Origin of the sequence: Thiocapsa imhoffii, from assembly GCF_016583985.1 — a bacterium.
In the GTDB taxonomy this organism is placed as follows: Bacteria; Pseudomonadota; Gammaproteobacteria; order Chromatiales; family Chromatiaceae; genus Thiocapsa; species Thiocapsa imhoffii.
The window spans coordinates 115,344-172,127 of sequence record NZ_NRSD01000003.1 but is presented as its reverse complement, the minus strand read 5'-3'; the positions used below and the strand labels follow the sequence as shown (position 1 = coordinate 172,127).

The 56,784-nt window shown below is 63.5% G+C and carries 52 protein-coding genes and 4 tRNA genes (2 of these 56 running past the window's edge); 34 read left to right on the top strand and 22 right to left on the bottom strand.

What is annotated here, in order from left to right:
* The 4 genes from hypF to rapA all read left to right on the top strand — a co-directional run.
* Positions 1-454 carry the final stretch of a carbamoyltransferase HypF gene (gene hypF, locus CKO25_RS04790; protein WP_200386790.1) on the top strand. 2,012 nt of this gene lie to the left of the window's left edge, so 454 of the gene's 2,466 nt are visible here — the last part of the coding sequence; its start codon lies beyond the left edge, outside the window; the stop codon is at positions 452-454.
* A gap of 204 nt (positions 455-658) precedes the next feature.
* Positions 659-1,744 carry an alanine racemase gene (gene alr / locus CKO25_RS04785; protein ID WP_200386789.1) on the top strand — a complete coding sequence of 362 codons (1,086 nt, stop codon included), beginning with the start codon at positions 659-661 and terminating at the stop codon, positions 1,742-1,744.
* Positions 1,745-2,576: 832 nt separating this feature from the next.
* Positions 2,577-2,843 carry a magnesium transporter MgtE N-terminal domain-containing protein gene (locus CKO25_RS04780; RefSeq protein ID WP_242467414.1) on the top strand — a complete coding sequence of 89 codons (267 nt, stop codon included), beginning with the start codon at positions 2,577-2,579 and terminating at the stop codon, positions 2,841-2,843.
* A gap of 39 nt (positions 2,844-2,882) precedes the next feature.
* Positions 2,883-5,669 (top strand): RNA polymerase-associated protein RapA, encoded by a 2,787-nt coding sequence (gene rapA / locus CKO25_RS04775; RefSeq protein ID WP_200386787.1) that lies wholly within the window; start codon positions 2,883-2,885, stop codon positions 5,667-5,669.
* Here rapA and CKO25_RS04770 read toward each other — a convergent pair.
* The 3 genes from CKO25_RS04770 to CKO25_RS04760 form a co-directional block, all read right to left on the bottom strand.
* Positions 5,666-6,220 carry a Slp family lipoprotein gene (locus tag CKO25_RS04770; protein ID WP_200386786.1) on the bottom strand — a complete coding sequence of 185 codons (555 nt, stop codon included), beginning with the start codon at positions 6,218-6,220 and terminating at the stop codon, positions 5,666-5,668. The two genes, rapA and CKO25_RS04770, sit on opposite strands and share 4 nt — an antisense overlap.
* A 42-nt stretch (positions 6,221-6,262) precedes the next feature.
* Positions 6,263-6,814, bottom strand: coding sequence for a Slp/YeaY family lipoprotein (locus CKO25_RS04765; RefSeq protein WP_200386785.1), 552 nt, complete (start codon positions 6,812-6,814; stop codon positions 6,263-6,265).
* Positions 6,815-6,930: 116 nt separating this feature from the next.
* Complete coding sequence (locus CKO25_RS04760; RefSeq protein ID WP_200386865.1) at positions 6,931-7,155, bottom strand: Trm112 family protein; 225 nt, start codon at positions 7,153-7,155, stop codon at positions 6,931-6,933.
* A gap of 243 nt (positions 7,156-7,398) precedes the next feature.
* On the opposite strand from CKO25_RS04760, the gene CKO25_RS04755 reads away from it, so the two are divergent.
* Positions 7,399-8,964 (top strand): alpha/beta hydrolase, encoded by a 1,566-nt coding sequence (locus CKO25_RS04755; protein WP_242467412.1) that lies wholly within the window; start codon positions 7,399-7,401, stop codon positions 8,962-8,964.
* A 255-nt stretch (positions 8,965-9,219) separates the two neighbouring features.
* The gene (locus tag CKO25_RS04750; protein ID WP_200386783.1) at positions 9,220-9,666 is read left to right on the top strand and encodes a hypothetical protein; all 447 of its coding nucleotides are present in this window, start codon (positions 9,220-9,222) and stop codon (positions 9,664-9,666) included.
* A gap of 227 nt (positions 9,667-9,893) precedes the next feature.
* Here CKO25_RS04750 and nifM read toward each other — a convergent pair whose 3' ends face one another.
* From nifM to nifV, 4 genes are read right to left on the bottom strand one after another with little or no spacing between them, the layout of a single operon-like run.
* On the bottom strand, positions 9,894-10,775 hold the full coding sequence (nifM, locus tag CKO25_RS04745) for a nitrogen fixation protein NifM (protein ID WP_200386782.1): 882 nt from the start codon (positions 10,773-10,775) through the stop codon (positions 9,894-9,896).
* Positions 10,772-11,245: a nitrogen fixation protein NifZ gene (locus CKO25_RS04740; protein WP_200386781.1), complete on the bottom strand. Its 474-nt coding sequence runs from the start codon at positions 11,243-11,245 to the stop codon at positions 10,772-10,774. Before CKO25_RS04740 ends, nifM begins: the two co-directional genes overlap by 4 nt.
* Positions 11,229-11,573 (bottom strand): nitrogenase-stabilizing/protective protein NifW, encoded by a 345-nt coding sequence (gene nifW / locus CKO25_RS04735; RefSeq protein ID WP_200386780.1) that lies wholly within the window; start codon positions 11,571-11,573, stop codon positions 11,229-11,231. Before nifW ends, CKO25_RS04740 begins: the two co-directional genes overlap by 17 nt.
* A gap of 49 nt (positions 11,574-11,622) precedes the next feature.
* Positions 11,623-12,771, bottom strand: coding sequence for a homocitrate synthase (gene nifV, locus CKO25_RS04730; RefSeq protein WP_200386779.1), 1,149 nt, complete (start codon positions 12,769-12,771; stop codon positions 11,623-11,625).
* A gap of 311 nt (positions 12,772-13,082) precedes the next feature.
* Here nifV and CKO25_RS04725 point away from each other — a divergent pair, with 311 nt between their 5' ends.
* Positions 13,083-14,855, top strand: a complete 1,773-nt coding sequence (locus CKO25_RS04725; protein WP_200386778.1) for a 2-oxoacid:acceptor oxidoreductase subunit alpha — start codon at positions 13,083-13,085, stop codon at positions 14,853-14,855.
* Between the two features lies 1 nt (position 14,856).
* A complete protein-coding gene (locus CKO25_RS04720) occupies positions 14,857-15,693 on the top strand; it encodes a 2-oxoacid:ferredoxin oxidoreductase subunit beta (protein ID WP_200386777.1) in 837 nt (278 codons plus the stop codon).
* A gap of 39 nt (positions 15,694-15,732) precedes the next feature.
* Here CKO25_RS04720 and folD read toward each other — a convergent pair whose 3' ends face one another.
* The gene (gene folD / locus CKO25_RS04715) at positions 15,733-16,587 is read right to left on the bottom strand and encodes a bifunctional methylenetetrahydrofolate dehydrogenase/methenyltetrahydrofolate cyclohydrolase FolD (RefSeq protein ID WP_200386776.1); all 855 of its coding nucleotides are present in this window, start codon (positions 16,585-16,587) and stop codon (positions 15,733-15,735) included.
* A gap of 193 nt (positions 16,588-16,780) precedes the next feature.
* Between folD and CKO25_RS04710 the strand changes: the two genes are divergently transcribed.
* The 12 genes from CKO25_RS04710 to CKO25_RS04655 all read left to right on the top strand — a co-directional run bounded on the left by CKO25_RS04710 (position 16,781) and on the right by CKO25_RS04655 (position 25,583).
* Positions 16,781-16,857 (top strand) — tRNA-Pro (locus CKO25_RS04710).
* A gap of 57 nt (positions 16,858-16,914) precedes the next feature.
* Positions 16,915-16,991, top strand: a tRNA-Arg gene (locus tag CKO25_RS04705).
* Between the two features lie 64 nt (positions 16,992-17,055).
* Positions 17,056-17,131, top strand: a tRNA-His gene (locus tag CKO25_RS04700).
* A 71-nt stretch (positions 17,132-17,202) separates the two neighbouring features.
* A tRNA-Lys gene (locus CKO25_RS04695) sits at positions 17,203-17,278 on the top strand.
* A 94-nt stretch (positions 17,279-17,372) separates the two neighbouring features.
* Positions 17,373-17,657 (top strand): hypothetical protein, encoded by a 285-nt coding sequence (locus tag CKO25_RS04690; RefSeq protein ID WP_200386775.1) that lies wholly within the window; start codon positions 17,373-17,375, stop codon positions 17,655-17,657.
* A gap of 22 nt (positions 17,658-17,679) precedes the next feature.
* Positions 17,680-17,916, top strand: coding sequence for a DUF433 domain-containing protein (locus CKO25_RS04685; protein ID WP_200386774.1), 237 nt, complete (start codon positions 17,680-17,682; stop codon positions 17,914-17,916).
* Positions 17,913-20,585 (top strand): DUF5615 family PIN-like protein, encoded by a 2,673-nt coding sequence (locus CKO25_RS04680; protein WP_200386773.1) that lies wholly within the window; start codon positions 17,913-17,915, stop codon positions 20,583-20,585. The genes CKO25_RS04685 and CKO25_RS04680 overlap by 4 nt, the downstream gene beginning before the upstream one ends.
* Complete coding sequence (locus CKO25_RS04675; RefSeq protein ID WP_200386772.1) at positions 20,582-21,538, top strand: general secretion pathway protein GspB; 957 nt, start codon at positions 20,582-20,584, stop codon at positions 21,536-21,538. The genes CKO25_RS04680 and CKO25_RS04675 overlap by 4 nt, the downstream gene beginning before the upstream one ends.
* A 179-nt stretch (positions 21,539-21,717) precedes the next feature.
* Positions 21,718-23,160, top strand: coding sequence for a magnesium transporter (mgtE, locus tag CKO25_RS04670; RefSeq protein ID WP_200386771.1), 1,443 nt, complete (start codon positions 21,718-21,720; stop codon positions 23,158-23,160).
* A gap of 14 nt (positions 23,161-23,174) precedes the next feature.
* The gene (locus CKO25_RS04665) at positions 23,175-24,242 is read left to right on the top strand and encodes an ABC transporter substrate-binding protein (RefSeq protein WP_200386770.1); all 1,068 of its coding nucleotides are present in this window, start codon (positions 23,175-23,177) and stop codon (positions 24,240-24,242) included.
* A 51-nt stretch (positions 24,243-24,293) separates the two neighbouring features.
* Entirely contained in the window at positions 24,294-24,752 is a 459-nt protein-coding gene (locus CKO25_RS04660) for a hypothetical protein (protein ID WP_200386769.1), read from the top strand.
* A gap of 39 nt (positions 24,753-24,791) precedes the next feature.
* Positions 24,792-25,583, top strand: a complete 792-nt coding sequence (locus CKO25_RS04655; RefSeq protein ID WP_200386768.1) for a DUF2726 domain-containing protein — start codon at positions 24,792-24,794, stop codon at positions 25,581-25,583.
* A gap of 55 nt (positions 25,584-25,638) precedes the next feature.
* Here CKO25_RS04655 and CKO25_RS04650 read toward each other — a convergent pair whose 3' ends face one another.
* The 6 genes from CKO25_RS04650 to cbiQ all read right to left on the bottom strand — a co-directional run bounded on the left by CKO25_RS04650 (position 25,639) and on the right by cbiQ (position 30,366).
* Positions 25,639-25,980, bottom strand: coding sequence for a Rieske (2Fe-2S) protein (locus tag CKO25_RS04650; RefSeq protein ID WP_200386767.1), 342 nt, complete (start codon positions 25,978-25,980; stop codon positions 25,639-25,641).
* A gap of 10 nt (positions 25,981-25,990) precedes the next feature.
* Positions 25,991-27,112: an anthranilate phosphoribosyltransferase gene (locus CKO25_RS04645; protein WP_200386766.1), complete on the bottom strand. Its 1,122-nt coding sequence runs from the start codon at positions 27,110-27,112 to the stop codon at positions 25,991-25,993.
* 198 nt (positions 27,113-27,310) lie between these two features.
* Positions 27,311-28,060: an MBL fold metallo-hydrolase gene (locus CKO25_RS04640; RefSeq protein WP_200386765.1), complete on the bottom strand. Its 750-nt coding sequence runs from the start codon at positions 28,058-28,060 to the stop codon at positions 27,311-27,313.
* 207 nt (positions 28,061-28,267) lie between these two features.
* Entirely contained in the window at positions 28,268-28,693 is a 426-nt protein-coding gene (locus CKO25_RS04635) for a hypothetical protein (RefSeq protein WP_200386764.1), read from the bottom strand.
* A 178-nt stretch (positions 28,694-28,871) separates the two neighbouring features.
* The gene (locus tag CKO25_RS04630; protein WP_200386763.1) at positions 28,872-29,594 is read right to left on the bottom strand and encodes an energy-coupling factor ABC transporter ATP-binding protein; all 723 of its coding nucleotides are present in this window, start codon (positions 29,592-29,594) and stop codon (positions 28,872-28,874) included.
* Positions 29,578-30,366 carry a cobalt ECF transporter T component CbiQ gene (gene cbiQ / locus CKO25_RS04625; protein WP_200386762.1) on the bottom strand — a complete coding sequence of 263 codons (789 nt, stop codon included), beginning with the start codon at positions 30,364-30,366 and terminating at the stop codon, positions 29,578-29,580. The genes CKO25_RS04630 and cbiQ overlap by 17 nt, the downstream gene beginning before the upstream one ends.
* A 159-nt stretch (positions 30,367-30,525) precedes the next feature.
* On the opposite strand from cbiQ, the gene CKO25_RS04620 reads away from it, so the two are divergent.
* Positions 30,526-31,101, top strand: coding sequence for a hypothetical protein (locus CKO25_RS04620; protein ID WP_200386761.1), 576 nt, complete (start codon positions 30,526-30,528; stop codon positions 31,099-31,101).
* A gap of 91 nt (positions 31,102-31,192) precedes the next feature.
* On the opposite strand, the gene CKO25_RS04615 is transcribed toward CKO25_RS04620, so the two are convergent.
* On the bottom strand, positions 31,193-31,954 hold the full coding sequence (locus CKO25_RS04615; protein WP_200386760.1) for a TSUP family transporter: 762 nt from the start codon (positions 31,952-31,954) through the stop codon (positions 31,193-31,195).
* Between the two features lie 100 nt (positions 31,955-32,054).
* Between CKO25_RS04615 and CKO25_RS04610 the strand changes: the two genes are divergently transcribed.
* From CKO25_RS04610 to CKO25_RS04580, 7 genes are all read left to right on the top strand, one after another.
* Positions 32,055-33,038 carry an ABC transporter ATP-binding protein gene (locus CKO25_RS04610; RefSeq protein WP_200386864.1) on the top strand — a complete coding sequence of 328 codons (984 nt, stop codon included), beginning with the start codon at positions 32,055-32,057 and terminating at the stop codon, positions 33,036-33,038.
* Positions 33,035-33,823: an ABC transporter permease gene (locus CKO25_RS04605; protein WP_200386759.1), complete on the top strand. Its 789-nt coding sequence runs from the start codon at positions 33,035-33,037 to the stop codon at positions 33,821-33,823. Before CKO25_RS04610 ends, CKO25_RS04605 begins: the two co-directional genes overlap by 4 nt.
* A gap of 507 nt (positions 33,824-34,330) precedes the next feature.
* The gene (gene mrcB, locus CKO25_RS04600) at positions 34,331-36,703 is read left to right on the top strand and encodes a penicillin-binding protein 1B (protein WP_200386758.1); all 2,373 of its coding nucleotides are present in this window, start codon (positions 34,331-34,333) and stop codon (positions 36,701-36,703) included.
* Positions 36,700-37,479: a tetratricopeptide repeat protein gene (locus CKO25_RS04595; protein WP_200386757.1), complete on the top strand. Its 780-nt coding sequence runs from the start codon at positions 36,700-36,702 to the stop codon at positions 37,477-37,479. The genes mrcB and CKO25_RS04595 overlap by 4 nt, the downstream gene beginning before the upstream one ends.
* 47 nt (positions 37,480-37,526) lie before the next feature.
* Complete coding sequence (yoaA, locus tag CKO25_RS04590) at positions 37,527-39,491, top strand: DNA repair helicase YoaA (protein WP_200386863.1); 1,965 nt, start codon at positions 37,527-37,529, stop codon at positions 39,489-39,491.
* A 167-nt stretch (positions 39,492-39,658) separates the two neighbouring features.
* Positions 39,659-40,378 (top strand): vWA domain-containing protein, encoded by a 720-nt coding sequence (locus CKO25_RS04585; protein ID WP_200386756.1) that lies wholly within the window; start codon positions 39,659-39,661, stop codon positions 40,376-40,378.
* 7 nt (positions 40,379-40,385) lie between these two features.
* Positions 40,386-41,153 carry a DnaJ domain-containing protein gene (locus tag CKO25_RS04580; protein WP_200386755.1) on the top strand — a complete coding sequence of 256 codons (768 nt, stop codon included), beginning with the start codon at positions 40,386-40,388 and terminating at the stop codon, positions 41,151-41,153.
* Positions 41,154-41,180: 27 nt separating this feature from the next.
* Here CKO25_RS04580 and CKO25_RS04575 read toward each other — a convergent pair whose 3' ends face one another.
* The gene (locus CKO25_RS04575; protein ID WP_200386754.1) at positions 41,181-42,416 is read right to left on the bottom strand and encodes an acyltransferase family protein; all 1,236 of its coding nucleotides are present in this window, start codon (positions 42,414-42,416) and stop codon (positions 41,181-41,183) included.
* Positions 42,417-42,821: 405 nt separating this feature from the next.
* On the opposite strand from CKO25_RS04575, the gene CKO25_RS04570 reads away from it, so the two are divergent.
* The 3 genes from CKO25_RS04570 (at position 42,822) to CKO25_RS04560 (ending at position 46,690) form a co-directional block, all read left to right on the top strand.
* Positions 42,822-43,274, top strand: coding sequence for an SRPBCC family protein (locus CKO25_RS04570; protein WP_200386753.1), 453 nt, complete (start codon positions 42,822-42,824; stop codon positions 43,272-43,274).
* 307 nt (positions 43,275-43,581) lie between these two features.
* Positions 43,582-46,251 (top strand): sulfatase-like hydrolase/transferase, encoded by a 2,670-nt coding sequence (locus tag CKO25_RS04565; RefSeq protein WP_200386752.1) that lies wholly within the window; start codon positions 43,582-43,584, stop codon positions 46,249-46,251.
* A 58-nt stretch (positions 46,252-46,309) separates the two neighbouring features.
* Positions 46,310-46,690 carry a cupin domain-containing protein gene (locus CKO25_RS04560; RefSeq protein WP_200386751.1) on the top strand — a complete coding sequence of 127 codons (381 nt, stop codon included), beginning with the start codon at positions 46,310-46,312 and terminating at the stop codon, positions 46,688-46,690.
* Between the two features lie 109 nt (positions 46,691-46,799).
* Here CKO25_RS04560 and CKO25_RS04555 read toward each other — a convergent pair whose 3' ends face one another.
* The 4 genes from CKO25_RS04555 to ygfZ form a co-directional block, all read right to left on the bottom strand.
* On the bottom strand, positions 46,800-47,885 hold the full coding sequence (locus tag CKO25_RS04555) for a VanZ family protein (protein ID WP_200386750.1): 1,086 nt from the start codon (positions 47,883-47,885) through the stop codon (positions 46,800-46,802).
* Positions 47,886-47,933: 48 nt separating this feature from the next.
* Entirely contained in the window at positions 47,934-48,734 is an 801-nt protein-coding gene (locus tag CKO25_RS04550) for a DUF2272 domain-containing protein (protein WP_242467411.1), read from the bottom strand.
* Positions 48,731-50,125, bottom strand: a complete 1,395-nt coding sequence (locus tag CKO25_RS04545; protein WP_242467410.1) for a Mur ligase family protein — start codon at positions 50,123-50,125, stop codon at positions 48,731-48,733. Before CKO25_RS04545 ends, CKO25_RS04550 begins: the two co-directional genes overlap by 4 nt.
* 287 nt (positions 50,126-50,412) lie before the next feature.
* The gene (ygfZ, locus tag CKO25_RS04540; RefSeq protein WP_200386748.1) at positions 50,413-51,465 is read right to left on the bottom strand and encodes a CAF17-like 4Fe-4S cluster assembly/insertion protein YgfZ; all 1,053 of its coding nucleotides are present in this window, start codon (positions 51,463-51,465) and stop codon (positions 50,413-50,415) included.
* Positions 51,466-51,588: 123 nt separating this feature from the next.
* Here ygfZ and CKO25_RS04535 point away from each other — a divergent pair, with 123 nt between their 5' ends.
* The gene (locus CKO25_RS04535; RefSeq protein WP_200386747.1) at positions 51,589-53,412 is read left to right on the top strand and encodes a ribonuclease catalytic domain-containing protein; all 1,824 of its coding nucleotides are present in this window, start codon (positions 51,589-51,591) and stop codon (positions 53,410-53,412) included.
* 27 nt (positions 53,413-53,439) lie between these two features.
* On the opposite strand, the gene CKO25_RS04530 is transcribed toward CKO25_RS04535, so the two are convergent.
* Complete coding sequence (locus CKO25_RS04530; protein WP_200386746.1) at positions 53,440-53,967, bottom strand: YcbK family protein; 528 nt, start codon at positions 53,965-53,967, stop codon at positions 53,440-53,442.
* Positions 53,968-54,515: 548 nt separating this feature from the next.
* Between CKO25_RS04530 and CKO25_RS04525 the strand changes: the two genes are divergently transcribed.
* Positions 54,516-55,199 carry a lytic transglycosylase domain-containing protein gene (locus CKO25_RS04525; protein ID WP_200386745.1) on the top strand — a complete coding sequence of 228 codons (684 nt, stop codon included), beginning with the start codon at positions 54,516-54,518 and terminating at the stop codon, positions 55,197-55,199.
* Between the two features lie 93 nt (positions 55,200-55,292).
* Here the strand turns inward: CKO25_RS04525 and CKO25_RS04520 are convergent, their stop codons facing one another.
* A complete protein-coding gene (locus CKO25_RS04520) occupies positions 55,293-55,511 on the bottom strand; it encodes a hypothetical protein (protein ID WP_200386744.1) in 219 nt (72 codons plus the stop codon).
* 347 nt (positions 55,512-55,858) lie between these two features.
* Between CKO25_RS04520 and sat the strand changes: the two genes are divergently transcribed.
* A protein-coding gene (gene sat / locus CKO25_RS04515; protein ID WP_200386743.1) for a sulfate adenylyltransferase crosses the window boundary here: on the top strand, positions 55,859-56,784 show its 5' portion. It continues 262 nt past the right edge of the window; the window shows 926 of its 1,188 coding nt (coding positions 1-926); the start codon lies at positions 55,859-55,861; the stop codon falls past the right edge of the window.

Here is a 56,784-nt window from a genome sequence, read left to right as displayed (position 1 = left end):
CATTCATGAGGTCGATGAGGGTTACCCCTTTGCACGGGTCGCTGGGTCCGATGGTGTCCTTCTGGATCCCCACCCCCTGTGGTCGGCCCTCTTCGCCGACCTGGCGCGCGGCCGCTCATCCGCGTGGATTGCCGCGTCCTTCCATCGCGGCTTCGCGCGTGCGCTGAGCGACCTGGCATTTGAACTGGCCGACGCGCATGGGGTGCGGACCATTGCCCTCTCGGGCGGGGTTTTTCAGAATCACCTCTTACTGGAGGCGGTGACGCGCCAACTCCAGGGCGCGGGGTGTCAGGTGCTCCTGCACCGCCAGGTACCGGCCAACGATGGCGGCTTGTCGCTCGGGCAGGCGGCGGTTGCCGCCGCGCTCCTTCTGGACGCGAACCACGCCATCGGGGCCGACCGCCCCACTGACGTCGCGCGCTCGAGTGTTCAGCAGCCTGGAGCGCTGAACTGACGCGGGTTCACGATCCGGCATGGGCGCCGTTCGCGACAGCAACTCCAACTTCAACGACGGGATCGACGATGGCATGATGCCATCCTTGTCCGTTCGCTGCGTTCGTCACCGACCCGGTTGGGAGCGCGCGTGACCGAGGCCGGATCCCGGCCCGTCGTGGCGAGGCGACTGCCCCCATCCGACCACATCACACGAGAGCGTTGCATGGCCCGTCCGCTGCGTGCTCGCATCGACCTCGACGCGGTGCGTGAACATTACCGGTTCGCTAAACGACTTGCGCCGCGCGCGCGCGCGCTCGCCGTCGTGAAGGCCAATGCCTATGGACATGGCGCGATCGCGATTGCCCGCGCCTTGGCGCGGGAGGCCGATGGGTTCGCGGTGGCCTGTGTCGAGGAGGCGCTCGAACTGCGTGAGAGCGGCATCAGTGCGCCGATCCTGCTGCTCGACGGGATTTTTTCACCCGCGGAGTTGCCGCTCATCGACGACGCAAGACTGACCCCCGTAGTGCATAGTTGGCCCCAATTGGAGTGGCTGCGGCAGGCCCGCCCACGCCACCGCATCGATTGTTGGTTGAAGATGGATTCCGGGATGCATCGCATGGGCTTTGCGCCCACTGACTTCGCGCCGGCTTATGCGGCACTCGCCGAGTGCCGTCAGATTGGCACGATCGTGCTCATGTCACACTTCGCGCGTGCCGATGAACCGGAGCATCCATTCACCGCGCGGCAGCTGCACTGTTTCGAGCAGGTCTGTCAGCACCTATCGGCGCCGCGCAGTCTCGCCAACTCCGCCGCGCTCTTGTCCTGTGCGCGCTCCCATGCCGATTGGACACGGCCGGGGATCATGCTCTATGGCGTTTCCCCGATGCTGCATCCGCATCCCCTAGCGGCTTCCTTACGACCAGCGATGACCCTCGAGACCGCACTCATCTCAGTGCGTGAGGTCGACGCGGGAGAGCCCATCGGGTACGGCGGGCGCTTCGTTTGTGAGCGGCCAACCCGGGTTGGCGTTGCGGCGGTCGGTTATGCGGACGGTTATCCGCGCCATGCCATCGATGGTGCGCCGGTCGCTGTCAAGGGCCAGTTGACACGCCTCATCGGGCGGGTGTCGATGGATCTGATCACGATCGACCTGAACGGAATTGCGAATGCGGCCATCGGCGACCCCGTGGAACTCTGGGGGCGACAGGTTTCGGCCACCGCATTGGCCCAGGCGAGCGGGACCATCGCCTACCAACTCTTCACCAATCTCAACCGTCGCGTTCCCGTGGTCTACGAGGGCATCGCTTAGCCGCTCGTTGGGCAGGCACCGCAAGCGCTTGCCCGAGCGCCCTGATCGGACGGTTGCCAGATGGCCTGAGCGCGATGAAGCGAATGCATCACGCCAGGTTTTTCTCCACGGCCGGTTCTGGCGGCGCCCGAAGCGGATCAGGGTCCCCGGGCGACCGCTTGGCGCCATTCTGTTGGAACCGCTTGTCACGCCTGCTCGATGGCGAGCATAATACCGGCCCCTCGCCACCTTCCCAGATCGATTGGAGCCGGTGCGGGTGTGTGTTTGGTCACAAAGGCATGTGTTGGATGAACGGTTGGTCTCGACAGCAGACAGTCAGGGCGCTCGCTCCTGGGCGTTCGCGCGCTTCGGTCCAACGGTGCTCCCTCAGGCATTGACCGCCTGAATGCGTGCCCCATCCCTCGGAGCCCGCGACGCGGTGTCACGCATGCGTCACACCGCCGCTCTGATCATCGCGGCGCAATGGGTCACCCCTTGGGGGGCTCCTCACGTCCGGCGCCCTAGGGCTCGGCGTTGACCCGATGCGGCTCCAGCGCATCCTCCGCGCAATTCGCGTCCATCCGTTCCGAGCGCTGATCCGTCGAGTCGTGACCCGAATGGGTCTGACGTCTCGGGTTGATCCTGATTGAATCGAGCCGCGTGACATCAACCGCTTCGGGCGAATCACGCTCGGCATTGCGTACTCATGAAGGCACCGATTCGGTGCCTGGTAACCGAGTGATGGAGTTGATTGGAATCGATGAAGAAGAGTTTGCCGCCGCCCCCCCGCCCATCTCATCCGATGCTTGTCCGTGCACCGAGTGATCCCGCGCACGACGAGGACGCCGAAACCATGACCGTCCGTCTGGACTGTCGGCAAGGGGACTTTGCGCGTGCGCGCTTACACTTCCTGCGACTGCGTGAGCCGCATCAACTGCGCCTGCTCGAAGACATCCCCCGTGCCGAGGCGGTGCGTCTGGCGGGGGGATTGCCGCCCTATACGGTCGCACGCTTGTGCGAGCGGGTACCGCGGTCGCTTGGTCGCGCGATCGTGCGCGCCCTGCCGGAGGGGAAGCGGCAAGGGGTGAACTTGATCCTCGACTATCGCAAGCGCATCTGATTTGTCGGCGTCTTGTCATCATCCGAGTGGATTCCGACGATGCCGTCATTCGTCCCAGGCCAGCGCTGGCTGAGTGAGACCCAAAGCGAGCTGGGCCTGGGGATCGTCGAGTCCGTTGCGCCGCGTCGCGTCGAGGTGTGCTATCGGGCGACTGGTGAACGTCGGGTCTACGCGCTGCCCAATCCGCCGCTCGTGCGGGTGATTCTCGAGGTGGGTGAATGGGTGCGCGATCGCGCTGGGCGGGCGTGGCTGATTCAGGCGGTGGAGGAGGGTGACACCGCAGGACTAATCCGCTATCGATGCGTGGACGGCAGCGGTGCGCTGTGTCGCCTGTCGGAGGCCGAACTCGATGATCACTTGCGGCTCAACCGACCGGCGCAACGCTTGCTGTCCGCGCGCTTCGATGCCGACCATTGGTTCGACTTGCGCTGGCGGACCTGGCGGCTGCGGATGCGCGAGGCGCTCTCACCCGTCCAGGGTCTGCTGGGGGCGCGCATCGCGCTGCTGGCCCATCAACTCGAAATTGCGAGCGAGGTGGCGCGTCGTGAGGCGCCGCGGGTCTTGCTGGCCGATGAGGTCGGGTTGGGTAAGACCATCGAGGCGGGGCTGATTCTGCATCAAATGCTCTTGACCGGTCGCGCCGCACGCGTCCTGGTGATGACGCCCGAGCCGCTGCTCCATCAATGGCTGGTCGAGATGCTGCGGCGATTCAATCTGCGTTTCGCGCTCTTCGATCAGGAGCGCTTTGCCTCCTTGCCGGATGCGAATCCGTTTCTCGCCGATCAGTTGGTCCTGTGCAGCGCTGACTGGATTCTTCGCCTTCCGGCCGCGGAACAGGCCCTGGTGTCAGGGCAGTGGGATCTGCTCGTGGTCGACGAGGCACATCACCTCGAGTGGAGCGAGGATCGCGTCAGCAATGCGTACCGCCTGGTGGCGCAACTCGCCGCGCGGACTCCCGGGGTGCTGTTGCTGACGGCGACGCCCGAGCAGTTAGGCCGAGCGGGCCACTTCGGGCGCCTGCGACTGCTCGATCCGCAGCGCTTCTCGGACTATGAGCGCTTTGTGGCCGAAGAACGCGATCACGCGCCCGTGGCGGCGTTGGCTGGACGTCTCCTTGATGGGGAGCCTCTCGGCGCGGCGGACCAGGCGCTGATCAGCGCGCGCTTGGGCGAACACGAGGGTTTGGAGCGGGCGACCATCCTTGAGCGTCTGTTGGATCGCCACGGCACGGGACGGGTCATGTTCCGCAATACCCGTGCGAGCATTCCGGGCTTCCCAGGTCGCGTGCTCCACCCCGCGCCCCTGCCCGAGCCCGCCGCTTACGCGGCCCTCAACAGCCGGGATTGCGCGCGACTGACACCGGAGCGGAGCCTGGGTCCCGACTGGCTTGCGTTGGATCCGCGCATCGACTGGTTGATTGCGCTTTTAGCACGTCTGCATCCCCATAAGGTCTTGCTCATCTGTGCCGCGGCGAGCACGGTTCTCGAACTGCGCGACGTTTTGCTCCGGCGCTCTGGAATCCATGCCGCCGTGTTCCATGAAGGGCTTGCGCTGCGTGAGCGGGACCGCGCCGCGGCCTACTTCGCCGCGGTGGAGGACGGTACCCGTATCCTGCTGTGCTCCGAAATCGGCAGTGAAGGACGGAATTTTCAGTTCGTCCATCATTTGGTTCTTTTCGATCTCCCATTGGATCCGGATCGACTCGAGCAGCGGATTGGGCGACTCGATCGGATCGGACAGCAGCATCCCGTCCAACTCCATGTTCCCTATCTGGTGGGCGGTCCGAGCGAGGTGTTGTTTCGTTGGTATGCACAGGGCTTGCAGGCGTTCGAGGCCATCTGTCCCGCGGCACCCGCCGTCTATCAGGACCTGATCGAGCCCCTGCATGCGGCCCTCGCGGATCCGCGGCGCACCGTGATGCTGGTGGCCGAGGCCCAACGCCGCTGTGCGTCGCTCAATCAGCAACTCGCCGCGGGGCGGGACCGGTTGCTCGAGCTCCATTCACATCGTCCTGAACGCGGTGCGGCCCTGGTTGCGGCCCTGCTCGAAGAGGAGCAGGACCCGGCGCTCGCCGAGTATCTCAGACGTCTGTGGGATCACTTCGGGGTCGAGTATGAACCCGCGGCCCATGATTCGTTGGCGCTGCGCCCCGGTGCGCACATGCTGAACGAATCCTTTCCCGAGTTGCCCGCTGACGGCTTGCAGCTCACCTTCAGCCGGAGCGTGGCGCTGGCCCACGAGCATTGGGCCTTCATCACCCGCGAACATCCCATGGTGCGCGGCGCGATGGATCTGCTGATCGCCGGGGATCGTGGCGCGGTGGCGCTCGGCATCATGCGGGATGAGCGTTTTGCGCCCACCAGCCTGTTGCTAGAGGCCCTCTATGTGGTGGAGTGTCAGGCACCCCGTGGACTGGAGGCCGATCGGTACCTTCCACTCATGGTCCGGCGTTTCCTGGTTGACCCGGCAGGGTGCGATCATGCCGATGCGATTGCCCACGACGCCATTGATGCGCGCTGCGCGAGCCACCATCCGCACCTCGCCCAGGCTCTTCTAAGTGCGCGGGCTGAGTCGATTCGGTCGTTGATCGAGACGGTCGAGACGATGGCGCAGGCGGCGATGCCCGCGTTGCGCACGGCAGCGCGGGCGCGGATGAATGCGGTCCTGAGCGAGGAGATCGCGCGTCTGCGAGCCCTCGCGGCCATCAACCCGAACGTCCGGCCCGATGAGATCGCGGCCTTGACGAGCCGCCGGGAGCAGCTTGATCAGGCTTTGAGCGGAGCGAGTTTGCGTCTCGATGCGCTTCGTCTGTTGGTCACGCGCTAAAAGCTCACGCCGATTCCGCCACCCACGCCCCGATAGTTCCAGTTGCCCAGACCGATACTGAACCAGGGCCGTGGTCGCGGGGTCCAGCCGCCCAGGGCTGCGGGTGCATCTTCTGGCCAGAGTCGCACGACCGCTTGGTCGAGAACCGGAAAGCTGTAGCGTGTGGCTCCGATGTCACCCTCCCGCGCCGGGGCGATCCGACCGGTCGCGGTGAGCTGGCGTCCCTGACGATATTCGGTGGGCTCGAGAAAACCAGGTTGCACTAGGATGAAGCGACCGATGGTTGACTCCGTGGCCACGGGACGACCGCAGCGATCGAGTGGATAGCCGATGGTCTCGATGTCCGTCTCGGTAGGGCGGTTGTGTGCGCGCGCGATCACCCCGCCCCAGGTGACGATCGCGCCTTCACCCTGGCCGAGCGCGACCACGGTGTCGGGGGTCAAGCCGCTCGCCCCGATCACGCCGACACAATCGCGTGAGCTCGCGCAACCGCCGAGCAGCACGAGGGCGAGGGTGGTTGCGAGCATGGCGCTGTAGGCATGCTGTGGCATCTGGATGGTTCCTCCTCAAGTGAGCGGCAACGACCTTGGACGTCAATACCAGAGTCCGTAACGAACTCCCATTCGAGGTCCGGGCCAGGGTCCAGCCCATGGCCAGGGGTTGAACCAAGGATCAGCGTACACCGGTGGCAAGGCATTGCGCGGGATTGGGGGTGGCCAGAGAAACCAGGCCTGCGCCTCGACGAGCGGGTAATGGTAGGGAAATTCTCCCACATCGCGGATCGCGATCCCTTGCAATGGGCCGACCACAGTCAGACGATGATGCGTGGGAAAGGTTGCCGGATCCTTGAATCCCGCAAAGATGACCAGGAAGCGTCCGAGGATGCGATCCGTGTCATGCGGACGACCGTCGCGGTGCAAGGGTCGGGCGAGGATCTCGATCTGGGTCTGGTTCGGCTCGTTGTGGACCGCGAGAATGGTCCCCCCCCAGCGCACCGATTGCCCAACGAAGGCGGCTGGGTCCTGTTGGACCGCGGCGATTGCGGGCGAGGGGAGCTTCGGATCCCGGACGGCCTCGGGCACGCGGGTGTGCGCACAGGCGCCGAGCGTCAAGGCGAACAGGAGGATTGGCAGGTGAGCGGTCACTCGCGGCGGGGCGTGGCGAGGACCATGATGGCCGCGCCGCGGCGGGCGCGGTGATGGCAGAGCGCCTACTTGCGGAGGGCGCGTCATCGGAGCCTTGGTCGTGGGCCGCGCGAGGATCATCGTTCCGATGGCTTGGAGCGGCCCGAGCGCTGGTCTCGATAGGCGTCGAGTTCGCTCGCCGACAGCGGACGCGCCTCGTCTTCGAGCATCACGGGGATGTCGTCACGAATCGGATAGGCCAGCTGGGCGGAGATCGAGATCAGTTCCCGACGACTCTTGTCGAAGATCAGCGGCCCTTTCGTGACTGGGCAGACGAGGATGTCGAGAAGTTGTTTGTCCAACATGGATGCTCTCCGTTTGGCGGCGACATGGCTTCGTGACCTGGGTGCGTGCCGTGCCCGGGGTGAAGGACGGGGCCGGCACGCAATCCCCGACTGGATTCTACCCCTGTGAGACGATCAACAGCCAGGGTGCCGCGGTGAGCCTAATCGGCACGCGGGGTTGGGATGGCCCGTCATCCCCCCGATGATCTTCAGCGCCCTGGGCGTGACTCATCGCACCAGACTCAGAACGAGGAACACATCATGCGGTTGCGTTGGCCGATCATCGTGGCGTTGCTGTCGCTCTGTGCCCTAGGCGTTGGGGTGAGCCAACTCACGTCCGGGGTGCGGGATGTCGAGGTGTCGCGGCTGTGGTCGGCGGACGTCCCCATCACTCTCTTTCGATCCAAGGATCCGGACACGGCGACCCGTCCGCTGGTCGTCATCGCGCATGGCTTTGCGGGTTCCCAGCAATTGATGCAGGCCTATGCGATGACCTTGGCCTTGAATGGGTATCTGGTTGCGACCTTCGATTTTCCGGGGCATGGGCGCAACACGACTCCATTCACCGCGGATTTCACCGAACAGGAGCTGCGCCGACGGCTGCTCACTCGTGCGCTGGTGGAAACCGTTGAGGTGGGATTGCGCCAGCCCGATGCGGATGGGCGCCTGGCCCTGCTTGGCCACTCGATGGCAGGGGACGTGCTGGCCCGATTGGCCTCGGATCAGGCGTATGCGGTCACGGCACTCGTCTTGATCTCGCCTTACCTGGCACCCGACACCTCCACGGCACAGCTGGCGAATCTGCTGTTCATCTATGGCGCTTGGGAGCCTGAGTTGCTGCACGAGCAGGGCGCGGCGCGGGTCGCCGAGACGGTCGACGACGCGACGTGGACCGAGCAGGGGGATGGGGTCGCCCGCCCGGCGGACACCGAGCGCCGTCTGGTGCTGGTGCCCGGTGTCGAGCACATTGGCGTACTCTATGCCGAGCTTGCCTTGAGCGAGGCACTGGATTGGCTGAATCAGGCCTTCCAGCATGCCGGCGGCGGATTTCTAGACCGCCGTGGATCGGCCCTGGGCCTGCTCTATCTGGGGCTCCTGGCCTTGGCTTGGCCGCTTGCGACCTGGCTACCACGCCTGGCCGAGCCACCGCGTGGCGCGGGTTTGCCCTGGCGGCACTTCTGGCCCGTCGCGGTGGTGCCTGCGGTTCTCACGCCCGTGTTGTTATGGCCGGCACCGCGTGATGTTCTGCCCATCCTGCTCGTTGACTATTTGTTTTTGCACTTCGCCCTCTATGGCGTTCTGACCGGATTGGCTCTCTGGCTGACGCGGCGCTCGCGCAGCCTGTCGGGCGAGCCGACGCGGTTGCCTCAGTCCGTCGCGCGCACCCGGTGGATGCAGCTCGCCGTTGTGACCCTGCTGGTTTCCCTCTATACGACCCTGGTGTTTGCCATTCCCACCGATCGATTCGTCACGGCGTTTTTACCGGTCTGGGAACGGTTGCCGTGGGCGGCCGTGCTCTTCTTTGGCACGCTGCTCTATACCCTGGCCGATGAGTGGGCGACACGCGGCCGAGGGGCGGCGCGAGGCGGATACTGGATGACGAAGATCTTGTTCGTGTGTTCTCTGCTTGGCGCTGTGGCGTTGAACCTCAACAGCCTGTTCTTCCTCCTCATCATCATCCCGGTGATCCTGGCGTTGTTTTTGGTTTATGGCCTACTCAGCACCTGGGTGTACAACAGAACAGGGACGCCAGTGGTGGCCGCGGTTGCGAATGCGCTCGCATTCGCATCCGCCATGGCGGTGACCTTTCCACTGGTCGCGCCCTGATGGCCATTAAAGCCATACAAAGAACATGGTATACGGCAGGATCATCGGCGCCGCTGCGATGTTTGCCCGGTCTCGGGCACACTACTCAAGCATGTCCGTTTGGCGTAAACTATCAAAACACCTATGGTTTACTGGAGCTGCGCCACCGATCGCAGCCTGCACCATGGACCACCACGGAGACGACCGGCCTGCCGGGTCACCTTGTCGACCGCTTGACCTATTCTGCCTAACACCATCGACCGGAGGAGCTTTACCATGGTCGCGTTCGCCCAGTTACATGCTCAAAATCACAAAATCACCGAACTCTCGAATGTCTTCCTGTATCTGGTTCGTGATCGCTCCATGTGCGATACCGATGTCACCTGTGATGTCTTTTTCGATCTGACGAATCGTGTTAAAGAACACATGGAATTGGTGGACCGTGAAATCTGCGGTCAACTCATTTCACATCCGGATCGATCCGTCAAAAATACGGCGAATCGGTTTCTTTCTGGATCGACCGAGATCAAGCGGATCTTCAATGCGTATGTCAAGCAGTGGTGTTCACAAAAACGCCGATCGTTGACGATTGATGACCATCCATCCTTTCTGCAAGATACCGAGCAAATGTTCGCGCTGGTGATGGATCGCATTCAACGTGAAACAGAACATCTCTATCCATTGATTCGTAAGCTGGAAGGCGATGACAAGCAGGTCGCTTGAACGCTTTTGAAGCGGGCTGATTCGGCCCGCCGATTCTGCCTCGTCACGCATCGGGGCCGGATGTGGGCCACCGATCTCATGGGTCTCGGACGCGGCCAGGAGCGGTTCTCAAGCGCGGTTGATGGCTTGAGTGTCGGAATCGAGCGTCCCTTGTCGGTGAATCCACCAGAGGACTCCCGCGCCGTCCCCACCACCCTACACCCGTGATCATTCTGATCGCGCACACCTCAATTCAGCGATGCAATCCACTCCGTTTGTGCCGATCGTGCTCGGCGATTACCGAGGAGTTGGTGGATCTTGGCGCGGGCCGCTTCAAAAGGGATGGTGTCCGATGGACTGATCCGGTCGCAGATGAGGAGGTGGAATCCGAGTGCCGTTTCGAGGATGTCGCTGATGACCCCAACCTCAAGCAAAAATAGGGCCCAATCGAGTTCGGGAAAGAGCTGCCCTGGGGCGACGGGTCCAATCAGTCCGCCTTGCAGGGCTGTCGGGCATTCGGAGTAGCGCTTGGCGAGGGACTCGAAGGCGTCCGGGTCACGCTTGAGTGTGTCGGCGATGCCTGCGATCCGGGCATAAGCCGCCTCGCGCTGATTCTCGTCGTGATCAGGATTGATCGTGATGAGGATATGTCGCGCATCACGCCGCTCAGGTGCCTGAAAATCCTCGCGGTGCAGTTCGTAGAAAATCTGGGCATCGACCTCGGAGACCGGCGGCGCGCGTCCGGCGATCCGCTGGAGCACGGCGTCGAAGGCCAGTTCGCGTTGCAGTGCCTGGCGCAAGCTGTGCTCATCGAGACCGTTGCGCGCGAGTTCGGTCGTGAAGGTTTGCTGATCCGGGTAACGCGCGCGGAGCGTCTCGACCGCGTCCTGAAGCCGTTGCGCCGGGATCACCACGTCGGCGGCCTCGCCCGACGACAAGACGCGACGTTCAAGCCCGTAGGTTTGTTGCGCCTGCGCCTGCGCCAGCCTGAGTTGGGCGGTGTCCAGCCCCGCGAGATCGCATTGAAAACGCTCGAGCGCGGCGCGCAAGAGGTGATAGCGATAGACCCCATCGGCGGAACCCGTCGGCGAATCGATGCCCGGCACGACGCGCTCGCTGGTATCCGTCATCTTGGGTTCTCCGCGGCTGGGCTCGGGGCGGTGGCCGGCTCGGTCAAGGCGGATTCGGGCACTTGCAGCATGGGGCGATCGCGGAAGGACACCTCATAGGCGACGCCGCTGGGGTGATCGCGCAGCACGCGGATGACCTCGCCGACCTCCCCCGGCGAGACCAGGATGTCGCCGCGCAGTGCGAGCGGAATGCGGGCCGCGACCTGTTCGCGTGACTCGAATCGGCTGGGCGTCCAGGGCGCGTCGGCCGCGATCAGTTCTTCCTCGCGGCAGCCGACGATCAGGTCCGCATCGAGAAAGTGCACCGAGTAGATGATCTGATCTTGCAGAAAGGTGCCGATCTCGCGCACGAAACCGGTGCTGCCCCGGCGGATGAGCAGCACCCCCGTCGCGCGCCCTGGAAAGGTTCCGTCATTGCGCAGGTTGCGAATGACGCGCACCGCGTCACCATAATCAAAGGCGGGCCGCATGGGGCAGTTGCTCGGTGAGATCGCTCAAGGCGACCTGTGCAATTTTGGGCTCCGACAGTCGAAAAACACGAAAGACCTTCTCGGTTGCTGCATCCGAGATCACGAAATCCTGATAGGCGGACTGGAGGAGGTCGGCATAGAGTGTCCATTTCGCGATGGCGGAATCGGGCATTTCCTCAACCTGCTCAAGATAGTCGTGGAAGCGCTGCAGGATGTGCAGGCGGTTGACCTGCACCACTGTAGGATCAAAGGTCACCGCAAAATAGGCGAGAAAGTCCTCGGCGCTGCTCAATTCTTCAAGATCGGCCTCGAATTCGTCGTCGTTCATATCGTTCTCCAGTTCACCTGTGTTCGGGTCGATTCCAGGGAGGTGTTCACTATTGCAGACTGGTCACTTGGGGATAGCTGATCTCGGCGAGGAAGCTCCGCAATTCCGCCGCCCCCGGGGCGCGTTTGCTCTGCATGGCGAAACGGCGCACGAGCGGCAAGAGCTGATCGGCCTGCGCGAGATCGAGCTCGAAGCGAAGGATCTCGGCATAGGCTTGGCGAACGGCATGCCGTCCTGAATGCTTGCCGAGCACGATGAGATGGCGCCGACCAAGTTCGGCCGGATCGATGCCTTGATAGTTGAGTGGATCTTTCAAGAGGCCGTCGACATGGATTCCGGATTCATGCGTGAAGGCCCCTCCGCCAATCAGGCTCTTGTGCCAAGCAACGGGCTTGCCCGATGCGGTTGAAACCAGTTCGGACAGTGCCCCGAAATCCTGCAAGCGTACCCCGCTGTCGATGCCATGGACGTGCTTCAAGCCCATGACGACCTCCTCGAGCGCGGCATTGCCGGCACGCTCCCCCAAGCCATGGACCGTCGTGTTCACATGGCTGGCACCACCGCGGACGGCAGCGAGGCTGTTGGCGGTAGCGAGTCCGAGATCGTCGTGGGCATGCATCTCGATCTCGATGTCCACGATGGCGCAGAGATCACGGATCACCTCGGAAACCGCGAACGGATCCATCATGCCGAGCGTGTCGGCGAAGCGGAAGCGTTGGGCACCGGCGGCTTGTGCGGCCTCCGCCGCACGCCAGAGGAATTCCGGGTCGGCGCGTGAGGCGTCCTCGGCACCGACGCAGACCGCCAAGCCTAGGTCTTGGGCCACGCTGACCTGCCGGCGAATCTGCTCCAGCACCCAGGTGCGATCACGATGCAATTTGTGGTGGATCTGCTGATCCGAGACCGGGATCGAAAGGTCGACCAGGTCGACCCCGAGTCCGCGACATTGCGCGATGTCGCCTTCATGCATTCGGGTCCAGACCATCAGGCGGGCCGTCAGGCCAAGTTCTGCCACGGCGCGGATCGCCTCGCGTTCCTCCGCTCCCAGCGCGGGAATCCCGATCTCCAGTTCCGGGACCCCAAGGCGGTCGAGCCCGCTGGCGATGGCCAGTTTCTCGTCGAGCGAGAAGACTACTCCCGCGGACTGTTCACCGTCGCGCAAGGTGGTGTCGTTGATCGTGACTGTTCGCCGCTGCATGTATGCGTCCTCAAAGGCTTGCTGTCATCACTGAAAGCAAATCCAATGCCATCAAGAATTTTTTCGTGGGAACAGCGCCCTGGCGGCACCTTGATGGAGATTGTCGGATTTCCGACAGTGCATGAGCGTGCCCGGGTGTCGGGATTCGCCGCCCTGCTGGGGCATCCGTCGCGGCAGGATGGGTCTGCATCCAACCGGTAGACGGGCGGGAATCGGGACGCGCGGCGGAGTATGATGAGGCACCCATTGCGCAGGCTCGGCGACGGCCTGTTGCCACGGGAAGGTCTCTTTGCGAATCGGCATTCTGCATCATGAACGAGCGATTGACACACGACCCGGGCACTGCCATTGCCATCATTGGTTCTGGCGGCAGTGGGGCCGTAACGGCGGGGCTCATCCTGCTGGCCGCAGTCGGGCACACAGGGTATTACGGGCTGCTCGGACGCTCCGCGGGGCCACAGATTCGGGGCGGTGAGTCCGCTGCAATGCTGCGTTTCGGGCCGCACCCAGTCGAATGCATGGGAGACCATTTCGACCTTCTGGTTGCACTGGATTGGGACACTGTGGGGCGATTCGCCGATGAGTTGCCGCTCGCGTGCACCAGCATGATTCTGACCGATGCGCGCCACGACGAGGTCCCCGCAGTGCTTGGCGGTCATGGCGCCTCGGTGCATGCCCTGCCCTGGAGGGACTTGGCCAGCACCCTGCCTGAGGGGCGCGTGAACATGGTCGCACTCGGTTCGGTTGGCGCTCTGTTAGGGCTGCCTTTCGAGGCGCTTGAGGCGGGGGTCCGTGCCACGCTCGGCGAGAAAGGCGAGCGCATCTTGGCCCCGTCGCTTGCTGGGGTTCGTGCCGGATACGCGTCCGGTGTGGACCTGGGCCTGAATCCACCTCGCGTGTCAGGGGGCGGCGCGGCAGCCCCGGTTGCGGCGCGGTGGAATCTCAGCGGCAACGAGGCGGCGGGTTTGGGCGCGGTGCGGGGTGGTGTGCGGTTCGTCGCGGCCTACCCGATCACTCCGGCCAGTGAGATGCTCGAGTGGCTCGCGCCGCGTTTGGAGTTACTTGGCGGTTCGCTCTTGCAGGCCGAGGATGAACTGGCCTCGGTCAATATGATCATCGGTGCGTCCTTCGGTGGCGTGCCGTCCTTAACGGCAACCTCCGGACCGGGTTTGAGTCTGATGATGGAAGGTCTGGGGCTAGCGGTGGCGAGCGAGACCCCGGTGGTGGTCGTGAATGTGCAGCGTGGCGGTCCCTCGACGGGAATCCCCACGAAGTCCGAACAGTCGGATCTCAACATCGCGCTACATGGGTTGCACGGCGATGCCCCACATCTGGTCCTGGCGGCCTTGGGGATTCGTGATTGCGCCGCGACGGTGGAGTGGGGGGTACGGCTTGCGGAACATCTCCAGACGGCGGCAATCGTGCTCTCCGATCAAATCCTTGGACAGTCGCGTGCCATCGTCGACCCGCTCACCGATCAGCCGTTTGGTGGCGCCGGTCAGGCACCGCTGCAGCGTGTGATCGCGCCCCTGGCGGACTCCGATCATCGTCGCTACCGGTCGACTGCGACGGGTATCTCGCCGATGACCCTGCCAGGGATGCCGGGTGGCATGTACACGGCTGACGGGCTCGAGCACAATGAGGCTGGTACGCCCTCGAGTCGTGCCGCCGATCATCTCGAACAACTCGAGAAACGATTGCGCAAGTTGACCGATTTCGATTATGGCAGCGCATGGGCCGAGATTCGTGGCGAGGGAGAACGCGTGCTCTTGACCTGGGGGTCTGCCGCCGGAGCGGTCTTCGAGGCCGCCGCGCGTTTGCGTGCGGCCGGGTCGCCAACCAAGGCTATTGCCCTGCGACTGCTCGCGCCCTTGCCACGGGCAGCCTTGCTCGACGCGCTCGGCGGTGCAAGCCAGATCCTGGTGGTGGAGCAGAATCAGGGGGCTCAATGTTTCGCCTATCTGCATTCGCTCCGGGTGCTGCCGGGACATGCGAGCTCCTATGCCCGACCTGGCCCCTTGCCATTGCGCCCCGGCGAGATCCTGGACGCCGTCGAACGTGACCAGCCCACCCGAGAGGCTTGAGATGAATGCCCCATGTGAGACCCCAACGCGGCGCGCGAAAGACTATCGATCCGCGATTGCCCCCGTGTGGTGCCCAGGCTGTGGACATTTCGCGGTACTGTCGGCCGTGACCAAGGCCCTCGCGCACCTCCAGCTCGGTCAGGAGCGCGTCGCCATGGTCTCAGGGATCGGCTGTTCCTCACGTCTGCCCGCCTACGTCGAAACCTATGGTTTCCACGGCATCCATGGACGGGCCCTGCCACTCGCCTCCGGTCTCAAGGCGGCCCGTCCGGATCTCACCGTGATCGTCACCGGTGGCGATGGAGACGGGTTTTCGATTGGCGGGAATCACTTTCTACATGCTTGCCGTCGGAACATGGATCTCACCTACATCGTCATGGACAATGCGGTCTATGGCATGACCAAGGGGCAGGCCTCGCCGACGACGGAAGCGGATTGGCGCCGGAGCAAGCTCACGCCGCACGGCAGCGGCTTGCGTCCCTTCCTACCCGCAACGATCGCCTTCGCCGCGGGCGCGAGTTTCATTGCGCGTGGTTTTGCCGGCGACCCCAGCGGCCTGACGACACTTCTGGTGGCGGCGATCGAGCATCCCGGCTTTGCCTTTCTCCAGGTGTTGAGCCCGTGCCAGACCTTTCGGCCCGAGCAGAAGGACTGGAAACAGAAGGTCCACGCGAGCACGGTGGAGCCGGCGTCGGACCCCATCGAGGCAGCCCGTTTCTTGCAGTCCGATGACGGGTTTGCCCTCGGCGTGCTCTATGCCCGGCGCCTGCCCGTCTGGCAACCACGCAACCAGGTGAGCGCGACTCCGGCGGACTTGGAGGCGGCATTCCTGCGCTGAGTGACCTCGCCGGATGTGCTGGTGAGCAGGCGCCGCCGCTTACTGCTCGGCGTGCTCGGCGGCGCTGAGGGTGTTTTCGAGCAGGCTGGCAATGGTCATCGGGCCGACTCCGCCCGGAACCGGTGTGATCCATGCGGCGCGCGCGGCACAGCTCGGGAAATCGCAGTCGCCAACCAGCCGACCGTCCGGTGTGCGGTTGATGCCAACGTCGATCAGCATCGCCCCGGGCTTGATCCACTCGCCCTGGATGAATTCGGGTCGGCCAAGGGCGGCGACCACCAGATCGGCGGCGCGCACTTTCGCAGCAAGTCCTCGGGTGCGGCTATGGCAGACGGTGATGGTGCAGCGCGCGGCGAGGAGTTCCAGCGCCATCGGGCGGCCGACGATGTTGGATTGTCCGATGATGAGGGCATCCAATCCCTCGAGTGACTGACCGGTGCGCGCTAAGAGCGTCATGATGCCTTTCGGGGTACAGGGTCGCAGCAACGGTCGGCGCAGCACCAGACGGCCGACGTTGACGGGATGGAAGCCATCGACGTCCTTCGTGGGTAGGATGCGCTCCGTGACCGCGGCCTCGTCGATCTGCGCGGGCAATGGCAGTTGCACGAGGATTCCGTCGATCTTGGGATCGGCATTGAGTCGGTCGATGCACTCGAGCAGTGCCGTTTGGCTGACCTCGGCCGGCAACTCAATGAGTTCAGAGTGAAATCCGACCTCGGCGCAGGCCGCGCGTTTGTTGCGTACGTAGAGATGGGACGCTGGCTCCGCCCCAACGAGGATCACGGCCAACCCAGGTGCGCGCTGACCCGCGTCGCGGCGCGCCTCGACGCGGGTGCGAATCTCGGCGCGGATCTCCGCGGCGACCCGTTTGCCATCCAGAAGCTGTGCGCTCATCTTCGCCCTTGTGTTGCGATGTTCGAGCGGCATGATAACCATGACGGGAGCGGATGCAAACGGTGCGCGGGGCTGGCGTGATCCGCCGCGCGCCGGTCAGCGGAGTCGACGCCGTGACGCTCTCTTTAGTTGACTGCCGGGGCGGTCAAGCGTATGATTCCGGTTCTTCGGTTTCTGAGACGAGTTTCGGAATCGGGGTATAGCGCAGTCTGGTAGCGCGCCTGCTTTGGGAGCAGGATGTCGGGGGTTCGAATCCCTCTACCCCGACCAATTGCGGACTCACGCGAGTTCAGCCCCTGAATGCCGGCTTCGATGCGCATGCAACTGGCGCTCGTAGCTCAGTTGGATAGAGCAACGGCCTTCTAAGCCGTGGGTCGCAGGTTCGAGTCCTGCCGAGCGCGCCAACGAGATACAGGTCGGTATGCGTGAGGGATTCGTGTCAGTGCCAATGTGTTGCAAGTGACTATGGTGGACGTAGCTCAGGTGGTAGAGCGCAGGATTGTGATTCCTGTGGTCGTGGGTTCGAGCCCCATCGTCCACCCCATTTTCTGACGTCAGTCTTGGCATCATCTCTCGCTCGCGGGATGAGGCCGAACAAGATCGCAATTCACGCGCGGGCCGTTAGCTCAGTTGGTAGAGCAGTGGACTCTTAATCCATCGGTCGTAGGTTCGAATCCTACACGGCCCACCAACCCAGACCCACGGATTTAAGGTTCGCGTGCGCGGCATGAATCCCGACCCTGCCTATCCGATACCCGTACGCTCCGGTTCACTGACCGCGGGCGGTGACCATCACCGGCCGCGATACCCTTCTTGCGCACTCAGATCCCGACCTTGATAGGACGCACACCCTGGTCGTCTTCCTCGGCATCGGTTCTCGCTTCCACGTCGGGTCAATCGGCTCGTGGCGATCTCGTCTTGATGTTGGACGTATCATGCTCGTCGTGGTTGTCTACGGTTGGGTGACATCGGTCATCAGGCGATTCATCCTGACACCCGTTATCCTCTGGTTGCTCGCATGGTTTGCGTTTGGTTCACCTCATGTCCTTGTCGCTTCCTTGTTGATGTGACGGCTCGATCGAGAAGCCTCTGATGACTGTGCTGGACTCAAGTTCACTGATTGCTAGCGATCCTGAGATTCGCGATGGGAAGCCCTGTTTCGTCGGGACACGCATCTGTGTCCACGACCTGCTGGAGTACTTGGCGGGGGGGATGACCGAAGGCGCGCTGTTGGCCGATTTTCCCAGCCTGCAGCCGCGGCATGTGCGAGCCGCTTTAGCCTATGCCGCGCAACGCGCGTCAGCATCCAGTGACCCGCGCCCGCGATGAAATTACTGCTCGACGAGAATTTGAGCTCAAAGCTCCCGGGCTTGCTCGCGGATCTCTATCCAGGGAGCAGTCACGTCGAGACGGTTGGGCTCCGCGGTGCCGCGGATCGCGTCGTATGGGAGTTCGCGAAGACTGAGGGATACGTCCTGGTTTCGAAGGACGATGGCTTCAAACAACGCAGCCTGCGACTCGGCGCGCCCCCCCAAGTGCTGTGGCTGAATGTCGGCAATGCGGGAACGGCGTTGATCCTAAGGCTGTTACGTGAGAAGCGGCATGAGGTGCAACGCCTGGTCGCACTGACACCGACCCAGATGGGCGGCCAGGGGGTCAGAGCAACCGTCCTGGACTCCGCCCCCGACAGGCACCCCGTGCTTGGGATCGGTGTCGCCGCGCCCGATGTGTTGGCGCCCACCCCGACGTCCGCGCGGTCACCGGCGCCGGGAGCGCCCCAGGTGGAAAGCGTCCCCGCACCGAACGGCGCACCGCGCGTCAGCGCCATGTATCCGAAATATTTCGGCCTCAAGGAGCCCAGCTTCTCGATCGCGCCGGACCCGCATTATCTCTTTTTGAGTGAGCAACATAAGGAAGCACTGGCGCATCTCCTCTATGGCGTCGGCGAGAGTGGGGGCTTTGTCCTGCTGACCGGTGAAGTGGGAACGGGCAAGACGACCGTGTGTCGCGCGTTCCTCGAGCAGTTGCCCGCGGGCGTCGATGTGGCCTTGATTCTGAACCCGGCGGTCACTGGCAATGAACTGCTGCTGAATCTGTGCGATGAATTCCGCATTCCCGTGCCAGAGGGCGAACGCTCGATCAAGTCCCTGATCGACCGGCTCAATGCCTTCCTCTTGGATGCGCATGGCAGAGGACGTCGGCCCGTCCTGATCATCGATGAGGCCCAAAATCTGCGCCCGAAGGTCTTGGAACAGGTCCGGTTGTTGACCAACCTCGAAACGACCAAACACAAATTGTTGCAGATCTTTCTGATTGGGCAACCCGAGTTGCGTCGGATGCTCGAGCGCGATGCCCTGCGCCAGATCAATCAGCGAATCACGGCGCGGTTCCATTTGCGTCCCTTCAAGTTGGCGGAAACCCGGGACTACATTCGACATCGTGTGGCGGTCGCCGGGGTTGACCGGCCGTTGTTCACGGCTGCCGCAATCCGCTTGATCCATCAGCGTGCGGGGGGCGTTCCCCGCTTGGTGAACATCCTCTGTGATCGTGCGCTCCTCGGCGCCTGTGTCACCCGTGCTTCGCAGGTGACACCGGCGATCGTGAAAACGGCGGCGCGCGAGGTCCAGGGCGAGTCCATCGATGCCCCGCCGCGCCCGGCGATCCGACCGGCGTTCGGGGTGGCCGCGGCACTGATGCTGATGATGGTGGCCGGTTGGCTCGGTTACTCGGCGCTCTCGGGCCACTCACCACGCGCCCTATTGGACACCCTGCCGGCCGAGCGCTGGGCAGCGGCTGCGGGGTGGTTGGGCGCCGTGACCGATCGCGGCGATGCTGAACCTCAAACAGGGATCGCGCCGACGGGAGGGCCGGAGGCAGCGGAAGTTGCGCAGGCCGCGCCTGAGTCGGAGTCTGCGCCTGATGGTGAGTCGGATGTCGAGGATCTTGGCCCGGCGGATGTCGAACTGGCCAGTGATGCGGGTGATGCGGCGTCGGAGTCGGCGCGGATCGCAGCAGGTGACCGCGCGCCCGAGGATACGCCGATCCTAGAGGTGACGAGTGCCCTGTCCGCGGCGAACCCGGCAAGCGCAGGCGAGCAGGACGATGAGACAGAACAGGAGCGACCCTCCTCCCCCGCGCCCAGCGAGATGGATCCGGCCGAGGCCGCTGTGATCATTGATCGCGCGGCTCGCTCGGAGGCAGAGGCACTGCCGACGCTGCTCGGGCGTTGGGGATTGCAGGAGGTGACCCTGCCCTCCCCGGATCCCTGTGCCGGACTGCCGGCGCTGGGTCTGCGCTGCGAGCGCGGACAGGGGACGTTAGGCGATTTGCGGCGTGCCGATCGTCCCGCCTTGCTCCGTCTGGCCAATACTGCCGAGGACGCGCGCTTCGTGGTCTTGGGGGCGCTCGACGCCTCCACGGCAACGCTCGACTGGGAGGACCAGTCGCAGCGCATTCCGCTAACGGCGCTCGAAGCCCGGATGAGCGGGGACTATCTCCTGGTGTGGCGACCGCTGGCGAACGGAGTACCCCTGATCGGCCCCGGGGCCGCCGGTGACATGGTGCTGCGGTTGCGCGAACTGCTCGCGCAGGTTCCCGGTGCCGAGATCACCGTCCCGGGTTCGCCGCTCTACGATCGCGGCTTGCGACTTGCCATCGAGGCCTTTCAATCCGCGCATGGCCTTGCCGCGGATGGTATCGTGGGGCCGCGAACCATGATCCAATTGAACAATGTCACGGCGCGTTCTGGCATTCCGCGATTGAGTCAGCCGGCCGAGCCAGAGCCTCTTGACGCGCTTGGCGATCCACCTAGCGATCCATCAGAGTTGCCCGAGCGCGAGAGGGCGAACGCGGAGGATGCTGCGCCTGCGACATCGCGGGCTGATGGCCTCGGCACCTTGAATTCAACCACACCGAACCCGCAAAACAGGAGCCGAGCGCCCAACCATCCGGAGACGATCCATTCGACTGCGGCGTTGAAGGAGTCCCCGTCGGCATGAGCTACATCCTGGAGGCCTTAAAGAAGTCCCAGCAAGAGCGGGAGTTAGGCCGTGTGCCGACCCTGGATACCAGTGGTCTGTTCAGCGAGGATACGGAGCCTGCGACGAACCCGCGCTGGGGTTTGGTCGCGGTTGGCCTGGCCGGCGTGGCTGTTGTCATCGCGCTCTATGCCGCACTGCGTCCAACTGCGCCGCTGCCAGAGGCCGAGCCGCGCTGGGCAAACAGCGCCACTGGTGTGGATGATCTCGTGTTGGTCGCGCCGATCAATCCGGGCGACGTGGCGTCGATGGTGTGGCCCGCGGAGCAGGCGCCCTGGGGAGGCACGGGGCAGGGTGATCGCGCGCCGCCGGACTCAGCATTGCCCCTAGCGTCACCGCGGGGACCGAGTGGTGTGTCCCCTGAGGTGGCGGGCTCTGCCGCCACGCCGCCACGCCCGTCCGCCAGCCTGCGTCCAGGACAGGCCGAAGTCGATATCATCGACGATGAGGCGATGGCGTTCGAATCGGTCCTCGATCCCTGGCTCGAACGCGAACTCCTGCGTGAACTCGAAGCGGAGCCCGCGGGTGTCGCGGCACCGCCGGTGCCGCCTCCGCCCGCGCGGCGTCCGCAGCGCGCGGCAGTCCCCGAGGATTTGATCGAGGATATCGAAAGTTTCAAACAACAATTGCGCCGCGAGCAGGGCATCCCGCCGCCGCAATCGCAGCGCCAACCGGCCACCATCAGCGGTGATCCGACCAAGCTGCGTCTGACCCCACTGCAGCAGGCCCAGGTCCCGGCCTATTTCATGACCGCGCACGTCTACGATACCGATCCAGCCAAGCGGTTCGTGCTGATCAATGCGCTGCGTTATGTCGAGGGCGAGGAGACGCGTGATGGGCTGCGCGTGGAGCGGATCATTCCTGAGGGTGCGGTCTTGAGTTACCTCGGCAATCCCTTTTTCGTCCGGCGCTGACCGTCTCGATCCGTGCTCACCATGCGCGGATCGTGGGGGAAGAGGCGCCATCCGTGCGGCTGCGCAAGCGCTCCTGGCGTTGCTCCAACGCCGCCGCGTGACTCGCAACGCGCGTGAGATTTCCGTACAGTGATGATCCGAATCCTTCACCTCTCAACCCAGCCGCCCACATTCCTTCCATGACTGAATCGAAGACCGTCGAGGCCGATGACACGCATCGCCACCTGCGCGATGTCGAGCGACTCTTGACCCGTCTGCGTCTGGTCGACACCTTGGTCCACCGTCAACAGATGCCGCATCAGGCCTTGGTCGAAAACATCACGCACCGTCAGAATCTCGGACGACTGCGGCGCAAACTTGATCAACTCCATCCGGCCGACATCGCCTGTATCCTCGAGGCCTTGCCGCTTGATGATCGCTTGTTCGTGTGGGATCTGGTCAAGTCGGACAAGGATGGCGATATCTTGCTCGAGGTCTCCGATGCGGTGCGCTCGACCTTACTGGATCGGATGGATCCAGAGGAGATTCGGGCCGCGGCTGAGACACTCGACGCCGATGAACTTGCGGATCTCGCCCCCGACCTCCCCCCTGAGATCATGCAGGACGTCCTCGCGTCGCTCGATCAAGAGGAGCAGGAGCAGGTTCGTGCCGCCATGTCCTACCCGGAGGGGACGGTAGGCGCCTTGATGGACTTCGACATGGTGGCCGTGCGTGAGGACGTCACCCTCGAAGTGGTGCTCCGCTATCTGCGTCGGTTCGATGCCTTGCCCGATCACACGGACAAGATCTTCGTGATTGATCGTGAAGAGCGCCTGCGTGGTGTCTTGACCCTTGAAACACTCCTCATCACGGATCCCGAGACGGAGGTCGGGGCCGTCATGCAGACGAAGCAGATCATCAGTTTTTCACCTGATGATCGCGCCGACGCCGCCGCCAACGCCTTCGAGCGCTATGATCTGGTGTCGGCCCCGGTGATCGACTCCGGTCGCAGTGTGATTGGCCGCCTGACGGTCGCCGAGATGGTCGATCACATCCGCGAGGAGTCCGAGGCCGAGATTCTCAGCAACGCCGGCTTGCGTGAGGAGGAGGACATCTTCGCGCCGGTGATTCGCTCGGTGAAGAATCGCTGGGCCTGGCTTGCCATCAACCTGGTCACCGCCTTCGTGGCCTCGCGGGTGATCGATCTGTTCGAGGGGTCGATCGAGAAACTGGTGGCCCTTGCCGCCTTGATGCCCATCGTCGCGGGGATCGGAGGGAATGCTGGCAATCAGACCATCACGATGATCGTGCGCGCGATTGCCATGGGCCAGGTGCAACCCTCGGCAGTGTGGCGTCTACTGCGCAAGGAACTGGGCGTTGCCGTCATCAACGGGGTCGTCTGGGGCGGGGTCATCGGCGTCTTGGCCTGGCTGCTCTACGACAATGCTGAATTGGGAATGGTGATGACCGCGGCCATGACGCTAAATCTGTTGCTGGCGGCCACGGCAGGGGTCCTGATTCCATTGATTCGCCAGCGGTTTGGTCGGGATCCAGCGCTGGGTAGCTCGGTGATGATCACCGCCTTGACGGACTCGGGCGGATTCTTCATCTTTCTCGGGCTGGCAACCCTCTTTCTGCTTTAGTGGCAACGCACGCCTTGTCACACCGGCGGTTTATCCTGCTCTGCGTGCTGCTGTGCGCCGGCGCCCTCCTGTTGGTTGGTTTCCTCCTCCCGGACGTCGAGCGACTGGTGCGAGCCGACCTCCCGGACGAGACGCATGTGACGGTGCTCGCGCGCGGCGATGGCGACACCCTGCTGGCGGCAACGCAGGTGGGTACGATCTGGCGCCTGAAGCATGGGGTCTGGCGGCAGGAGCGCACCGATCTCGCTGGTCATCTGGTCCTGGCCTTGGGCGGTGACGTCGACCGCATGCCGATTGGCACGGCTTCGGGGCTCCTGATGGAGCACGCGGTGGGGCCGATTCCAGGTGATCCGCGGGTCAGTGATCTGTTGGTTTGGGGTGACGCATTGCTTGCGGCGACCGGTGCTGGTCTCTGGGTCGCAGTCGGGGATACTTGGTCTCAGCCGCTGGCCGATCGCAACCTCTATCGGCTCATCGCGCAGCCCGGACCCGACGAGACGATCCTGCATGCCGGGACTATCGGCGATGGGGTCTACAGTGCACCGGCGCGAACCCTGACGCAGTCCTGGCAGCCGAACAGCCTAGCCCTTCCGCATGGGGTCAAGATCTTGTCGTTCGCCGTGACCGCATTCGGGCCCGTGCTCGCGGGGACGGATCAGGGGCTCTTCTGGCAGTCTGCCCCCGGAACGAGCTGGCGGGTCTTGGATCCCCAGTTGCACGGGCGCCGCATCCTCGCGTTGTTTTGCGAACCGATCGTGATGAACGATGGGCAGCAGCGTCTCTGGATCGGCGGCGACGCGGGATTGGTCTCGGTCGATCTGTTGATGCGTGACGGGCGTCTTCTCGCCGCGGGTGTGCCGCGGGTCTACCCGCCCTTGTGGGAACCCTTACGGGCAGGCGTGAGTTGGATTCAGCCTAGCCCGGATGGGTTGGTGATCAGTGCCGGCGCCCTCTACCGATTGCAGTCGGTCCGACCACCAGGTTGGTTCCGTTTTCCGCTGGCCGCGATCATTCTGGTGGTGGCGGTCGGGGGCTGGTGGTGGCTGAATCCGCCATCCGAGTCGGGTGACTCGGCACGATGAGAGTGAGCGGGCAAGGGGCCCGACACCTATTTGTTCTCGAGGAGTTGGTGCATGGATCGTTTCACGCGCAACGCCGTCATTGGAACGGCGCTTTTGACTGGTCTGTTGATCCTCTCGGTACTGCCCTGGGATGACCGGAGTTGGAGCCCGCGTATCTGGCAACTGAACGATCTCCTGAAACAGGATGAGATGCTCGCAGCCTATCCATACGAGTTTCGCGCCCTGTTGTTCCTCAACGGGATCGTGACCCTAAAGCGACCCCATGACGCGGCGATCCCGGTCGCGGTTGCCCTGGGGGCGCTGGAGCCCGCGGTGGCCGGGAAATCGCCCGACGACCCCGCCATGGTGGCGGCACGGGATCGTCTTCAGCGGCACGAGATGCGGGCCATCGAGTTGATGCTCGAACAACCCGATGTGCACTCGGTGATCTGGTCGTTGGATCGGGCCTGGCTGAATGGCAAAGGGATTTCACTACCTAGTCCGGACGCCGCCGCAAGCGCGGCACAGTGAGGTCGACGCCGTGCGCCGGGTTTTCCGCGAGGTCTGATCATGCAACATTTCTATGCCTTGCTCGGGTTGATGGCGATTGTCATGATGGCCTTCGCACTCAGCCTGGTGAGGCTTGTCCGCCGTCGCGGGGGCGCGCCTTACCGATTGGACAAGATGCTGTTTTCGCCCCGGGAGCGAGCCTTCAAGGCGGTCCTGGAGTTGATCCTGGGGCCTCGTTATCACATTCATGGCAAGGTGCGGGTTGGCGAGATCATCGCGCTCGCACGGGGTTTGGATCGGCGCACCCGCGAGCATGCCGAGTCACGACTTCCCGATCAGTCGTTCGATTACGTGATCTGCGAGGCGGACACCAGTGCGATCGTGTGTGCCGTGAACCTGGCGCCAGCCGGGCGGCGCTGGCCGTGGCCGATGGCACGTGGCTCGCTCGATCGCATCTGCATCGCCGTCGGTTTGCCGTTCGTGCGGTTTCGCGACAGTGATGCGCACTCGCTCGTTGAGATCGAGAAGGCCCTAATGGCGGCGATGCACGGAACACCGCGTGAGAACAGTCGTCTCGCTGCCGAGCGCGCGGAGGAGGAGTCTGCGCTGTGGCAAGACTCCGCCCCCGCGCTCGGGGCACCACGTCAGGGTGCGCCGGATTCTCGGGCCACTCCAGCGTTGCGTCCGCGTTTAGGCGCCGCCTCGTCGCGGACGCCGTCCATCACTGAACCGCGTCGTATCGAACCGCAACTGGGACTCGACGCGGATCTCGATGCCGCCCCGGAACCGCGCATCCGCTTCGAGGATCTCGACATCGAGGGGCCACGGCGACAGGGTCGTGCATCATCCTGACGGCGCCGCGACGAACGTCAACGTCCCTGCGTGACCCGAGCCGGCATGCTGTCTTCTAAGCAGACGAGTCTGAGTGATCTGAGTCGCTCGGATCGAGCCAGATCTGACCCTCCGCGATCCGCAACCGATAGGTTCGGATCGGCTGATCCGCTGGGTCGTCCAGAGGCTGCCCAGTACGCAGACTGAAGCGACTGCCATGCAGCGAGCACTTAATCCGATCGCCGTCGAGGCAGCCATAGGACAAGGGGTAGTCCTCATGGCTGCAGTTGTCCTCGACGGCATAGAAGTGCCCACCCGTGTTGGCGATCAGGTAGTCTTGGCCTTGCACGGTCACCTTGATGAATCGACCGGGTGCAATCGTGTCAGTGCGGGCGACGGCGACATAGGTTGGATCCATGATCGTCTCCTCAACGCACTCGTTTGGCGGCTCGACCCGAGTCTAGGACACTGCGGATCCGATCCGCCGCCGCCGCCAGCGACCCCTCGCGGCCGAGGTGCCAGAGGATGAGGGCGCCACCACAGACGAGACTGTCGTAGGTGGGACCCCGTGCCCCCTCCAGGGCCGCGAGGCCAGCCTGCGCGGCGGCCTGGGCCGTGGCCTGTACGTCGACGGCAACGGCGATCTCGTCACCGGGACGGGTGGTCTGTGGCAGATCCTCGGGCAGAGGTACAGCACGCACCGATTGACTGATCCCCAGCTCGGTCGGGTCGATCTCGAAGGATTGCTCCTCCGACATCTGCTGATAGTTGAAGCAAACCCCTTTCTGACGCAGCGATGGAATCACGCCACCCTCCACCCCGCGCACCAAGAGCGCTGATTGAAAGCCCGCATGGCGCGCGAGCAGGGCATAGATCCGCGGGTAGGGTTTATGAACGTAACCCGTCACCAGATGGGTGTGTTTACGGCCATGAATGGGCCGGGCCATGACCTCGACGGTCGTGATGGCTTGACGCTTGACGATCGTCGAGCGGAGCTCGACGAGATTATGCAAGGGTCCGCAGAATGAACGTTGGTCGAGATAACTCCAACCCACGGAAGGGTCGACAAGGCGCTGCGCCGCCTCGACTGGGGTCAGATCGACAGGGACGCCGGCGGCATCGAGCACATGACGGTGTGTGACGCCGAACTTCGGCCCCACCGCATGAGCGCTATGGCTGATGGCGGCGACCCCACACTCAGCCAGCACCGGCATGAGGAAGGGCGAGGCCGGGAGACAACGGTTGTAGCCATCGTAGGGGTCGGCGATGTCGACGATCTCGTCAACGTCCGCGACCACGTGTCCGGTGACATCCCGGATCGCGTCCAGGATCCCCTTTAACTCATCATCGGTCTCACGCTTCATGCGCAGCGCGATCAGGAAGATGCCGGCCTGGACCGGATCGACGGCGTGATCGAGGATAGCCCGCATGCCGACACGCGCCTCCTCGAGTGAGATGTCCTTCGACAGCTCGGGACCGGTGGCGATACGTTGCAGGATCGAACGCATCTGCATCCTCACGTCACTCGCGCTGCTCGTCTCACGACTCATGTTTGTCCTCCAGACCAAATGAATTCACGTCTCACGCGACGCTCAGGTTCGACCGACTGTCTCGCCTCAACGCATCAGAGCAGCGTGGAGGCGGGGAGTCGCAATCTCAACGACCGGGGTACGGAGAGAGAGTGGTCAGTGTCCCCCGCTGGCCCTGACGCGGCGCTGGATCCGCCCATGCCGAGCACTCGCGCGGATTCAGCCTTGCCGGCTCTCGGCGATTTGGTCGCAATATTGACTGAGATGTTCGGGCACCCCGGCGGGGCAGACTCCGCATTCGCGATTGCCCGGCACGGCATAGTCGATGAACTTCGGATAGGCGAGATCAAGCCCATCCATCAGCTCGACGAAGGACGCGAGTGAGCGTTGCCCGCCGAGTCGCGGGTTGCGGGTCTTCTCTTGGGCGATGCTCGAGATCCAGCGTCCCTCATAGTCGTGACCGGGATAGACCAGGGTCTCGTCGGGCAGCGTAAAGAGCTTGCCCATGACGCTGTGATAGAGCGCGGTGGCATCACCGCTTAGAAAATCGGTGCGACCGCAGGCGTCGATCAGGAGCGCGTCCCCGGTCAGAACCTGATTCCCGATCCGATAGGCATGATGTCCGTCGGTGTGTCCGGGGGTGAAGAGTGGTTCGATGCGCAAGGTCCCGACCGCGAAGGGCGTCCCCTCGGCAATCGGCACATCCGTACAGGTGAGGGCATCGACCGCGGGGTGCGCGATCCGGCTGCCCGCCTCACGCTTGAGCGCGCGTGCCGAGGTAATGTGGTCGGCATGGATGTGCGTGTCGAGCGTGAAACGCAACGTCAAGCCGAGTTGGTTGACGAGCTCGAGATCGCGCTGCCAAGTCGGTAGGACCGGGTCGATCAGGATCGCGTCACCCGTCTCCTCGCAGCCGAGGAGATAGGTGTAGGTGCTTGAAACGGGTTCGAAGAGTTGTCGAAACAGCATGGGGCCTCCTGGTGGGGCGCGCTGTGGATTCAGTCCCGTGATCGCGCCCTGGGGTTGTTTGACGGCGTGCCTGCTGAGCGCTGTGGAGTCAACAAGGGTCCACCGCATTGTACCCCGTCAGCGGAGCCATGACAGGAGCGGCCGGCTCTTTCGGCGTGGCGCGGGCGCGTTCGCCTCATGTCGCCCCTGCGCTCCCGTGCCCTCGGGTCAACGCGGAGACATGCGCTCCAGAACGGCGCGGATGTCATCAGCCGACTGCGGGATCGGCAGTCGTTCCAACACCCGCCCATTGCCATCAAAGGCGATCACGACCCCATCTTGCAGCTCATGTTGGCGCGCGAACGCCTGGCCATCGGGATGTCCGAGATGGGCCGCGAGAAAGATGACCTGCTCGTCATAGTCCGGGCGCAATGGGTCGATCAATTCCATGACCTGGGCGCCTGCAAGAAAATTGGTGTCGCGCGCAATGACTAACGCCGGCGTTCCCTCACCAATCCGCGAGAGATCAGTCGAGAAAGGGGCGCGCGGCAGTAGGCCGATCAGGATCAGCACGGCGATGACCAGGACCGCCAGGGTGATGAGTGTGCGGGCCCAGCCGGGCAGTCTGGCATGGGCTTGCGTGGTGCGTGTCATCGAGGGTCCTCCAGGGTGAAATGGTGCAAGTAGTGACAGGCGCTTTGGCGCGGTGGTGGGCGCCGTCCCGCTCTTCGCTGATTCGACCCCCGGCCGGGCGGTGGGTGCCCTCGGTGCGACGCTTGCCGCGACCGGGAACAGGGGCGGGCGCGCGTGGTGCGTGCCGATGACCGCAGGGTCATGGCACGGGATCCGGGTGGCTCCGGCACGCGCGCGGCAAGCTGGGCGAATCCTCTTCCGCAGGGCCCGCCATGGGGTGCAGAAGACCCTGCTCAAGACGGAATTGACGGTGAGTGACGGCATGTCGGAACTGGGCGTTGTGCGAGACCACCAGCAAGGCCTGCGGGAGGGCCGCCAGGATGGCGATCAGACGCGCCTCGGTTGACTCGTCGAGCCCATTGGTGGGCTCATCGAGGAGTAACACCGCCGGCTCCATGGCCAGCACCGTGGCCAGGCTGACCAAGCGCTTCTCGCCGCTGGAGAGCGTATGGGTCACCCGCGCGCGCAGGTGGGAGAGTTGCAGCCGTGCCAGGGTCTGCTCCACCATCTCGAGTGCTTCCTGGCGGGTCTTGCCGAGATTGAGCGGGCCAAAGGCAACGTCCTCGGCAACCGTTGGACAAAACAGTTGATCGTCCGGGTCGGGGAACAGCAGCCCCACGCGCTGGCGGACGAGGCGGAAATCCCGCTCATGCCGTCGCGGCTCACCGAAGGCCATGATGAGACCACTCTGGGGACGGAGGAGTCCGACCATGAGGCGCAGCAAGGTGCTTTTTCCCGAACCATTGGGCCCCGTGATGGCGATGCGCTCACCTTGATCCAGCGTCAGATCGAGCGCGCGCAGGACGTCGGGCTGGCCCGGGTAGGCGAAGTGGATCCCCACCAGTTCAAAGAGATGCGACATGCCAGCCATCCAGCGCGATCAGCGTGAGGCTCACGCCCACCATGAGGATCGCGAACGACCAGTCGTGACCCCGGCAGGCGAGGTCATCGAACAGTGGAAAGTGGCCGTTGAATCCCCGGCAGCGCATGGCGTCACGAATCCGCTCTGAGCGATCCAGACTGCGCAACAACAGCATGCCGATGAAATAGCCAAGACTTTCATAGGTGTGCCAACTCAAGCTCGCGCGGAAACCACGCACCTGCATGGCGGTGCGAAGACGCACGAACTCTGCCGCGATGACGTTGATGTAGCGAATGGTCATCAGCAACAACTGCACCAGTGCGACGGGCACTCGCAGGCGGGCCAGCGCATGGCCGATGGCAACGGCGTCCAGGGTGACGATGAGCACGAGCAGGGCCAGCAGGATGGCGTTCGCCTTGAGCAGGATTCTCAGCGCCTGAGTGATGCCCTCGATGCTGGCACTCCAGTGACCAAGTGTGAAGACGGCTGTCCCCGCAACGGTCCAGGGCAAGAGCAGCAGCACGACGAGCATGAAGCCCTCGAGTGCCGCCAGCCGGCGCAGGGTTGGGCGAAGCGGTAGGCGGGCGGCCAACGCGAGGATCAAGGCGATTCCAAGGGCGGCGAGCAGTCCACTGAGCGAATGAAGCGTGACCACGACCACCGCGAAGAGGAGCATGACGAGAATGCGAATCCGTGGATCCAACCGCTGCAGCCAGGCCGGGGGCGGCGCGTGGCCGGATTGTGGTAATAGGGTCGCCCCGATCGTGCCCATTCCATCCTCGTCTGCCAGATTCGGTCACGCACGCACGCACGGCGTCGGTCGGTGGTTCGGTTGCAACCGGTCGGTCATTTCGGCCATGCTGGGTGTCACCGGATCCATTGGTGCGCACGTCGCGCGGTGCGACGCCTCAGTTCCCGTTAGACTATACCGATGGAACGCGACTATAAACTCCCCTCACTCTACAAATCCCTGCTGATTCTCGCACTCGTTTTCGGGCCTTTCTTTTGGTTGGCCTTCACCGAGGACGGGCAGCGGCGGACCGATTTGGCGCTGATGTTCATCCTCGGGAAACCCGAATTCAACGCTGCCTTGGAGACCATGAGCACGGCGCTGACCGAGGCGCAATTCCGCGAGACCTTCCCGAATCTCGCGTTACAGTGTGCCGACGGCCGCAATCCCTTCGGCAATCGGCTCTGTGCGGCGCCGATCGGTTCCTTCAACGGGATTCCGAGTGCCTCAGTGGCCTTTTTCTTCGCACAAGATCGCTTGCAGGCCGTCAAGCTCTCGTATCGGCGCGCCTATCACACGGTGATCCGCGACTGGGTGGAGCGTCGCGTCACGTCGCGACGCGACCCGCGGGCGCTGCAGCAACCGATCGTGCAGGTGGACGATGGGGTGGCCTCATGGGAGGTCTCCGATGGAGTTCTGGTTCTGCGCGATGGCCCATTGGCCAACCATGAGGAGCCGGCTCTGTTTTGGCTCGCGCGCGCCCCCCACGCCCCTTGATCGCCCGCGCACCCGGGTCCGGTTGGGCGGCGCAGCGGTGGCGCCGGTCTGCCGCATCGCGCGCCCCGAGGCGGGGCGTCACGGCAGCGGATCAGGTCCCGTTGCAGTGGTCCCAGAAGAGCTTCAACGAGATTAGGATCGACACACTCACCAGCAGCGGGCGAATCAAGGCCATGCCATGTTTCCAGACGAGGTGCGAACCGATCCAGGCCCCGATCAGTTGTCCAACGGCCATCACGGCAGCTAGGAGCCAGACCACCTGGTCGGCGATCACGAAGACGAACAGCGCGGTGAGATTGCTCGCGAAATTGAGCAGTTTGGTCTGCGCGGTGGCGCGCCGGATGTTGTAACCCAGCAGAGCCACATAGCCCATCGCGAAGAAGGTGCCCGTGCCCGGACCGAAGAAGCCGTCATAGAACCCGACGCCCAAACCAACCGTCCAGGCGAAGGCACGCGTGCTCAGGCGTTGTTGAGCGTCGAGATCCGAAACCCGCGGCGAGACCAGAAAGTAGAGCGCGAAGCCAATCAGGAGGAGGGGGATGAGCTGCTGCAGGGCCGCGCCATCAAGTTGCTGCACCAGCAGCGTGCCGAGGGCGGCCCCCAGTCCGGTCAAGAGGATCGCGAGGCGTGCCTCACGCAGATCGATCAACCCCTTGCGGAGCAGGTGCAGGGTCGCGCTGCCGCTACCAAAGACGGCTTGCGCCTTGTTCGTGGCCAGGCTCTCCAGTGGTGTCAGACCGACTCCGAGCAAGGCCGGGATGGTGATGAGTCCGCCGCCTCCCGCGATGGTGTCGATACAGCCGGCGAGCACGGCGAGCGCGAAGAGAATGAGGGCGATGTCGAGAACGTCCACGTTGTTGGTCGTCTTGAACGATGAATCTTGAAATCGAGAGGGCGCGGATCAAACTGCGCACGACTCCTGAAGGAACACGCACAGCATGAGCGTCAATCCAATGCACGCACTCGAGGTGGAGCAACTGACCAAGACCTATCAGGGCGGCTTCCGGGCCTTGAAAGGAATCGATCTGACGGTTGCGGAGGGCGACTTCTTCGCATTGCTCGGGCCGAATGGTGCCGGCAAGTCCACCTTTATCGGCATCCTCGCTTCGCTCGTGAACAAGACCGCGGGCCGGGTGCGGGTGTTCGGCGATGATCTCGACCGCGAGCCAGAACGGGTCAAATCCGCGATCGGCCTCGTTCCGCAGGAATTCAACTTCAATCTGTTCCTGCCGGTCGAGGAAGTGGTCCTGAACCAAGCCGGCTATTATGGCATTGCCCGGCGCGAGGCGAAGGTGCGCGCGCGCCGTTACCTCAAACAACTTGATCTCTGGGACCGGCGCGACTCAGAGATGCGCAAACTCTCCGGCGGGATGAAACGGCGGCTCATGATTGCCCGTGCGCTAGTCCACGAGCCTCGCCTGCTTATCCTCGACGAACCGACCGCGGGGGTCGATATCGAGATCCGTCGATCAATGTGGGCCTTTCTGCGCGAACTCAATGCCGGCGGCACGACCATCATCCTGACCACCCATTACCTCGAAGAGGCGGAGAGCCTGTGCCGCAATATCGCCATCATCAATGAAGGCGAGGTCGCCGAGTCGACCAGTATCGTACGCTTGCTCGATCGCTTGCACACCGAAACCTTCGTGCTGAATTTGAAGGGCCGGGTCTCGGAACTCCCGCAACTCGGAGGCTTTGTGCTCCAGCATCTCGATGATTGCACCCTCGAGGTGGAGATGAGCCGCGAGCACACGATCAACGGCTTGTTTCAAGCCCTTTCGCGCAACGGGATTGAGGTGATCAGTCTGCGCAACAAACAGAATCGTCTGGAGCGCCTGTTCCTCGACATGGTTGATCGCGGAACTCAGGTCGCCGCGCCCCGACCCAATTCCCTCACGGTGCCCCAACCGATGATCTCGCGCGAGGATCTCGCGTGAGCCGATACGGGTTGGCCTGGCCGCGTTACTGGATCTGTTTCCAGACGATTTTCGTCAAGGAGATCCTGCGTTTCGCGCGGATTTGGATTCAGACGATCCTCCCGTCGGTGATCACCACGACCCTCTATTTCGTGATTTTTGGTCGCTTGATCGGTGATCGCATCGGCAGCATGGGTGGTTTGCCCTATCTCGATTTCATCGTGCCAGGATTGGTCCTGATGGGGGTCATCACCAATGCGTACTCAAATGTGGTGTCGTCCTTCTACAGCAGCAAATTCTCCCGCTACATCGAAGAACTGCTGGTCTCACCCGCACCCAACTGGGTGATCCTCGCCGGCTATGTGGCGGGAGGCGTGGCGCGCGGTCTGGTGGTTGGCATCGCCGTGATGGTGGTCGCGGCCTGTTTCACCGAGATCTCGATTCACAGCTACAGCGTCACGCTCCTCGTCTTCATCCTGACCGCCGTGTTGTTCGCGCTCGGCGGCTTCATCAATGCGATCTTCGCCAACAGCTTCGATGACATTTCCATCGTTCCCACCTTCGTGCTGACGCCGCTGACCTATCTGGGTGGGGTCTTCTACTCGATCGAACTCCTGCCCGAGTTCTGGCAGGGTGTCTCGCTTGCCAATCCGGTACTCTACATGGTGAACGCCTTCCGCTACGGACTCAATGGCGTGAGCGATATCCCGATCGGCATCGCGTTCGGGATCATCAGCTTGTTCATCCTGGTGCTCGCAGCCTTCAGTCTTGTCCTCTTGCGTCGTGGCGTGGGGATCAAACACTGAAACGCGCGGTCCACAGTGCCCGCGGATGTGAGCGGAGATTCGGAATTGCAACGGAGCCGAGTGGTTGTCACCGTGCGGTCCGAGTGGGAAGATACCCAATTAGGCCTCGTCACCTGGTGCGATGACCCCGCGTCACATCCCAATTCCTCGCCGAATTCGCCACTTGCGCGCATGCGCCACGCCGGCCACCCGCGCGCCCGATAACCGCGTGCGTGATGCCCTGGTGTCCCAAGCTTGGCGGCGGCTTAACCACATACGGATAATCGGATCAAACATTGATTCTCATGACCTGCTGTGCATGCGATCACCGCCATGCTGAGGTGACGTCGCGCGGACGCTCCAGCTCCAGCGGGCGTTCAGGACGGTGGCAAGGATTGCGTCTCGGTTCGCTGAGCGAGTGCCGTGACGCAGCCGCGGCGCGGCGCTTCGAGATGGTCCCTCTACCCCTGAGTGCAGAAGCCGGGTTCGATCGACGTGCCAGGCCGCGATCGGCGAGGGCGCGCTGACATGGCTAAGCCCGTGCGCCGCCGACCGCTCCAGCGTCGCCGTCGGTTCGGCGGTTTCCTCTTGCGTTGGGTGCTCCTGGCCCTGATCGGCCTCGGACTGGTCGGAACGCTCTACAGCGTCCATCTCGATCGCATCGTGCGCGCCAAGTTTGAGGGGCAACGTTGGGCGTTACCCGCCCGCGTCTATGCGCGTCCGCTCGAACTCTATCTCGGTCGTCCCCTGTTTGCCGATCAGTTGGAAGGTGAACTTGATCGTCTCAACTACCGCCGGGTCGAAACGCCGACCCTGCCCGGCCACTACCATCGCGAAGGCGATCGTTTCCTGGTCAACACCAGATCCTTCCGGTTTTGGGACGGCGAGGAGCCGGCGCGACGCCTGGAGATCCGTCTGCGCGATGGGCAGGTCGCTGATTTGGCGGATGCCGCGGGTGGGTTCAGCCCGGCATTGGTGCGCATCGAGCCCATGTTGATCGCCAACATTTATCCGACGCATAACGAAGATCGCGTCCTGGTGCGGCGCAAGGATCTTCCAGACCTGCTGGTCGCTGGTCTGATCGCGGTCGAGGATCGCAGTTTTTACCGGCACCTAGGCGTCGACCCACGCGGGATCGCGCGGGCGGCGTATAGCAATCTGCGCGCCGGTGGCGTAGTCGAGGGCGCGAGTACCCTAACCCAGCAGTTGGTGAAAAATTTTTACCTCACGGCGGATCGCACCTTCGAGCGGAAGATCAACGAGGCCTTGATGGCGCTCCTGTTGGAACGGCGGTATGGCAAAGACGAGATTCTCGAGGCCTATGCCAACGAGATTTATCTGGGACAGGACGGTAGTCGGGCGATTCATGGCTTCGGTCTGGCCAGTCGCTTCTTCTTCAACAAGAGTCTGTCTGAGTTGAGTGTGCCCGAGACGGCGCTGTTGGTCGGCATTGTCCAGGCGCCCTCGACGCTCGATCCGCGCCGCCGGCCCGAAGCGGCCCTGAGTCGCCGCAACCTCGTCCTGGACCTGATGGCGCGCGACAACGTCATCAGCAGTGACGTGGCCGAGTCCGCAAAACGCACGCCACTCGGTCTCGCTGAGGGAGGCGGTCGGCCGGTTGGGAACTATCCGGATTTCGTCTCCCTGGTTCGGCGCCAATTACAGCGCGATTATCGCGATGAGGATCTCCGCTCCGAGGGGTTGCAGATCTTCACGACCCTGGACCCACTGGTTCAATCCGTGGTTGAACAGTCGTTGCCCACGCAACTTGCCGAACTCGAGACATCACGACGCATGACGCCGGGAACACTCGAGGTCGCGACCGTGGTGACCTCCGTTGCGCAGGGCGAGGTGCTCGCCTTGGCCGGTGGGCGCGAACCTGGCTTTGCCGGGTTCAATCGCGCACTCGATTCGGTTCGCTCGATCGGGTCCTTGGTGAAGCCCGCCATCTATCTGGCTGCGCTGGCTCAACCCCAACGCTACGGGCTGACGACCAATCTGCAGGACAGTCCCGTCAACCTGCGGGTCGGTAACGATACGTGGTCGCCGCAGAACTACGATCGGCGCGTCCATGGGGCCGTCCCCTTGCATCGTGCCTTGAGCAGTTCCTTGAATCTGGCAACCGTGAATCTTGGTTTGAGCCTGGGTCTGACCGAGGTGACCGAGACGCTGTACCGGTTGGGGGTTCAGCGCAACATCGTCCGGGTGCCGGCCATGTTGTTGGGTGCCGTGTCCATGTCCCCGCTCGAAGTGGCGCAGATCTATCAAACGATCGCGGCGGGGGGCTATCGCGCGCCCTTGCGGGCGATTCGCGAGGTGGTGGATGCCAACGGTCGTCCTCTAAATCGTTATCCACTGTCGGTCGAACAAGCGGTTGATCCCCACGCGGCCTATCTGACCACCTGGGCGATGGAACGGGTGGTCACCCATGGCACGGCGAGATGGCTGGGCAGCCAGTTACCCAAGGATCTGCGGATGGCGGGCAAGACCGGGACGACCGACGATATGCGCGACAGTTGGTTCGCGGGGTTCAGCGGCGACAAGGTCGCCGTGGTCTGGGTCGGTCGCGATGACTATCAGCCCATGGGCTTGGCTGGTGGAACCGGCGCCCTGCGCGTCTGGGGCGACCTGATGCTGGCGTTGCCAAACGAATCGATACCGCGGGATCCGCCTGATGGCGTTGTGGCCGGCAGCGGGGATGCGCCGCCCTACGTGGCCGGCACGCGTCCGCCTAGTGGTCGTCAAGAGGGCGGCGACGAAGGAACCGGCACGCCGCGGCAAGACGTTGTGCAAGCTGCGGCCGAGGCAACTCCTGAGCCCTCTAGTTCGTCAGAAGACCGTTCCCCGAGGCGGGCGCCCGAACGGCAGAATCATTTCCTGAGCGACTTTTTCAGCCGATGACCAGACTCTTCATCCTTCTCATGGCCGTGTTCCTGACCTCGGCATGCAACGTTTTGCAGCGTTCTGAAACCGCAGCCCCGGTGGTGCGGGTGACGCCGCGCGAGCCGGCACCGGAGGCGCCACCGACGGTTGCGGAAACCACGCCTCCCGAGCGCCCGCAACGGCAGCCGACGCGCGTCTTCGCGTATCGTGATCCTGCTGTCGCAACCGCCCCGGAAACATCGGAGCCGGCTCCGAGCGCGCCGGTTCCGACCGAGCAAGAGGGACCTCGTGTGGCTACCGCACCCCCAGAGTCGGGGCCGGTGGCACCAACAGCCGCTCCCGCGGTGGCACCGCCAGCGCCAGCCCCCGCGGCGCCTTCTCCATCCGCGCCGGTCCTGTCTGAGCCCGCACCGCCGGCCCCGGAGACCCAGGTCGCACTCATCCCGAGTGCACCGCCGCTTGGGGTCGAGGGTCTGGCGCCGGCGGCAGAGTCGCTGGCGCGGCAGGCAGAGCAGCAGCGGCAAGCCGGCGACTTTGCCGGGGCGGCCGCATCCCTCGAACGCGCACTGCGCATCGCCCCCCGCGAGCCTTATCTGTGGAATCGGCTCGCACGCGTGCGTCTCGAACAAGGCCAATCGGCACAGGCGGGCAATCTGGCTTCCCGCTCGAACAATCTGGCCGGGAACACGCCAGCGATCAGGCAGGATAACTGGCGCATCATCGCCGAAGCGCGGCGTCGTTCCGGTGATCTTGACGGCGCCGGGGAGGCCGAGCAGCGCGCGAGCGATCAGTGACCGTTCCCGCGGGGATTCAGCACGATGGTTCGGGCGAGCGGATCAGGATGCCGGATCTCAGCGACCTCTTCGGTCCGACGGGCCAGCTTGCCACGACCGTGCCGGGGTTTTCGCATCGCGCGCAACAACAGGCCATGGCCGAGTGCATCGCCGCCCTGATGGCCACCGGTGGGACGCTTGTTTGCGAGGCTGGAACCGGGACCGGCAAGACTTTCGCCTATCTGGTTCCAGCCCTGTTATCTGGTCGTAAGGTTCTGATCTCGACCGGCACCCGTCATCTCCAGGATCAACTCTTTCACCGTGATGTGCCTTTGGTGCGCGCGGCCTTAGGGGTCCCGGTGACCACCGCGCTCCTGAAGGGTCGCGCGAACTATTTGTGTCGCCACCGGCTGGGACTCGCGTTGGACGACCTGTCGCGGCTCGATCGCGAGACCCGCAGCGGCCTGCAGGCCGTGCGAGCCTGGTCGAGCGTGACTCAAAATGGTGATATCGCCGAGTTGGCGCTGCCGGAGGATGCGCGCGTCTGGCCGCTGGTGACCTCGACCGGGGACAATTGCCTAGGGCAGGAGTGCCCGCAGTGGCAGGACTGCTATCTGGTCGCGGCGCGACGCGAGGCGCAAGCGGCGGATGTGGTGGTGGTGAACCATCACCTGTTTTGTGCTGATTTGGCCCTCAAGGATGAGGGGTTTGGCGACATTCTCCCGGGCGCGGATTGTTTCGTGCTCGACGAGGCCCACCAATTACCCGAGACCGCATCGAGTTTTTTTGGCGCGCGGGTCAGCAGTCGCCAGTTATTGGACCTAGCGCGCGACACCGAACTCGAATATCGCCGCGAGGCGGGGGACGCGCCACACCTTGTCGAGCGGTTGATGGTGCTGCGCCGAGCGGTTCAGGAACTGCGGCTACGGCTTGGTGAACTCGATCGGCGTGGCCCCTGGGGCGAACTGGCGTTGGAACCTGACGCCCTCGCGGCGCTCGATGGCCTGCTCGATGCGGTCACCGGGGTGGTCGCGTGCCTGCAGGCATTAACCGGGCGCGCGAAGGGGTTGGATGGCTGTCTGGGCCGTGCCGAAGATCTGGGTGCGACCCTGCAGCGGCTGATTCTGGCCGAGGCGGGCGAGGTGGTGCGCTGGTTCGAGACCCAAGGGCGAGGGTTTGCGCTGCATGAGACGCCACTGGAGGTGTCCGCGCCGTTCCGGGCCCAGATGAGTCGCGCTCACACCGCTTGGATCTTCACCTCCGCCACCCTCGCGGTGGGCGAATGCTTCGATCATTTCGCCCAACAGCTTGGGATCGAAGAGGCGCACACCGCGCGCTGGGACAGTCCCTTCGATTATCCTCGTCAGGCCCTCTGGTTTGTGCCGCGCGGTCTCCCGCAGCCCTCCGCGAGCGACTATAACAGCCAGGTGCTTGAGGTGGCGTGCGAGGTCATCGGCTACAGTCGCGGGCGCGCCTTTCTGCTCTTTACCAGCCATCGTGCCTTGCGGGAGATCGCCGCGGGGCTCGTCGAGCGGATCCCCTATCCGATCCTGGTGCAGGGAACAGCGCCACGCGCCGCATTGCTCGAACGATTTCGCACCCTCGGCAATGCCGTCTTGCTTGGCACCGCGAGCTTTTGGGAGGGGGTCGATGTGCGCGGCGAGGCGCTGTCCTGTGTGCTGATCGATCGGCTGCCCTTTGCCTCCCCTGGTGATCCCGTGCTCGCGGCGCGGATCGATGCCGTGCGGCGCGGCGGGGGCAATCCATTCAATGAGTACCAGTTACCGCGTGCGGTGATCGCGCTGAAACAGGGTGCAGGGCGACTGATTCGTGATGGCTCGGACCGGGGCGTCTTGGTGGTCTGCGATCCGCGTCTGCTCAGTCGCTCTTATGGGCACCAGTTTCTCGCGAGTCTGCCGCCGATGGCGCGCACCCGAGCGATGGAGGATGTCGCAGCCTTCTTTGCCGCCGAGGCGGGCACCCTGATGGCTGATCCGCAGCACCCGGCCGCGGCCGCGCACCCATCACCTTGATGCCTCGGCAAGACCGAGGCGCGAGGAACCCGGAGCCGCGGTGCGGGCATTCCCACGCTCGCGCGCGCGGCCGCAGGTTGAACCGCGAGCCGGTCGCCGGCATCCTCCAGGAAGGGCCCTGTAGGGGCCGAACTAGGCAACGAGATGCGACGCTGGACATCATCCCGATGAGCTCGAAACGAACTGACCTTGAATCACCCGCCGGCCCATCCGATGTGAGTGCCTTCCTGCGCCAGGTGGCCACGACGAAGCGCACGGGACCGCGTGGCGCGCGCGGGCGTCTCATCTTTGCCATGGATGCCACCGCGAGTCGCGAACCGACCTGGGATCGCGCCGCGCGGATCCAGTCGAGTATGTTCGTCGAGACGCGGGATCTCGGTGGTCTCGAGGTGCAGCTCTGTTATTTCCGCGGCTTTCGCGACTTTGCCGCATCACCCTGGTATCAGGACGCCGATGCGTTGCTGAAACGGATGAACCGCGTCTTTTGCGAGGCCGGCTTGACTCAGATCGGGCGCGTTCTCGAGCACGCCTTGAGCGAAACAACGCGCCGGCGGGTTGACGCGATTGTGTTCGTCGGCGACTGCATGGAGGAAGATCGCGATCGGCTCGCCGATCTCGCAGGCAAGCTCGGTCTTGCTGGCGTTCCAGTGTTCGTATTCCAGGAGGGTCGCGATGGTGCCACCGAGCGGAGTTTTCGCGAGATTGCGCGTCTCAGTGGCGGTGCCTGGTGTCCCTTCGATTCCAGTAGTCCGAAGATGTTACGGGATCTCCTCGCGGCGGTAGCGGTCTTTGCGGCCGGGGGACGTCAGGCCCTGACTCGCTATGGCGAACAGTGTGGCGGCGCGGTCCTCCAACTGACGGATCAGATGACACGAAAAGGGGGCTGAAACAGGCATGGCGCGTGTGCTGATTGTCCTCATCATCCTGGCTGGAATCCTGTGGTTCTTGCACTGGTTTCGCACCACTCCCGCTCCCCGTGTCAGTCAGGTCTTGCGACAGGGCGCGCTGTGGGGCCTCATCGGACTCTTGATCCTGGCCGCCGCGACTGGGCGTTTGAGCCCCATCCTCGCGGCAATTGGTGCGCTCGTTCCGCTGCTGCTGCGAGCCGCCTACCTGGCGCAACTGCTGCCGCTGCTGCAACGGGCACTGCGCGCGCTGGGTCTGGGGTCACTCTCCGGGCCAGGCCGCACGGGTCCATCCGGGTCAGGGGCCTCGAGCATCCGGACCCAATTCCTTGAAATGCGCCTGGATCATACGAGTGGGGCCATGGATGGTCAGGTTCTCGATGGCCCCTTCAAGGGGCGGCAACTCTCGGACCTGATCTTGCCTGATCTGTTACGGATGTATGAACTCTACCGGGAGGCCGACCACCAATCGGCCGCGGTGCTTGAGGCCTATCTCGATCGTGAGCGCGCGGAGGATTGGCGTGACCATCTAGGACCCGCGGCCGCGGGTGGGCGGGCGGCCGCTCCGGCCGAGCGCCTGACCAAGGCCGAGGCCTGGTCCATTCTGGGACTCGAGCCTGGCGCCGACACCGCGGCAATTCGTGCGGCCCATCGCCGGCTCATGCAGCGCCTGCATCCCGATCGTGGCGGCTCCGATTATCTGGCGGCAAAGATCAACGAGGCCAAACGACTCCTCCTGGGTGAATCAGGCCCGTAAGATCGTGGTTGCGGTCCGCTTTGATGGTCACTTCCCTGATCTGAAGAGGATCCGCCGCTCCGCGAATCGATAGGAGAGGATGGCAACCAGCAGGGCAATGGTGAACGCCACCATGACCTGGCACAGGGGCTGGCTGCAGGGCTCGGGTGTGAGCCAGCCGGCCGCGACCAGTCGCAAGATGGGTTCGTGCCAGAGAAAGAGGCTATAGCTCACCAGTCCGATACCCGCAAGGATGGGGTTGGCGAAGAGCGAATCGATTAGCGTCGTGCGTCGCGCCGCCGCCAGGATGAGGAGGCTACAGCTCACGAGAAAGAGGGGCATGCCCAGATTGCGCCAGCCCGCACCGGCGAGGACGGCCATGACGGGCAACGTGATCAGGGCCCAAGTGGCGAGCACCCCTGACACGAGGGCCGCCGCATCGAGGAGCCCATGCCACTGTCGTTGCGCGTCTGTTGTGACCCTCTCCAGCCGGTTGAACAGGTTTGCGCCCGCCATCCCGAGGGCAAAGGCCATGAATTCGCCAGGCAATTGCCGTTCGAGGAAGAAGCGCATCATGTTGGCCGGGAACGCAACGGCCTGGCCGGAAACCGGGTCGAAGAAGACCAGCCTGCTCGGCGGTACCGTCAGATAGATCCAGTCGAGCAACAGCGTGGGCGCAAGATGCTTCCAGAGGAGTGCGAGCGCAATCGCGATCGGCAGTGACAGCAGCACGCGTTGCCCGACGAACAGAGGTGCGAGCAGCGGCAGCAGAAGATAGAACTGCGCCTCGATACTGAGGCTCCATAACGCCATGTTGAGACCAAGTGAACTGGAACTGCCCGGGTGCAAGAAATGCAGCAAGGGCACATGCAGTGCGAGATTGGTCCAGCCAATTTCGGTGCCGAGAATCAGGTAACTGCCTCGCAGCAGGGGGAGAATGAGACCAAACAGGACGGCGAGATGAAGCCAATACGCGGGCAGGATGCGCCCGGCCCGGCGTGCCAGGAATGCACCAGGAGAGGGTCTGGCGGAACCGTCGGAGGCCGCCTGCATCCAAGGGCGTGCGAGCAGGAAGCCGCTGAGCACGAAGAACAGCTGGACGCCCAGGAAACCCTTGGCAGCTAGGGCGTGTCCCCAGTTGCTCGGCGGGTCGAGCGCTCCGCCCAACAGGAGCGCCTCGGCGTGAAAGGCGAAGACCCAGAGGATCGCGAGTCCGCGAATGCCATCCAAGGCTGGATTGCGCTCGCTCGTATGGTGGCGCTGGTGTTGATCCTCCTCACTCATTGGTATCCTGGGCCCCTGTGCATGTGGCGGCAGGCAACAGCCGCATGGTCGAAAAGATTGCGCGCGTCGGAGTCGATCTGCACCCCACCAGGGTTGGCATCCATCGCGTCCTACCCGATTGTCCCGTATGATCGAGGTCGTCTGGACCCTGCGTCTTGGTCAGTTTGATGGCCCGCCGTGGTCAGACGGCTTGTCACGGGTGAGCTGTCCGTGCATGGTGAGATCCAGCCCGGTTTGTTCTGAGTGGGTTCGAACCAAACCGGGCTCGGCGTGGTGTGTCCGCTCTAGTCGGTCGCTGATCGCAATCGGCATGGAGTCCGCGACCTGCTCCGCCAAGTTGTGTTCTGTTCAGCGAACGCGCCGCATCAGTCGCGCCGACATCTTGCAATTGGGACGATATCGCCGATGGTAAAGACCCAAGCTCAAACCTTGATTCGTCTGCCGATTACTCAGGTCTTCACCTTCGTGGTCGACGACTTTCTCGTCAATTACCCGCGCTGGTCTCCCGAGGTCCAGCGACTGGATGCGCTGTGCGATGGACCGATTCGGGTGGGCTGGATGGGCCATCAGGTTCGGGTCGATCAGGGACGGCGGACCGAGAGTCGATTTCGCGTCACGGCCCTTGAGCCGGAGCGTTGTGTCTGTTTCAAGGGAACGACGGATCCCTACCAGATTGAATACCGTTTCGAGCCAGTGGGGGAGTTCACGCGTGTGCTCTTTCGTTTCGAATTGGCGCGTCTGAATCTCGCGTTGCGGCCGTTCGAAAAATTGATTCGGATCGCCGCGCAGGACGGGGCGGAGCGTGTGATTCGTAACCTCAAGGGGCTGCTCGAGAGCGAGCTGGGCGGCGCGGATTGAAGTCGCCAGCGTCCTGCCGAGTGCGTCCCTGACCACACCTGATCGGATCGGCGGACTACAAGCAACCGAGACCCCGACCGTTGCGCGGACGATCTGTTGACGGATGGCCATGCTGAACGAGTTGATGGTATCCTGCGCAGCTGGACCGCTGCACCAGGTGATGGCGTGTTCGATCGTCGGCCATCACGGCCACGCCTCGATGACTCCCACACCTGTCCGGTGCTGAGCAAGCCGCTTCACTCCGGTCCTGAATTCATGCCGGGCCGCCCGCGAGCCGCTTGCCCCGAACCAATGGAGATATGATGCGATGACTGCGCAACCATCCGCTCAGGAGACGACTGGGGAACATCTGCGACGCCGTTGCGGCGCCGTTGGGTTGTCGGTGGTTCTCGCGATTGTTCTCCTGCTGTCGTTCGGTGCCCTGGTGCATGCTGGGGAGCGGCCAAACATTGTCTTTATCCTGGCCGACGACGTGGGCCTCGGAGACCTCTCGGGCTACAACCCCAACAGTCAGGTCGCGCTGCCGACCTTGCACCAATTGGCCGCTGATGGGATCCGTTTCAACGATGCCCATACCTCCGCGGCGAAGTGCGCCCCCTCGCGCTACAGCATCATGACCGGCAACTACCAGTGGCGCGGTTTGCGGAACTGGGGACAATGGCAATACAAGGGTGGCTCGCAGATTCTGGCGGGGCAGAAATCGTTGGGGCAGATCCTCCAAGACGCCGGCTATACCACCGCAGTGTTGGGAAAATACCATCTCGGTGGCGACTTCCATCTGAAGAGCGGGAATGGTCTGGCGTTAGCGCAGACACCGGATGACCAGGTGGATTTCTCCAGGCCCATGCTCGCCGGTCCGGGTCAGCGTGGCTTCGATTACTCATTCGTCGCCCTGCGCGGGATCCAGGGCAGCCCCTACGCCTTCTTCGAAAATGACCGCATGGTGGGTTCGGTCAGCGACTTGATCCACTGGCCGGTTGGTGACTACGGCAACACCGGAATAGAACATGCCGGGATCGGTCTGCGTGATTGGAACACTCGCGAGGTCGGGCCCGCCTTGATGTCAAAGGCGTTGCAGTTCATCGACGATCACGTCTCGGGGCGAAATGCCAACAAGCCCTTTTTCCTCTACCTCAACACCCAGGCCGTGCACTCGCCGCTCAAGCCACCCACGTCACTTGGGGGGCGCCAGATCCTTGGGTCGACCGGGCTCAGCCCCCGTGCCGATCTGCTGGTCGAGGTCGATGTCATCCTCGAGCAAATCCAGGCCGCGCTGCGTCGTCATGGTCTGACCGAGGAGACGATCATCATCTTCTCAAGCGACAATGGGGCACTGCGTGGCGATGGTGAATTGCGCCGTGGTCACGATAGCAGCATGGGCTTCCGTGGCGCGAAAGGACGCATCTACGAGGCCGGTCATCGGGTCCCTCTTGTGATCAAGTGGGGTGCACGGGGGGTGAAGGGGTCGTCGCGGCCCGCGGGTTCGGCCGTCGAGGGCTTAGTCGGTGTTCAGGATCTCTATGCGACCCTCGCTGATTTGGTCGGCGTCAGATTAGCGCCGGAGCAGGGGCGTGACAGTGTGAGCATCCTGCCATTACTGCGCGGGACGACCAATCGATCACCTCGCGATCACATGATCCACCAAGCCGATCGGACCGAAACAGGCGCCGCGACCTTCCTCACGGCTTATCGTTCAGGCCAATGGAAACTGATCCTGGACGATCGGGATCGACCCATCGAGCTCTATGATCTCGAGCGCGATCGGGCCGAGCGTGACAATCTGATCAACGCCGCCCAGCATGCGACGCTGATCGAGCGCCTGGCACGCGACTATCGGTCTGCTCGCAGCGCTAGTCGAACCATGCCCGTGGGTTCGGGTGGCGGTGGCGGTGGCGGTGGATCGGATGGCGAAGGACCGGATCCTCAGCCACCAGCCGCTCCTTCGATGGTGACCGCCAGCGCGATTTCGACCTCGCGGATTCGGCTGGATTGGCGTGACAACAGCTCGAATGAAACAGGTTTTCGCATTGAGCGTCGTCTTCAGGGTGGAGGCTGGACCCGCATCGCGACCACGACCGCTGGGGTCACCACCTTTGCCGATTCCGGGCTCAGTGCAGGGACCAGCTACGGATATCGGGTCCAGGCCTTCAACGCGGCTGGGGCGTCGGTTTTTTCCGACGAAGCCGTCGTCGTGACCGAAGCCGCTCCTGAGCCCGAGCCGGCGCAGGTCGAATTGAGTGCGGCTATCCTGCCCACCGCACGGGCCGTGGCGGTGAATCAGCCGGCGACGGTGTTCGCGAGCCTCATCAACCAAGGCCAGACGACCGCAACGGGTTGCTCGATTGCGTTACCCGCGGGTGTTCCGGCCAGGCTTGCCTACCAAACGACCAATGCTTCCAATGCCTTGATCGGGCGCGCTAACAATCCCGTCGATATCGCGCCTGGCGCGACGCAAAATTTCGTCATCGGCATCACCCCAACCCGTGAGATCGCGGGCCTGGATATCGCTCCAGTCTTCAAGTGTCGCAACAGCGATGCCGTGTCCCGACTGACCGGTCTCAACACCCTGTTGCTGTCCGCAATGAGAACGGCGCCACCCGATCTATTAGCCGTTGGTGTGACCCCAAGCGCGGATGGCATTCTCCGTTTACCCCGCGTCGATGGTCACGCCGCCTTTGCTGTCTCGGCGATCAACATCGGCAGCGGTGGACGGATCACGGTGTCACCCGACGATGCCGGCCGTGGCCTTCCGCTCGGCCTTGAGGTCTGTGAGATCAATGTGCGTGGCGAGGTGATCGAATGCGGAGCCAGCTTGACGCGTTGGATCCGGCCCGCTGGAATCGTCTTCTATGGTGTCTTCGTCAGTGGTCAGGGCCGTGCGGTTGCGCTTGATCCCGGGCGTCACCGCCTCTTCCTACGTTTCGCGATGAATGAGACGCCCGTCGGGGCAACCAGTGTCGCGGTCACGGCACCCTGAGTGTGGCGAGTCCTGAGCGCCAGTCGATTCGCTTGATCGATCGGTTCTAGGGGCGGTCATGTCGAGAGATGACAGGACGCGGGCCGTGTCGGTTGGCGCGGGGCGGACGATCCAGATTGGCAACCTCTATGCCAGCCAAGCGAGGATCGAGAGCGGTGAGGCCTTCGAGACCCTGCTGCGCGGTGAGCAGGTCCACATCGAGCGGATCCTGAGCAGTGCGGAGCCGGATCCAGTACTCTATGACCAGGAGTGGGACGAGTGGGTCTGTCTGCTGCAAGGCGAGGCCGAACTCATGGTCGATGGAGCGCGCATCGACCTGCGGGCGGGTGATCATCTTCTCATTCCAGCGCGAACCCCACATCGGGTCTTGCGCACCTCGGTCGAGCCGCACTGCCTCTGGCTTGCCGTTCACCTGCTGGATCGAACGTCGAGTCAGTGAGACGAGGCGGTCAATCATCTGGTTTTGAGCGCCCCCTTAACCCTGCGCGATGACCTCCACTCGGGTTGAGGCGCCGCGTGCGCCCTGACCCCCGCCATCCTGCGACATCCTACCCGGTGCGGTGAAGCCATCCGATTTGAAGGATGAACCATCCCGCGAGCATGCCCGTCGCAGCGCCGACGAGGTCGACCAGAACATCGAAGGGGTCGGCCTGTCGTCCATCGACCAAGAGTTGCATCAACTCGGTTGCGCTCGCCATGGCGGCCAGCACCAGGGCAAGACGCAGCCAGCCAAGATCCGCACGCCCTAGGAATAAAACGAGCGCCAGTGCGGCGAAGAGGGCGAAATGGCCGAGCAGGTTGACATCCAGGCTGGCCGCAGCCTCCGTATCGGTTGGCAGCAGAGCGGCAAGCAGATCCTTCAAGGTGGCGAGTTGCTCGGGGGAAGCGAGCAAGCCAATGAAGAGAGCCGACGCGACCAGCCAGAGACTGAGCTGCAATGGCCGCGGCATGGGGCGTGAAAGGTGCCACAGAATGGCCAGGATCGATCCGATCCAGCACGCCAGGAGGATCCAGCGAGCCGCTTCGACCCAGAGCCGCGTGGCGAGTCCATCGACGGTGAGCCGATGAAGAACCAGTGTCCCGGAACTGGGGGTCAGGATCAGATCGATCCAGAGTGGACGTTCCGGATCCATGATGCGGATGATGCGATCGAATTGATGCTGTGCGACCGACTCTGGCCAGCCTGCGATAAGCCGCCGTAGTGGGCGATTGTCCGTGGGCTGGACCAACACCAGGCGCGCCTGGTGCCTAATGGCTTGGTTCGCACCAGCGTCCTCGACGCTGACACGACCGCTCACCTGCAGCCGGTCCACATCGCTTGTGAGCTGTGGTTCCCAGCGGATGCGTCCCCAACGATCATCGCTCTGACTGAGTCGCAGACCGTCCGGTTCAGGCTCGAGCAGTAAGCGAATGGGTGTTGGCAGCACGTCGATAGGCGCGTGCTCGGCCTCAATTGTAATCAGCGCGGGCGCGACTCGATCGAACCGGACCGCCGAGGTGTTCGCCAGGACCGTGAAGACAACGAGTGCGAGCATCACCAACATGAGCGCAAGGGGTGTGATTGGTGCGCCACGAGAACGTCGTGTCTGACGCAGGGGTGCGCTCCCCGCCCTGGTGTTTCTGATCAAGCTCATGGTGTTTCGATTCAAGTTCTCTCACGTCAAGGGTCAGGTACGCAAGCGCTAAAGACGGTTCTCGATGATCAGGAACCAAGGCCGTCGTGGGACCGGTTGCAGGCGACCGCGATCATCCAGTTCCAGGATGCTTTTGGAGACCGAGTTGCGGACGTTACCGCCGATGACCTCCAACTGCTGATCACGTTTGCCCACGACGAGATCGCAATGGGTTGGTGCGCCCTGTAACTGGGCGGCACGAGTGTCCCCGCCAACGGGCTGAAGCGGTGAGCGACCACGCCCCGCACAGATCAGGTCACCTGGTTCGGGCGTGTAATCTTGGATGCGCCGTGGCACGAAATAGCGTCCTGAATCGGACGCGCGCTCGATGATCTGCGTCAGATAGATCCAATGTGCGGAGGCCGGGCGAAATTGATCTTCGGACACCCCAAGGTCACGCATGATCCAACTCAGGAATGCGGCCGACCAGGGGTGTTGGCAGTCCATGCCATCTAAACTGGGTCGTCCGACCGCGCGCCAATAGCGATTGACGCGCCCGGCGTGGCTCGCGTCGTCCTCCCAGGCGCCTACATTCGGGATGCTCTCTTGGCGTCCTTGCAACACCACGACTTGCTGTTCGAAAGACTCCCATTCTTGTATCGCGCGTCGAATCATGGCGCGTTTCAGTCCGGCATTGCGTGCCGGTGGTGGTCCAATGGGCTGTCCCGCCCAGGTTCCCTGTGGTGTATCGGCTTGGTCTCCCGGAGTGCTGCCGCAGGCGGTCAACAGCAACGCCGACACCACCATGGGCGTTAGCGCGAGAAACCGACGCGGTTGGGAGCGGATGCGCGCAAGCGATCGGGCTATCAAGAGGAAACGCGCCAGCCGAGGCGTTTCATGTGCAACGCAACCTGATCCTGGTCGCTATAGGGTGTTTTCTGGCCCTGAATATCGAGGTAGCGTTCGTGTCCTTTCCCCGCGATGAGCGCCACACAGGGTTGCTGTTCCGGCAAAGCGCTCAAGATCTCGAACAACCGGGTCATGGCGGCCGGGCGTTCCACCACCACCTCACGACCGGTCTGTGGCATACCGGTCAGGATGTCGGCAATGATGCTCCGCGGGTCTTCGAAGCGGGGATTGTCCGAGGTCACGATCGCGTGATCGGAGTAGCGCGCAACCGCCGCCCCCATCAGCGGGCGTTTGCCGCGATCGCGGCCCCCACCGCAGCCGAAGAGGGTGAGGATATAGGCATCCGGGAAGGCACCGCGGATGGCGCTCAAGATCGTCTCCAGCGCGTCCGGGGTGTGCGCGAAATCGATCACGAGCGTGCGCTTGCCGATGACCTTGCACTCGAAGCGACCGGGGACCGCGGCGAGGTGCCGCCAGTCCTCGCGACCCAGGTGGGCGCCGTCGGTTGCTCCGAGAACCCGGTTCGCCAGTGCGACGGCGAGGGTATAGTTGTGACGGTTGTGCTCCAGTGCAAGGAAGGGTTTCAAGGCCACGGCCGTGCGATCGATCTCAGCGGCCCGCAGCAGCTCGATCGGTGCTCCAGGACGGGCTGAGCGCAGCCGCTCCGCGACCTCCAGGCTGGTGGTGACGAGTTGCCCGCTGGGTTCCAGCAGGTCGAGGATACGCGACTTGGCTGCGAAATAGCGCGCCTCGTCGTGGTGGTAGTCGAGATGATCAAGCGTGAAGTTCGTCCAGGCCGCGCTCCTTAATGAGATGCCATGTGCGCGTCCTTGATCGAGTGCGTGACTACTGACCTCCATGGCCACGACATCATAGTGACTGCGCTCGGCATGCAGGAGGCGACGCAGTTCGATCAATGGCGGTGAGGTGAACCCGGTCTCGAAACGCGGCGTGCCATTCAATGAGACTCCCAGCGTCCCGATCGTGAGCACGCGGCAACCCTGTGCGGCCAGAATGGCTTCGAGATATTTGACGGTCGTCGTTTTGCCATTGGTGCCTGTGACACCGACGCAGACGGCTGCGCTGGGATCCAACGGATAGATCAGATCGCAACATCGACGCACGACCTCCGCGTAGTCGTCCGGGTGTGTGACATAGATGCCGGTCTGCGCGGGCAGACGCGTCCAGCCGTCGAGCAGCTTGTTGGTCACGAGGGCGGCGAAGGGGCTGGCGAGGAGATAGCGATCGATGAGTTCCGCATCATCGCGCCCATCGTCGAAGCGCTGGAAGAAGAGGACCGAGCCTGGATCGCATTGGTTCGTGCGCCACTGGATGTTCGTGAGTGCAGACATCGAGGACGGTTCACGCTTCCAGACGACATCGAGCGAGCCTAACAGCGCGCTGAGGGATGAAGGAGTCATGCGGGTCGATCTTGCTCTCGGTTGACACCAATCAGGGTCGGCGTGCGAACGGCACGTCGGGCGGAGCGGGGTGAGGCGACCGCCGCGAGGGTCGAGACGAATCCGGCGCAATCGCGCGTGCGCCCGTGTCTTCTCATCGGCCGCCGCCGCTGCTCCTCAAGCGCGCCCGCGACCCCGACAGTGGATCGGGTGCGCGGCAGCCGGGCTCGGTGATGGTCTCAGGAGTCCTCGGTGCTTGGGAACCCGTAGGGTGGCGTCGTGAGTGTTAGCAGCGGCCCACCCTCCCCGAGCCGCACCTGATTCGCCGCGACGGCGTTCGTTTCGACCACCACCAGCAGCTCGTATCGTCCGGGCCCCACCGGGCTGGCCATGACCACCGCGCCACTGCCCTGCTGGGAGCTGCTCGCGGTGGAGTGGAGCGCGTCTCCCGGCTGGGGCGGGGTCTCGCTCTGAACTTCGGCAAGATACATGCGCCGTTTCAGCTTCCCCAGGTATTGCATCCGGGCGACCACTTCCTGACCCGTGTAGCAGCCCTTGTTGAAGCTGACGCCGTCGATGAGATGCATGTTGGTCATCTGGGGCACAAAGGCGTCGACGGTCTGCTGGTGAACGAGGGGGATCCCGGCACGGATGTCGAGCAGGGTCCAGTCCTCGCTGTTTGCCGTCACCGCGTGCTCCAGCAGGGTTTGCCAATGAGCGCGGAGCGCTTCGGGCGGCCCGATGAGCTCGACCCGTGGCGTGGGTCCGGACAGTCGGATCACGGTGATCTCATCGGTCAGCGTCATGCCGTTCTCCCGTTCGGGCATCCCCAGGGCACAGGCCGTCAGTGCCGCTGCGACGCAGTCCCCGGCAATCCCGAGACGCGCGAGTCGGTCGCTGGCGTCCTCGAGCGTGACCCGGCTGCGCAGCACGAACATCCTCAACCGCTTCAGCAGGTCGGGCACCAGCTCCGCTGAGAGCTGCAGATAGATGGTGTCGCCGCGACGCAGCACGAGAAAATTCGCCAGCATGCGTCCTTTCTGGCTGCAGTGACTGCTCCACTGGACATGGTTCTCGGAGAGTTCGCGCACGTCATTGGTGAGCTGGCCTTGCAGGAAATTGGCCGCGTCCTCGCCCTGCACCGCGATCAACCCGAGTGCGGAGAGATCGAAGAGCCGACAACCGGCCGCGGCGTCAACCTGATCGAGCGTGGGGGCAGGGAAGCGGACCCGTCCGTTCTCGTCGAATTGCGCGCCGCTCGCGCTGAGAACCTCTTGCCAAACTGGGTGCATGTCGTCTACCTCGGAGATGTTGTTCGAAAGCCGCGGGATGCTGCATTGCTCGAAGGACGGTTCCGGTATGATAACCCCAGGCTGGAGTATCGATCGATTCATGGCACAGGAGAGTAGAGCAGCTTGTCGACATATCAATCTAATCCGCCGGTCAACAGCCTGGTGCTCTACAAGGTTCGGCCCGCTCGGGTGGTCTCTGTTGGAGAGAAGATCGAGATCGAACTCGATGGCGGCCAGCGGAAACGGGTGCGTCCGAAGGACGTCGACGTCCTGCACCCGGGGCCATTGCAGCGGCTCGCCGATCTTGTCCCGCAAGAGGGCGAGTTGCAAGCCGCATGGGAATTGCTCGAAGGATCCGTGACCACGCTCCAGGATCTCGCTGAATTGGCGTTCGACGCCTACACCCCGGCCACGGCCTGGGCGACCTGGCAGCTGGTTTCGGAAGGATTGATCTTCGCCGGGACGCCGACCCAGATCGAGGCCCGTCCGCGCGAGGTCGTTGACCGTGAGCGCGCAGCACGAGAGGCGAAACATGCCGAGGAGCGCGACTGGCAGGATTTCCTTGCGCGCATGGCGGCGGCGGCACCGAGCCCCGGGGATCGCGAGCGTCTCATCGAAGTCGAGCGGTTTGCCGTCGGTTTGGCTGAACACAGTCGGATCCTCGCAGCGCTTGGGCACCAGCCCACCCCCGAGAATGCACACCGAGCGTTGGTCGATGTGGGTTACTGGCCAGTCGATCACAACCCCTATCCGATCCGCTGTGGTGTGGCGATCCAGGATCCGTCCCTCAGGGTCCCGGATCTCCCCGCGGAGGACCGGCTGGATCTCACGCATCTCCTGGCCTATGCGATCGATGACGAGGGCAATCAGGATCCCGATGACGCCATCAGTCTCGATGGCGACCGCCTCTGGGTGCATGTTGCGGATGTGGCGGCACTGATCGATCCCGAATCCGAGCTCGAGCGTGAGGCGCGGGGACGTGGCGCGAATCTGTATCTCCCCGAGGGGGTGGTCAATATGCTGCCACCGGCGGCGACAGACCGGCTCGGGTTGGGGCTGCAAGAGGTCTCGCCGGCGTTGTCGTTCGGGCTGCGCTGTGATGAGGCGGGCGAGATCCTCGACGTCGAAATCCACCGGAGCTGGGTGCGGGTGCTCCGGGTGAGTTATCAATGGGTCGAGGAACGGCTCGACGAGCCGCCCTTCTCCGGGATGCATGCCTGCATCGAACCCTTCCGATCACGTCGTCAGCGTGACGGCGCGACCGCTCTAGAGCTGCCCGAAGTCACGGTGCGGGTCGGGGTTGACGGGGTTCGGATCGCACCGCTCCCGCGACTGTTGAGCCGGGCCCTAGTGACGGATGCCATGTTGATGGCTGGCGTGGCGGCGAGCCGGTTCTGCTGTGAGCGCGGCATCCCGATTCCCTATGCCACCCAGGTGCTGCCAGAGGGACTCGGCACGGCGACCGATCTGGCTGCGATGTACGCACTGCGGCGCCGTTTCAAACCCACGCGGCTCGCGACCCTGCCCGAGCGGCACGCGGGATTGGGCCTGCCCGTCTACACCCGGGTAACGAGCCCGTTGCGACGCTATTCCGATCTCCTGGTTCACCAACAAATCCGCGCCGCGCTGACTGGGAGCGGTGGGCTGTCCGAGGCCGAGGTCATGACGCGGATCGCTGCCGCTGAACTGAGCTCGGCAGCGGTCCGCCGCGCCGAGCGGCTGTCGAACCAGCACTGGAAGCACGTCTTTCTGCGTGAGCATCGGGATTGGCGCGGTGAGGGCGTCGTCGTCGAACTCGATGACCGCCGACTCACCGTCCTGATCCCCGAGCTCGCGCTGGAGACCCGCGTGCGTTCACGCGATCTACCAGGCTTGAACGATCGCTTGCGTTTGGGCATCACCGAGGTCGATGTTCCCGCGCTTGGGAGCGGGTTTCGTATCCTGTGATTCTGATCCCGGATGCGCCGCGGCCGCTCATGAGCCCCAACGACGCACGCGCCCGGTGTCGAGATGCACGAAATCCGAACGCGGGTAGAAACCGACCCCACCACGGGCAAGCGTAATCGCGGTGTCACGGATCCGCCGGGTTGGTAGGTCGGGGAAGCGAACGTCGAGTGCCTGACCGGTCAGGTGGAGACTGTTGCGTGCGACACCGCCGGATTTTGCCCGCAGCATTTGGTTGGTTCGCGGCGAGCGATAGGCGCTGAGGACATCGTAGCGCGCGTCTGGATCACCAAGGGCGACCTTGATGTCGTACAGGAAGTCGAGCAACTTTGGGTCGATCGCCGTGGTGTCGCCGGTGCGGAAATCACGGAAGAAGTGATTCAGTCCTTCGAGGGCACCGCGTTGATAGTGATCACCGATTCGGTATGCAACCGCAATGCGTTCGTCGGTATGCAGATGCCGAAACGCCAAGATGCGCGGGCGTTCCTTGGGTGTGATGGCAAGGGCTGGTGTCGAGACAGCGCAGAGGGCTGCGCCAAGAAAGTCACGTCGTTTCATGTTCCCCCCGGTACAGATGACGTTTTTTGACGACAGGGAGGGTATCGGAAAGGGGCAGTGGGACGCAAACGCATTTTCAATGACCCCGCGAGCCCTGGCCAAAGATCATGCGTTACACAATCGAACAACGATAAGATTTTGATTTAGAAAACAGAGCCGAATCGCTCATGCGCCGAAGCCATGAGCGCTGGAAGCGCAATTCTTTTCGAGTTGTTCCATTGTTTTTTCGAGTGATCATAGCTCGTCGCTGAATAACGACACCTTCGATCCAGGTCGAACCGCAGCGTACGGGCGGACTTCTTGGTATTCTGGAGCCAGGGTTGCGTGGATCAAGAACGATCCAGTTGGGCCCTGATCCCGAAGCGCGCCGCGGCGGCAGGGGTGATCGCCGGTGAGGGGCGTCGCCGGATGCCCCGGTCACGGACGCTCCCTGCGGGCTCGATGCAGGCCGCTGGTTGGGACGAGAGGGTGTGACCGGACTGATTCGGGTAATGCATGGCGTGTCGGGCACGGGGCTCGGCCATGATCTTTCGGAGTGCGGGGGATTGATGCAACGAATCATCACGACCTTGATCGCCCTGTCCGCTCTCGTTGTCGCTGGTCCAGGACAGGCTGATATCTACAAATATGTCGATACCGAAGGCAAGATCCATTTCACGGATAAACCCCTCAAGGGCAGTCAATACCGTCTTGAGTGGAAACGCGAGACGAAGAAGATCGTGCGCGAAAGTGAGGCGCGAACCGCCGCGGTGAGACCACCGCCACCCGCGGCACGGGCCGCGGCGGCCTTGCCAAAATCACTGGCGGCGCGCCGTGCCCAGTTCGAGACCCTGATCAACACCAATGCTCACCGCTACAGTTTGCCGCCGGCCCTGGTGCATGCCGTGATCCGGGCCGAGTCGGCCTATCGACCGGATGCGGTGTCGCGCGCCGGCGCGCAGGGCCTGATGCAGTTGATGCCCGGAACCGCGGCACGCTATGGGGTGACGGACAGCTTTGATCCGGCACAGAACATCCGGGGCGGTACGGCTTATCTGCGTGATCTGCTCGACATGTTCGATTGGAACCTCGACCTCGCGCTCGCAGGCTATAACGCCGGTGAGGGTGCCGTGATCAAGCATGGTCGTCAAATCCCGCCCTATTCGGAAACCCAAGGCTATGTCCGCAAGGTCAGGCAGTTTCTCTGGGACGAGCGCGAGGCGCTCACCGGCGTGGTGATGTCGGTGCGTTGAGCGGGCGACCGCATCGAGCGGGTTTCCGACGTTTGACCGGGCCGGTCGTGACCGCACCCTGTGACGGTGGTGAAACCCGCGGGCAGGTGAGAGTCAATCCTCGCCGATGACGCGTTCGTCGCGCGGGGTGGAGAGGATTTTCTCCGCCTCGGGCTGTTGATTGGCGAACACCATGCGATATTGCACCGCGCTGCCAGTCCCCTCGGCTTCACGCCGGCTGCGCACGAGCGCTCGGGCGTCTTGGTAGCGTGCGATCGTGTCGAGGTGCTCGAGCTGGAGCGGGGGTGAAATCTTATAGACAAAATAGGGCATGAGTGTCGTAACCTGCGTTCGTGGCTGTCGTCCAAGAGCGTCCAATCCGATCAGCATTGTCGGGGCAAGACCCTGGTGTCACAAGTGCGACGACAGCGGTTGCATGTACAATCCTGATCGATGCGGATCGGCCCGTGCGGCTCAGCGGCGACACGCGACGCAGCCGCCATGGTCAGAGCGCCCCGCGCAACCGCCGCGTCGATGATCGGCGTCACCGAAGTCTGTCCCATTTCACGCCGATCGTCGAGGTCCGAAAGCGGGTGCGCGGCGCATCCACCGTTCAATCGCATCACACCCGGTGTTCGCCCGATGGGTGTGGGCAGTCTCTAACGATACCGAGGCAGAGCATGATCAAACCCGTGGGTTCCGATGTCCTGAAACCATTGTTCGTCTACGATCCCGACCTGCATCATGATCTGATGCGAGAGGCAGAGACCTTGCCATCGATCGTCGTCAGTTCACAGACGGCGGCGAATGCCGTGATGCTCGGCGGCGGCTATTTCAGTCCACTGCCGGGTTTTATGAACCTTACGGATGCCATGAGTGTTGCCGAGCGGATGCAGACGGGCAGTGGGCTCTTCTTCCCGGTTCCGGTGTTGTTTCTGCTCGACAGCATCAAAGGACTCGCGGACGCCCCGCGCCTTGCCCTGAGAGATCCAAATGTCGAGGGCAACCCCGTGCTCGCGATCCTGGATGTCGAGGCGATTGAGGAGGTGAGCGATGAGCAGATGGATCACCTGACCGAGAAGGTGTATCGCACTCGCGACATCGAGCACCCGGGGGTCAAGACCTTTCAGAGCCAAGGGCGCTTCCTGCTCTCAGGCCCGATCCAGGTCCTGCATTTCTCCTACTTTCAGGACGACTTCCCCGATACCTTCCGCACGGCAGTTGATATCCGCAATGAGATCAGCGAGCGGGGCTGGAAACGTGTCGTCGCCTTTCAAACCCGCAATCCGATGCATCTCGCACACGAAGAACTCTGTCACATGGCGATGCAACGGCTCGAGTGTGATGGTCTCGTGATCCACATGCTGCTCGGCAAGCTCAAGCCCGGCGATATTCCGGCCCCCGTGCGGGATGCGGCGATTCGCAAGATGGTCGAACTCTATTTCGCACCCAACAGCGCGATGGTGACCGGATATGGCTTCGACATGCTCTATGCCGGGCCGCGTGAGGCGGTGCTCCATGCCTATTTTCGACAAAACATGGGGGCGACCCATTTCATCATCGGGCGCGATCACGCCGGTGTCGGTGACTACTATGGGCCCTTCGA

Bases quoted from the DNA above. Each gene is read 5' to 3' on its own strand.
- alr (WP_200386789.1), top strand. From the start codon at position 659: ATGGCCCGTCCGCTGCGTGCTCGCATCGACCTCGACGCGGTGCGTGAA.
- CKO25_RS04780 (WP_242467414.1), top strand. From the start codon at position 2,577: ATGACCGTCCGTCTGGACTGTCGGCAAGGGGACTTTGCGCGTGCGCGC.
- rapA (WP_200386787.1), top strand. From the start codon at position 2,883: ATGCCGTCATTCGTCCCAGGCCAGCGCTGGCTGAGTGAGACCCAAAGC.
- CKO25_RS04770 (WP_200386786.1), bottom strand. From the start codon at position 6,220: ATGCCACAGCATGCCTACAGCGCCATGCTCGCAACCACCCTCGCCCTC.
- CKO25_RS04755 (WP_242467412.1), top strand. From the start codon at position 7,399: ATGCGGTTGCGTTGGCCGATCATCGTGGCGTTGCTGTCGCTCTGTGCC.
- CKO25_RS04750 (WP_200386783.1), top strand. From the start codon at position 9,220: ATGGTCGCGTTCGCCCAGTTACATGCTCAAAATCACAAAATCACCGAA.
- nifM (WP_200386782.1), bottom strand. From the start codon at position 10,775: ATGACGGATACCAGCGAGCGCGTCGTGCCGGGCATCGATTCGCCGACG.
- CKO25_RS04740 (WP_200386781.1), bottom strand. From the start codon at position 11,245: ATGCGGCCCGCCTTTGATTATGGTGACGCGGTGCGCGTCATTCGCAAC.
- nifW (WP_200386780.1), bottom strand. From the start codon at position 11,573: ATGAACGACGACGAATTCGAGGCCGATCTTGAAGAATTGAGCAGCGCC.
- nifV (WP_200386779.1), bottom strand. From the start codon at position 12,771: ATGCAGCGGCGAACAGTCACGATCAACGACACCACCTTGCGCGACGGT.
- CKO25_RS04725 (WP_200386778.1), top strand. From the start codon at position 13,083: ATGAACGAGCGATTGACACACGACCCGGGCACTGCCATTGCCATCATT.
- CKO25_RS04720 (WP_200386777.1), top strand. From the start codon at position 14,857: ATGAATGCCCCATGTGAGACCCCAACGCGGCGCGCGAAAGACTATCGA.
- folD (WP_200386776.1), bottom strand. From the start codon at position 16,587: ATGAGCGCACAGCTTCTGGATGGCAAACGGGTCGCCGCGGAGATCCGC.
- CKO25_RS04685 (WP_200386774.1), top strand. From the start codon at position 17,680: ATGACTGTGCTGGACTCAAGTTCACTGATTGCTAGCGATCCTGAGATT.
- CKO25_RS04680 (WP_200386773.1), top strand. From the start codon at position 17,913: ATGAAATTACTGCTCGACGAGAATTTGAGCTCAAAGCTCCCGGGCTTG.
- CKO25_RS04675 (WP_200386772.1), top strand. From the start codon at position 20,582: ATGAGCTACATCCTGGAGGCCTTAAAGAAGTCCCAGCAAGAGCGGGAG.
- mgtE (WP_200386771.1), top strand. From the start codon at position 21,718: ATGACTGAATCGAAGACCGTCGAGGCCGATGACACGCATCGCCACCTG.
- CKO25_RS04660 (WP_200386769.1), top strand. From the start codon at position 24,294: ATGGATCGTTTCACGCGCAACGCCGTCATTGGAACGGCGCTTTTGACT.
- CKO25_RS04655 (WP_200386768.1), top strand. From the start codon at position 24,792: ATGCAACATTTCTATGCCTTGCTCGGGTTGATGGCGATTGTCATGATG.
- CKO25_RS04650 (WP_200386767.1), bottom strand. From the start codon at position 25,980: ATGGATCCAACCTATGTCGCCGTCGCCCGCACTGACACGATTGCACCC.
- CKO25_RS04645 (WP_200386766.1), bottom strand. From the start codon at position 27,112: ATGAGTCGTGAGACGAGCAGCGCGAGTGACGTGAGGATGCAGATGCGT.
- CKO25_RS04640 (WP_200386765.1), bottom strand. From the start codon at position 28,060: ATGCTGTTTCGACAACTCTTCGAACCCGTTTCAAGCACCTACACCTAT.
- CKO25_RS04635 (WP_200386764.1), bottom strand. From the start codon at position 28,693: ATGACACGCACCACGCAAGCCCATGCCAGACTGCCCGGCTGGGCCCGC.
- CKO25_RS04630 (WP_200386763.1), bottom strand. From the start codon at position 29,594: ATGTCGCATCTCTTTGAACTGGTGGGGATCCACTTCGCCTACCCGGGC.
- cbiQ (WP_200386762.1), bottom strand. From the start codon at position 30,366: ATGGGCACGATCGGGGCGACCCTATTACCACAATCCGGCCACGCGCCG.
- CKO25_RS04620 (WP_200386761.1), top strand. From the start codon at position 30,526: ATGGAACGCGACTATAAACTCCCCTCACTCTACAAATCCCTGCTGATT.
- CKO25_RS04610 (WP_200386864.1), top strand. From the start codon at position 32,055: ATGCACGCACTCGAGGTGGAGCAACTGACCAAGACCTATCAGGGCGGC.
- mrcB (WP_200386758.1), top strand. From the start codon at position 34,331: ATGGCTAAGCCCGTGCGCCGCCGACCGCTCCAGCGTCGCCGTCGGTTC.
- CKO25_RS04595 (WP_200386757.1), top strand. From the start codon at position 36,700: ATGACCAGACTCTTCATCCTTCTCATGGCCGTGTTCCTGACCTCGGCA.
- yoaA (WP_200386863.1), top strand. From the start codon at position 37,527: ATGCCGGATCTCAGCGACCTCTTCGGTCCGACGGGCCAGCTTGCCACG.
- CKO25_RS04585 (WP_200386756.1), top strand. From the start codon at position 39,659: ATGAGCTCGAAACGAACTGACCTTGAATCACCCGCCGGCCCATCCGAT.
- CKO25_RS04580 (WP_200386755.1), top strand. From the start codon at position 40,386: ATGGCGCGTGTGCTGATTGTCCTCATCATCCTGGCTGGAATCCTGTGG.
- CKO25_RS04575 (WP_200386754.1), bottom strand. From the start codon at position 42,416: ATGAGTGAGGAGGATCAACACCAGCGCCACCATACGAGCGAGCGCAAT.
- CKO25_RS04570 (WP_200386753.1), top strand. From the start codon at position 42,822: ATGGTAAAGACCCAAGCTCAAACCTTGATTCGTCTGCCGATTACTCAG.
- CKO25_RS04565 (WP_200386752.1), top strand. From the start codon at position 43,582: ATGACTGCGCAACCATCCGCTCAGGAGACGACTGGGGAACATCTGCGA.
- CKO25_RS04560 (WP_200386751.1), top strand. From the start codon at position 46,310: ATGTCGAGAGATGACAGGACGCGGGCCGTGTCGGTTGGCGCGGGGCGG.
- CKO25_RS04555 (WP_200386750.1), bottom strand. From the start codon at position 47,885: ATGAGCTTGATCAGAAACACCAGGGCGGGGAGCGCACCCCTGCGTCAG.
- CKO25_RS04545 (WP_242467410.1), bottom strand. From the start codon at position 50,125: ATGTCTGCACTCACGAACATCCAGTGGCGCACGAACCAATGCGATCCA.
- ygfZ (WP_200386748.1), bottom strand. From the start codon at position 51,465: ATGCACCCAGTTTGGCAAGAGGTTCTCAGCGCGAGCGGCGCGCAATTC.
- CKO25_RS04530 (WP_200386746.1), bottom strand. From the start codon at position 53,967: ATGAAACGACGTGACTTTCTTGGCGCAGCCCTCTGCGCTGTCTCGACA.
- CKO25_RS04525 (WP_200386745.1), top strand. From the start codon at position 54,516: ATGCAACGAATCATCACGACCTTGATCGCCCTGTCCGCTCTCGTTGTC.
- CKO25_RS04520 (WP_200386744.1), bottom strand. From the start codon at position 55,511: ATGCCCTATTTTGTCTATAAGATTTCACCCCCGCTCCAGCTCGAGCAC.